The 56596-nt window shown below is 56.0% G+C and carries 53 protein-coding genes and 1 other RNA gene (1 of these 54 only partly in view); 18 read left to right on the forward strand and 36 right to left on the reverse strand.

What is annotated here, in order from left to right; genetic code table 11:
* From ABLV07_RS02720 to kbaZ, 9 genes are all read right to left on the reverse strand, one after another.
* Positions 1–494, reverse strand: the start of a protein-coding gene (locus tag ABLV07_RS02720) for an enterotoxin (protein WP_047053672.1). It extends 1396 nt beyond the left edge of the window; only the first 494 of its 1890 coding nucleotides appear in the window; its start codon is at positions 492–494; the stop codon falls past the left edge of the window.
* An 82-nt stretch (positions 495–576) separates the two neighbouring features.
* Positions 577–1449 carry a tagatose-bisphosphate aldolase subunit KbaY gene (gene kbaY, locus ABLV07_RS02725; protein ID WP_042897913.1) on the reverse strand — a complete coding sequence of 291 codons (873 nt, stop codon included), beginning with the start codon at positions 1447–1449 and terminating at the stop codon, positions 577–579.
* Between the two features lie 12 nt (positions 1450–1461).
* Positions 1462–2616: an SIS domain-containing protein gene (locus ABLV07_RS02730; RefSeq protein WP_015369550.1), complete on the reverse strand. Its 1155-nt coding sequence runs from the start codon at positions 2614–2616 to the stop codon at positions 1462–1464.
* 281 nt (positions 2617–2897) lie between these two features.
* Entirely contained in the window at positions 2898–4031 is a 1134-nt protein-coding gene (gene nagA / locus ABLV07_RS02735) for an N-acetylglucosamine-6-phosphate deacetylase (RefSeq protein WP_046883740.1), read from the reverse strand.
* Positions 4028–4462, reverse strand: coding sequence for a PTS galactosamine/N-acetylgalactosamine transporter subunit IIA (agaF, locus tag ABLV07_RS02740; RefSeq protein ID WP_015369552.1), 435 nt, complete (start codon positions 4460–4462; stop codon positions 4028–4030). The genes nagA and agaF overlap by 4 nt, the downstream gene beginning before the upstream one ends.
* 16 nt (positions 4463–4478) lie before the next feature.
* The gene (gene agaE / locus ABLV07_RS02745; RefSeq protein ID WP_015369553.1) at positions 4479–5357 is read right to left on the reverse strand and encodes a PTS N-acetylgalactosamine transporter subunit IID; all 879 of its coding nucleotides are present in this window, start codon (positions 5355–5357) and stop codon (positions 4479–4481) included.
* The gene (agaW, locus tag ABLV07_RS02750) at positions 5347–6126 is read right to left on the reverse strand and encodes a PTS N-acetylgalactosamine transporter subunit IIC (protein WP_015369554.1); all 780 of its coding nucleotides are present in this window, start codon (positions 6124–6126) and stop codon (positions 5347–5349) included. Before agaW ends, agaE begins: the two co-directional genes overlap by 11 nt.
* A 10-nt stretch (positions 6127–6136) precedes the next feature.
* Complete coding sequence (gene agaV / locus ABLV07_RS02755) at positions 6137–6610, reverse strand: PTS N-acetylgalactosamine transporter subunit IIB (RefSeq protein WP_015369555.1); 474 nt, start codon at positions 6608–6610, stop codon at positions 6137–6139.
* 19 nt (positions 6611–6629) lie between these two features.
* Positions 6630–7925: a tagatose-bisphosphate aldolase subunit KbaZ gene (gene kbaZ / locus ABLV07_RS02760; RefSeq protein WP_042897907.1), complete on the reverse strand. Its 1296-nt coding sequence runs from the start codon at positions 7923–7925 to the stop codon at positions 6630–6632.
* Between the two features lie 249 nt (positions 7926–8174).
* Here kbaZ and ABLV07_RS02765 point away from each other — a divergent pair, with 249 nt between their 5' ends.
* A complete protein-coding gene (locus ABLV07_RS02765; protein ID WP_015703580.1) occupies positions 8175–8984 on the forward strand; it encodes a DeoR family transcriptional regulator in 810 nt (269 codons plus the stop codon).
* 67 nt (positions 8985–9051) lie between these two features.
* On the opposite strand, the gene garD is transcribed toward ABLV07_RS02765, so the two are convergent.
* Positions 9052–10623: a galactarate dehydratase gene (gene garD, locus ABLV07_RS02770; protein WP_032712574.1), complete on the reverse strand. Its 1572-nt coding sequence runs from the start codon at positions 10621–10623 to the stop codon at positions 9052–9054.
* A gap of 483 nt (positions 10624–11106) precedes the next feature.
* On the opposite strand from garD, the gene garL reads away from it, so the two are divergent.
* From garL to ABLV07_RS02800, 6 genes are all read left to right on the forward strand, one after another.
* Positions 11107–11877 (forward strand): 2-dehydro-3-deoxyglucarate aldolase, encoded by a 771-nt coding sequence (gene garL, locus ABLV07_RS02775; protein WP_042897905.1) that lies wholly within the window; start codon positions 11107–11109, stop codon positions 11875–11877.
* Between the two features lie 26 nt (positions 11878–11903).
* Positions 11904–12794, forward strand: a complete 891-nt coding sequence (garR, locus tag ABLV07_RS02780; RefSeq protein ID WP_015369560.1) for a 2-hydroxy-3-oxopropionate reductase — start codon at positions 11904–11906, stop codon at positions 12792–12794.
* A 65-nt stretch (positions 12795–12859) separates the two neighbouring features.
* Positions 12860–14005, forward strand: coding sequence for a glycerate 2-kinase (gene garK / locus ABLV07_RS02785; RefSeq protein ID WP_042897903.1), 1146 nt, complete (start codon positions 12860–12862; stop codon positions 14003–14005).
* Between the two features lie 32 nt (positions 14006–14037).
* Positions 14038–14418, forward strand: an RNA gene (gene rnpB, locus ABLV07_RS02790) — RNase P RNA component class A.
* 469 nt (positions 14419–14887) lie between these two features.
* Positions 14888–15748, forward strand: a complete 861-nt coding sequence (locus tag ABLV07_RS02795; RefSeq protein WP_126027632.1) for a mechanosensitive ion channel domain-containing protein — start codon at positions 14888–14890, stop codon at positions 15746–15748.
* A gap of 149 nt (positions 15749–15897) precedes the next feature.
* Positions 15898–16308: a hypothetical protein gene (locus ABLV07_RS02800; protein ID WP_015703575.1), complete on the forward strand. Its 411-nt coding sequence runs from the start codon at positions 15898–15900 to the stop codon at positions 16306–16308.
* A 31-nt stretch (positions 16309–16339) separates the two neighbouring features.
* Here ABLV07_RS02800 and ABLV07_RS02805 read toward each other — a convergent pair whose 3' ends face one another.
* The gene (locus ABLV07_RS02805) at positions 16340–16501 is read right to left on the reverse strand and encodes a hypothetical protein (RefSeq protein ID WP_015703574.1); all 162 of its coding nucleotides are present in this window, start codon (positions 16499–16501) and stop codon (positions 16340–16342) included.
* Between the two features lie 23 nt (positions 16502–16524).
* Positions 16525–17226: a pirin family protein gene (locus ABLV07_RS02810; protein ID WP_015703573.1), complete on the reverse strand. Its 702-nt coding sequence runs from the start codon at positions 17224–17226 to the stop codon at positions 16525–16527.
* A 104-nt stretch (positions 17227–17330) separates the two neighbouring features.
* On the opposite strand from ABLV07_RS02810, the gene ABLV07_RS02815 reads away from it, so the two are divergent.
* Positions 17331–18227 (forward strand): LysR family transcriptional regulator, encoded by an 897-nt coding sequence (locus ABLV07_RS02815; RefSeq protein ID WP_015369566.1) that lies wholly within the window; start codon positions 17331–17333, stop codon positions 18225–18227.
* Positions 18228–18265: 38 nt separating this feature from the next.
* Here ABLV07_RS02815 and ABLV07_RS02820 read toward each other — a convergent pair whose 3' ends face one another.
* The 3 genes from ABLV07_RS02820 to ABLV07_RS02830 form a co-directional block, all read right to left on the reverse strand.
* Positions 18266–18634, reverse strand: coding sequence for a DUF805 domain-containing protein (locus ABLV07_RS02820; RefSeq protein ID WP_015369567.1), 369 nt, complete (start codon positions 18632–18634; stop codon positions 18266–18268).
* Between the two features lie 125 nt (positions 18635–18759).
* Positions 18760–19746, reverse strand: a complete 987-nt coding sequence (locus ABLV07_RS02825; RefSeq protein ID WP_126027631.1) for a glutathione S-transferase family protein — start codon at positions 19744–19746, stop codon at positions 18760–18762.
* A 74-nt stretch (positions 19747–19820) separates the two neighbouring features.
* Positions 19821–20213, reverse strand: coding sequence for a DoxX family protein (locus ABLV07_RS02830; RefSeq protein ID WP_015703571.1), 393 nt, complete (start codon positions 20211–20213; stop codon positions 19821–19823).
* 324 nt (positions 20214–20537) lie between these two features.
* Here ABLV07_RS02830 and ABLV07_RS02835 point away from each other — a divergent pair, with 324 nt between their 5' ends.
* Complete coding sequence (locus ABLV07_RS02835) at positions 20538–20735, forward strand: transposase (protein ID WP_015369570.1); 198 nt, start codon at positions 20538–20540, stop codon at positions 20733–20735.
* A gap of 8 nt (positions 20736–20743) precedes the next feature.
* On the opposite strand, the gene ABLV07_RS02840 is transcribed toward ABLV07_RS02835, so the two are convergent.
* The 8 genes from ABLV07_RS02840 to exuT form a co-directional block, all read right to left on the reverse strand.
* On the reverse strand, positions 20744–21040 hold the full coding sequence (locus ABLV07_RS02840) for a YqjK-like family protein (RefSeq protein ID WP_015703570.1): 297 nt from the start codon (positions 21038–21040) through the stop codon (positions 20744–20746).
* On the reverse strand, positions 21037–21435 hold the full coding sequence (locus tag ABLV07_RS02845; protein WP_015369572.1) for a phage holin family protein: 399 nt from the start codon (positions 21433–21435) through the stop codon (positions 21037–21039). Before ABLV07_RS02845 ends, ABLV07_RS02840 begins: the two co-directional genes overlap by 4 nt.
* Positions 21436–21437: 2 nt before the next feature.
* Positions 21438–21743, reverse strand: a complete 306-nt coding sequence (locus tag ABLV07_RS02850) for a YqjD family protein (protein ID WP_015369573.1) — start codon at positions 21741–21743, stop codon at positions 21438–21440.
* Positions 21744–21768: 25 nt separating this feature from the next.
* Complete coding sequence (locus ABLV07_RS02855; RefSeq protein ID WP_015369574.1) at positions 21769–22137, reverse strand: DUF1090 domain-containing protein; 369 nt, start codon at positions 22135–22137, stop codon at positions 21769–21771.
* A 148-nt stretch (positions 22138–22285) separates the two neighbouring features.
* Positions 22286–22663 carry an EnvZ/OmpR regulon moderator MzrA gene (mzrA, locus tag ABLV07_RS02860; protein ID WP_161798763.1) on the reverse strand — a complete coding sequence of 126 codons (378 nt, stop codon included), beginning with the start codon at positions 22661–22663 and terminating at the stop codon, positions 22286–22288.
* 8 nt (positions 22664–22671) lie between these two features.
* A complete protein-coding gene (gene yqjA, locus ABLV07_RS02865) occupies positions 22672–23334 on the reverse strand; it encodes a DedA family general envelope maintenance protein YqjA (protein ID WP_015369576.1) in 663 nt (220 codons plus the stop codon).
* A 327-nt stretch (positions 23335–23661) separates the two neighbouring features.
* Entirely contained in the window at positions 23662–24438 is a 777-nt protein-coding gene (gene exuR, locus ABLV07_RS02870; RefSeq protein WP_015369577.1) for a transcriptional regulator ExuR, read from the reverse strand.
* Between the two features lie 127 nt (positions 24439–24565).
* The gene (gene exuT / locus ABLV07_RS02875; protein ID WP_348853302.1) at positions 24566–25867 is read right to left on the reverse strand and encodes a hexuronate transporter ExuT; all 1302 of its coding nucleotides are present in this window, start codon (positions 25865–25867) and stop codon (positions 24566–24568) included.
* A 467-nt stretch (positions 25868–26334) separates the two neighbouring features.
* Between exuT and uxaC the strand changes: the two genes are divergently transcribed.
* Positions 26335–27747, forward strand: coding sequence for a glucuronate isomerase (gene uxaC / locus ABLV07_RS02880; RefSeq protein WP_015369579.1), 1413 nt, complete (start codon positions 26335–26337; stop codon positions 27745–27747).
* An 18-nt stretch (positions 27748–27765) separates the two neighbouring features.
* A complete protein-coding gene (locus tag ABLV07_RS02885; protein WP_348853303.1) occupies positions 27766–29253 on the forward strand; it encodes an altronate dehydratase family protein in 1488 nt (495 codons plus the stop codon).
* 528 nt (positions 29254–29781) lie between these two features.
* Here ABLV07_RS02885 and sstT read toward each other — a convergent pair.
* The 4 genes from sstT to ABLV07_RS02905 form a co-directional block, all read right to left on the reverse strand.
* Positions 29782–31029, reverse strand: coding sequence for a serine/threonine transporter SstT (sstT, locus tag ABLV07_RS02890; RefSeq protein ID WP_015703565.1), 1248 nt, complete (start codon positions 31027–31029; stop codon positions 29782–29784).
* Positions 31030–31296: 267 nt separating this feature from the next.
* Positions 31297–32265 (reverse strand): TerC family protein, encoded by a 969-nt coding sequence (locus tag ABLV07_RS02895; protein ID WP_020077873.1) that lies wholly within the window; start codon positions 32263–32265, stop codon positions 31297–31299.
* Positions 32266–32656: 391 nt separating this feature from the next.
* Positions 32657–33646, reverse strand: a complete 990-nt coding sequence (locus ABLV07_RS02900) for a Gfo/Idh/MocA family oxidoreductase (RefSeq protein ID WP_348853304.1) — start codon at positions 33644–33646, stop codon at positions 32657–32659.
* A gap of 73 nt (positions 33647–33719) precedes the next feature.
* Positions 33720–34220, reverse strand: coding sequence for a M48 family metallopeptidase (locus ABLV07_RS02905; RefSeq protein ID WP_048231381.1), 501 nt, complete (start codon positions 34218–34220; stop codon positions 33720–33722).
* Positions 34221–34290: 70 nt separating this feature from the next.
* On the opposite strand from ABLV07_RS02905, the gene rlmG reads away from it, so the two are divergent.
* Positions 34291–35421 carry a 23S rRNA (guanine(1835)-N(2))-methyltransferase RlmG gene (gene rlmG, locus ABLV07_RS02910; protein WP_048231380.1) on the forward strand — a complete coding sequence of 377 codons (1131 nt, stop codon included), beginning with the start codon at positions 34291–34293 and terminating at the stop codon, positions 35419–35421.
* A gap of 133 nt (positions 35422–35554) precedes the next feature.
* Here rlmG and ABLV07_RS02915 read toward each other — a convergent pair whose 3' ends face one another.
* The 3 genes from ABLV07_RS02915 to lsrR form a co-directional block, all read right to left on the reverse strand.
* Positions 35555–37576 (reverse strand): NADPH-dependent 2,4-dienoyl-CoA reductase, encoded by a 2022-nt coding sequence (locus ABLV07_RS02915; protein ID WP_348853305.1) that lies wholly within the window; start codon positions 37574–37576, stop codon positions 35555–35557.
* Positions 37577–37757: 181 nt separating this feature from the next.
* Complete coding sequence (lsrK, locus tag ABLV07_RS02920; protein ID WP_015369587.1) at positions 37758–39356, reverse strand: autoinducer-2 kinase; 1599 nt, start codon at positions 39354–39356, stop codon at positions 37758–37760.
* 37 nt (positions 39357–39393) lie between these two features.
* Positions 39394–40365, reverse strand: coding sequence for a transcriptional regulator LsrR (gene lsrR, locus ABLV07_RS02925; RefSeq protein WP_048231378.1), 972 nt, complete (start codon positions 40363–40365; stop codon positions 39394–39396).
* Between the two features lie 218 nt (positions 40366–40583).
* Here lsrR and lsrA point away from each other — a divergent pair, with 218 nt between their 5' ends.
* The 6 genes from lsrA to lsrG are packed head-to-tail and all read left to right on the forward strand — an operon-like array spanning position 40584 to position 46296.
* Positions 40584–42071, forward strand: coding sequence for an autoinducer 2 ABC transporter ATP-binding protein LsrA (gene lsrA, locus ABLV07_RS02930; protein ID WP_048231377.1), 1488 nt, complete (start codon positions 40584–40586; stop codon positions 42069–42071).
* On the forward strand, positions 42068–43102 hold the full coding sequence (gene lsrC / locus ABLV07_RS02935) for an autoinducer 2 ABC transporter permease LsrC (RefSeq protein WP_012967197.1): 1035 nt from the start codon (positions 42068–42070) through the stop codon (positions 43100–43102). Before lsrA ends, lsrC begins: the two co-directional genes overlap by 4 nt.
* Positions 43103–44101 (forward strand): autoinducer 2 ABC transporter permease LsrD, encoded by a 999-nt coding sequence (gene lsrD, locus ABLV07_RS02940; protein WP_015369590.1) that lies wholly within the window; start codon positions 43103–43105, stop codon positions 44099–44101. It begins immediately after the preceding gene.
* 1 nt (position 44102) lies between these two features.
* Positions 44103–45104 (forward strand): autoinducer 2 ABC transporter substrate-binding protein LsrB, encoded by a 1002-nt coding sequence (gene lsrB / locus ABLV07_RS02945; protein WP_004144833.1) that lies wholly within the window; start codon positions 44103–44105, stop codon positions 45102–45104.
* 11 nt (positions 45105–45115) lie between these two features.
* Entirely contained in the window at positions 45116–46003 is an 888-nt protein-coding gene (gene lsrF / locus ABLV07_RS02950) for a 3-hydroxy-5-phosphonooxypentane-2,4-dione thiolase (protein ID WP_002917724.1), read from the forward strand.
* Positions 46000–46296, forward strand: a complete 297-nt coding sequence (lsrG, locus tag ABLV07_RS02955) for a (4S)-4-hydroxy-5-phosphonooxypentane-2,3-dione isomerase (protein WP_015369591.1) — start codon at positions 46000–46002, stop codon at positions 46294–46296. The genes lsrF and lsrG overlap by 4 nt, the downstream gene beginning before the upstream one ends.
* A 40-nt stretch (positions 46297–46336) precedes the next feature.
* On the opposite strand, the gene ygjK is transcribed toward lsrG, so the two are convergent.
* From ygjK to ebgA, 6 genes are all read right to left on the reverse strand, one after another.
* Positions 46337–48688, reverse strand: coding sequence for an alpha-glucosidase (ygjK, locus tag ABLV07_RS02960; RefSeq protein WP_047058861.1), 2352 nt, complete (start codon positions 48686–48688; stop codon positions 46337–46339).
* 17 nt (positions 48689–48705) lie between these two features.
* Positions 48706–49764, reverse strand: coding sequence for a protein YgjJ (gene ygjJ, locus ABLV07_RS02965; protein WP_020317097.1), 1059 nt, complete (start codon positions 49762–49764; stop codon positions 48706–48708).
* Between the two features lie 13 nt (positions 49765–49777).
* Complete coding sequence (locus ABLV07_RS02970; protein WP_015369594.1) at positions 49778–51211, reverse strand: amino acid permease; 1434 nt, start codon at positions 51209–51211, stop codon at positions 49778–49780.
* A 229-nt stretch (positions 51212–51440) separates the two neighbouring features.
* Positions 51441–52874 (reverse strand): amino acid permease, encoded by a 1434-nt coding sequence (locus ABLV07_RS02975; protein ID WP_009485171.1) that lies wholly within the window; start codon positions 52872–52874, stop codon positions 51441–51443.
* A 94-nt stretch (positions 52875–52968) separates the two neighbouring features.
* Positions 52969–53418, reverse strand: a complete 450-nt coding sequence (locus ABLV07_RS02980) for a beta-galactosidase subunit beta (protein ID WP_032712558.1) — start codon at positions 53416–53418, stop codon at positions 52969–52971.
* The gene (ebgA, locus tag ABLV07_RS02985) at positions 53415–56507 is read right to left on the reverse strand and encodes a beta-galactosidase subunit alpha (RefSeq protein WP_047043281.1); all 3093 of its coding nucleotides are present in this window, start codon (positions 56505–56507) and stop codon (positions 53415–53417) included. Before ebgA ends, ABLV07_RS02980 begins: the two co-directional genes overlap by 4 nt.
* Positions 56508–56596: the final 89 nt, after the last annotated feature.

A 56596-nucleotide genomic window follows, 5' to 3' on the forward strand; every position in this document is an offset into this window, starting at 1 on the left:
GTATTTACGATAGGTTTATCGGGCAGTATAAAAAAGGAATCAGCAACGATCGGTGAACTATTAATAGCGCCATCGACATAGGGTGCCTGAGATTGTTTTTTAGTTGGGAAAAAGGTTATTTTCGCTACGTCTCTCGATTGGCCCACCGCCGCGATAGTGTAATCAATACTCGCGTAGTTTCCCTTTATCAAGTTCATCTTAACCGTGACATTAAAATCCGGGCGGGTGTAGTCGACGACAATAGAATCATTATGTTTCTCGACGTGCTTTATTTTAAAATCAGCGGTGTGGATGATGGTTTCATCAGGTAGTGTGAGAAAAAACAGTTCCTGCGGTGAAAGCTGATGGGCGGATTTTTCATCTTTTACCATCGTTGCTGAGTTCGCATCGTTAAATGAAAGCGCCATCGACGCGTTATTTAATGTGTATTCAGCGGCGGCGGCGCCTTGAGAAATCAGCAGGGCCAGTAACGAAACAGTGAGCGCTTTTTTCATAAGAGAGATCCTTGTTGTCGTTCTATCAGAGGTCAATAACGTTAGCCCTATCGGGCTAACGCGTTTTAATATCGTATGATGTTCAGGCTTCTGCGGCCTGTAATAGTCGGTTAGCGGAACCGCATACGTTAATTTTACTTTTCACGATTTCTTTCATCGCATCCATGCCAACACGCATGTAATAACGCGGATCGTTCCCTTGCGGGTTTTCAGCAAACCATGTTTTCACCGCGGCGGCGAAGGCGATTTTGAGTTCTGTGGCGACATTGACCTTGCAAATTCCCAGTGTGATAGCGCGGCGGACATAGTCATCCGGTACATCGCTTGCGCCATGCAGCACCAGGGGGACATCAACCACTTCCCGAATTTCTGCCAGCCGTTGGAAATCGATTTTAGGCGTTTTTTGATATAGCCCATGAGCGGTACCGATCGCCACGGCGAGGCTGTCGATACCGGTCAATTCGACAAAGCGTTCCGCCTCTTGCGGGTCGGTGAGAAATGCGCTTTCCGCATCAACGTTAAGATCGTCTTCCATCCCGCCAAGCCGTCCCAGTTCTGCCTCAACGCTGCAATCCAGCGCGTGGCAATAATCGACGACCGATTTCACCAGCTTCACATTCTCTGCAAACGGAAAATGGCTGCCATCGATCATCGCGCTGCGGACCCCGGCATTAACCTTACGACGAATATCCGCCAGCGATTCATGATGGTCGAGATGTAGCGCAATTGGCATCGCGTAGGTGGCGGAGTAGGCATGGCAGAGCGCGTAAATTTCCTCCAGCGCGATATGCTTAAAGGTTCCCGGCGTGCCGGCAAGGATCACCGGCGATCGCATTTCACTGCATGTTTCAAGGATCGCCTGGATCGTCTCGGCGTTATGAATGTTAAATGCAGGAACCGCATAACCTTTACACTGGGCATCCTGCAGAAGATATTTGGTGGAAATAATGCTCATGGCGCGCTCCTTTTAAGCCTGCCAGGGATGAATAACAACACCTTGTACGACGCGATTAACGGTACCGCTGGCGGAAGGCGTATCCGGGGTGTTACCCACGGCGAGAGATTGGTTAAGCGCGAAGATCTGGGCATACATCAGGAAGCAGAAAGCCAGTTCGACATCGCTGAAACGGCGTGATGGCGGGATGATGATATGCGGGCCTGCCTCGATAACAGGATCGGTTCCTGCGGCGATGGCCACTATCCGCATGGCCTGGCGATCGCGACGCAACTCAGCGAGAAGATCCAGATCGTACTGGCGGGTATAAGGGTGGTTGGAGATAAACATCACCACCAATGTTTCGTTATTCACCAGTGATTTAGGGCCGTGACGGAAGCCGGTAGGCGAGTCATAAAACGCGGTTAGCTTACCTGCCGTGAGCTCAAGTACTTTCAGGGCGGATTCGCGCGCAGCGCCCTGTAGCCCGCCACTACCGAGGTAAACGATCCTTTTCCACGCTTCGTTGCCGAAAACCCCAGCGTTAACATCGAGCAGCGAGTTAAGAATCGTCTGGCAGCAGTCAGCGACATCGCTGAATGTATGGCTATTAATGAGGTTGGGTGCGAACACTGCAAGGCAGCTGGCCATCATGGTGGTAATACTGCTGGTCATCGCAAAGCCGCGATCGTGAGTTTCTGGCGGCATTAATAGCGGCAGAGCGTTGTCGCTATCCAGCGCGGTTTGATACAGGCTACCTGCTTCGTTGCAGGTAATGGGTAAGTGATAACACTCTGTAACAAACTGATTCGCCAATTTCACTGCGGCCACGCTCTCTGGGCTATTACCTGAACGGGCGAATGAGACCAGCAGCAGTGGATGAGCGGGATCCAGATAATCCATCGGATTGGTCACCAGATCGGTAGTTGGAACGGCGCTAAAATTTTTACCGCTATGACGGGATAACCATGGCGCAATGATGTCGCCAATAAATGCTGAAGTTCCAGCGCCGGTAAGGACGATACGGAGATCGTTTTTTCGTAGTAGCGGCGTGAGAAAGCCGTCAATCTCCGCTCGTAAACGATCGATATGCTTTAAAGATTGGATCCAGCTGCCTGGTTGCTGGCGGATCTCTTCTTCGGTCCAGGTACCAGTGGTTGATGGCGCAGGGGTGTATCTTTCTGACATAACGCAATCCTTATGGTGATGATTTCCGCTTTCGGTGTGGGCTAATGCAAGCCTTTCGTTTCGTTTCACTTTGACTTGCTTTTAATGTGTTAAAATTTACACGAAAGAAATCGAAAGCTCAATGATGTGATTAACAATAAAACGAAAATAGCGATGCTTTGGCGTTATTTTTTACGTAATAAATTGAAATTATATGGTTTTTATTTGGATGTGCCGTGAACTAAAAAGAAAGGAAAAGAAAGGTCTGCAGGTAAGCTGCAGACCAGAAGAGATAAGTGGACTTAAAGCGAAAACGCTTCGCCGCGGATCCAAATGTTTTCCACCCGCAGCTCGTTATCAACTGCAATCATGTCGGCCATTTTTCCCGGCTGTAACGATCCTAATTGCCGATCCAGCCCTAATAGACGCGCCGGGTGTAGAGAAGCCATATGTATAGCCCGTTCAGCCGTCATCCCGGGTAATGAACTGATGGTGCGCACGGCGGAATCCAGTGACAGGGTACTCCCCGCCAGGCTACCGCTGAGGGTACGAACGATCCCATCACGCATTTCTACCCTTTCGCCACATAAGGTGTAATTACCGTCAGGCATACCCGCCGCCTGCATAGCGTCGGTTATCAGCACGATACGATCTCCAGCGCAACGGCAACATAGCTGCATTGCCGCAGGATGTACGTGATGACCGTCGGCAATAAGTTCAAGCCAGACGCGGTTATCGGTTAATCCAGCGCCGACCATGCCAGGTTCGCGATGATGTAAACCGCTCATGCCGTTGTAACAATGCACCAGGCCATCTGCACCGGCATCGAAGGCGGAACAGGTTTGTTCCCAGGTTGCCGCACTATGCCCCAGCATCACCCGCACGCCTTGCCGTTTGAGATGACGGATCGCCTGCAGTGCCCCCTCTTTTTCCGGGGCAAGGGCGACGACGCGTAGCGTCTCGCGAGAAACCGCAATCAACCGATCGAATTCGGCAAGATCCAGTTCTCTGAACCATTGTGCCGGATGGGCGCCTTTATGCGGCGGCGTGAAGTAGGGGCCTTCAAGATAGCTGCCAAGAATTTGCGCTCCCGGACCGCCTGCGTGAACGCGTCGCGCAATACGTTCCAGCGCCGCATGGATTTCCGCTAAAGGCGCGGTGACGGTGGTCGGCAACCAGTTGGCGACCCCCTCACGCGCTTTATGTTTCGCAAGGAGGTCTAACGTATCCGGTGCGTCATCCATGACATCTACGCCTGCGCCGCCGTGGACATGAATATCGATATATGCGGGACACAGCAGCTCGGCGTCGCGAGTGAGAACACCCGCGGGGATCGGCTCCAGCGCCACGATAACGTCATTTTCAAACCGTAGCTGATGGTCATCAAGCCAGCCTTGCTCTGTGAGTAAGCGCCTGGCGCGCAGTATGCGGCTCATATACCTTCCTCAACAGCATGATCTTCCCGGCAGCGTCCCAGCTCATCGACCAGACATGTTAACCCGCGATGACCGCATTCCAGTGCCTGAAGACGAAAGGCTTCGCTGGTTAATCCTTCTCGTTCCAGCACCATCTCTAGCAGTAGCTGCAGGTTAGTGCCGGTAATGACTTCTCGTCCGCGTTTTTGCATCGCCAGCGTGGAGGCGACGCGAAATGGCGTGCCGCCAAGTAAATCAGTCAGAAAAACAATATCTTCTTCGCCATCCAGCTCGTTTACCGCCTGCTCCAGCTGTGCGGTCAGCAGGGCGGTCGTGGAGGATTCAGGAAAATCTATCGCAATGAATTGCGACTGTTCGCCAAGGATCTGTTTCATTGCCTTTTCCATGCCGCTGGCAAATCCGCCATGCCCGGTCAAAATGATTCCTAACATCGAAAACCTCTTAGCGTTACAGGAAGTGACAGAATTTACCTACAATGCCCAGCGCGACGGTGATGCCGATAAGGCGGAGCGGGCTCCAGCCGCGGCGCACCAGCCAGAACATCACCAGGGTATAAACTAGCGGTAAAAAGGCGGGCATCAGCTTATCGATGACATCCGTTTGCAGTTTAACCACGGCATCGCCGGCAGTGATTTCAAGCGTTGTGCTTAAACGAACATAAGTCGCTACCAGCGCGCCAATCACCGTCATCCCGACGATAGAGGCGGCATGGCCGACTTTTTTGGTATTGGCTTTAATGAGCGGAATCGCCGCTACCCCCATCCGGTAGGCATAGTGCGCCAGACCGAAGCGCAGGCCGAGATGGACCACGTTGAACAGAACGATAAAAACAACCGCGCCGAGGATCGACCCTTGTAGCGCCAGGCTGGCGCCAATGCCGCCGCAAATCGGCAATAGCGTTAACCAGAACATAGCATCGCCGATACCGCCGAGCGGCGCGCCAACGGCGATTTTGGTGTTCTGGATACTGTTAACGTCCTGCTTCGAGCGCTCCATCGCCAGAATTATGCCGATGACAAAGGTCACGAGGAACGGATGGGTATTAAAGAAGCCCATATGTCCTTTCATTGCCCGTGCCAGATCGCGCGGATTAGTGTGGATTTTCTTTAATGCCGGCAATAGTCCGTACAGCCAGCCGGAAGCCTGCATACGTTCGTAGTTGAAGGACGCCTGTAATAGCATTGAACGCCAGGCCACCCGATTAATGTCTTTTCTTGTCAGGTCGGCCCCAATGCTTTGATCTTCATAAACGTTTTCATTAACACCAGTGAGCAGCGTCGTTTCGCTTTCGGCCACGTTGGGCAGCGTGTGTTGATTAGATGCCATCTTCGAATTCCTCTTTAGGCGCAGCAGGTTGAGTCGGTTCGGGAGATTTGCGTAGCAGGTCGATAAGCGCCATGGCCAGCGCGGCGGCAGCAATGGCTAACACCGGGAGCTTGAGCCAGGCCGCCGCGACGAACCCGATGATGAAATAGGGGATATAGACGTTTTTCATCATGATTTTTAGCAGTACGGCAAAACCGATTGCCGGCATGATGCCGCCAGCGACGCCAAGGCCATCGATTAGGCGCTCAGGGAGCACATCTATTGCGGTTTTGGCGTGTTCTGCGCCGAAGTAGATAGGCAGAAAAGCACAGAGAAAATAAAAGGTACCTAATGCCAGCAACGCCAGGTAATTCACACGCTCAATACCGCGGGTATCGGCATTTGCCGCCATGCGATCACAGCGCGACATAACCCCTGACATCACTGAGAAAAGGAACGTTATCCCCATCTGAACCGCGACGGCGAAGGGGACCGCAACGCCGACGGCGACGTCGGGTTTAACGCCGGTGGTAATAGCGAAGGTGGTGCCGACAATGGTCCCGATAATGACGTTCGGCGGTTGCGCGCCAGCCAGTGGCGCCAGACCCATCCACACCAGCTCCAGCGTGCCGCCGGTTAATATACCGGTATGAAGATCGCCGAGGATCAGGCCCACTAAGGGGCCAAGGACCACCGGACGATGCATATGGGTTAAACCGTTGAACATATCCAGACCGGCGATAAAGGCAAGGATACCCAATGCAATGGCTTGAAAAAGCGAAATTTCCATGGCGAGCCCCTTAGAGCAGTTTATAAAGATCCATTGCCGGTTCTGTCGGAACTCCTTGAATGAAGCACTCAACGCCGGCGGATTTCAGACCGTTAAAGGCGGCAATATCATTGCCGTCGACAGAGACGGTTTTGGCAATTTGTCGTTTCCCGTCGGCGTAGTGCATATTGCCGACGTTGATGCGCGATACCGGCACCCCGCCGGAAACCAGCGTCAGAAAATCGGCGGGCGATTTACATACCAGCAATATTTTTTGCCGATCGGCGGCGCGATGAATGTTGTCGATGACTTTTTGCAACGACCAGAAGCGCACGGCAATCCCCTCTGCCAGCACCATCTCCATCAGGTTCTGTTGTACGGGATCTTCAGCAACCTCGTCATTAGCAACCAGGACCAGATTCGCCCCCGCGAACCCGACCCACTGCACGCCAACCTGGCCGTGGATTAAACGTTCATCAATGCGACTTAACACAATATTTGGCATCGCCGTTTCCTCTTCGTTGTTATCCGTTATGAGATGTCATGCCCTGACAGGCGTCATGGTATTGCTGCAAGATGTCCTGGACGTGGCTAATGATGAGCTCATGCGGCGTAGCGCTGAGCGCCCCCTCGCGAACTTTTACGTACTGTAAAGGCAGATACTGGCTAATGAGCGGAAGCGGAATGGCTTCATCGGCCAGATTGCGCACCAGATGCGCTAAAGCGGTGTCTATCTGGCTGTCCGGCCAGTAGTAGCGAACGCGATCGGAATAGCTGTAGCCGCGTGCTAACCGCCGTGCGTGGCCATCGCCGTGGTAGTGGCTTTGCCAGTATTCCGGACGATCGAGCATGACGTTTTCCAGTACCATGCGTAATCCCGAACAGGATTTTGCCGGTACGATTTCTTCTTCAATCGCTGCTAAAGCGAAAAGCGCTTCACGCAGCGCGAAAGTCAACGCCGGGCCGACTTTCAAAATCGCGAAATGATCGACTACCAGTTGGCGTAGCGCATGCGGGGTCTGATAATCCGTGGAATGCGCTTCAAAGAGCAATGTGGCATAGTCTTCCACCATAGCGCTGAGGGATTTTGCTTTTTCAGATTCGTAATCAATGACTTGTGCATGATCGAATTCCACGCCAGGCTGTACCACGAGCGCGATAATTCGCGGCCAAATACCCTCAAGCCCCACACTGGTAAAGGCGACCCTGTGTGCATCGAGAGTGGCGCGAGCCGCATCCGGGGTGGTGACTTGTAGGGTGTTGAGGGTTTCGTGAGCGCCACCGGGCACGGGAACCTCAGTGCCGATAACGTAAACGAGATCCGATTTGCCTTTCAGGGCAATACAGGTTTCTTCCGCGATTTTCGCCAGCCTTGCGGCGCGTTCAGCGACAAGGTCATCGGTTAAGGGAATGGGATCGTCTTTGCATGACATACTGCAATCGAGGTGGATTTTTTTAAACCCGGCGGCGACATAGCTTTTAATCAGATCGTCGGCGTGGGCCATGGCTTGTGCGACCGGAAGATGTTGCCAGCGGTTTGGCCCCAGATGATCGCCGCCGAGGATGAGCCCGTCGCGGGGGAACCCCAGTGTATCGGTAAGATGATAGATAAAGCCGCAGAAATCAGCGGGGGTCATACCGGTATAACCGCCAAACTGATCAACCTGATTGGAGGTCGCTTCAACGAGCAGGGGCGTATGGTTTGCCTGGGCAAAACGAATGGCGGACTCCAGTACCAGTGGATGCGCGGAGCACACCGCGTAAATACCATTCGCTTCACCCTGTTTGTGTCGCACCACCAATTGTGTAAGATGTTTCACTTTCCTCTCCAGGTCAGAAATCAACGATTTAATCTTTCGTTTTGTTTCGCTTTATAGTGCTTCAGCGTGCTTTAAAAATAAAACGAAAGATAATAGTTTTCCGATCTGTTTCACAAAAGAAACATAATGAAAGCTTTCAGCACGGTGTGGTTCCTTTTTTGCCGTGCCAATAGCGCTTGCATTCTGCTAAAAGAAAGGCGTTAATAGTCAAAACGAAATGAAACGAAAGATACAGCCAAGGATATTGTTATGAACAGCAGCGAGTCATCTGCCGAAAAGCGCATTGCGGGAACAAGTGAAAGGCGTGAGCAGATCATCCAGCGGTTGCGACAGCAGGGAAGCGTCCAGGTTAATGACCTGGCGGAGGCGTATGGTGTATCGACGGTCACGATACGCAACGATCTGGCGTTTCTGGAAAAACAGGGCATTGCGGTGCGAGCATACGGCGGCGCGCTGATTTGCGATAGTCATACTCCAGGCGTTGAACCTTCAGTTGAAGATAAAAGCGCGCTTAATACGGCCATCAAACGCCAAATTGCCAGCGCCGCCGCTGAGCTGATAAAACCGGGACACCGAATTATTCTCGACTCAGGCACTACCACCTGTGAAATCGCGCGCCAGCTCCGACAGCATAGCGATGTTATCGCGATGACTAATGGAATGAATGTCGCCAACGCGTTGTTAGAAGCTGAAGGCGTAGAATTACTGATGACGGGGGGGCACCTGCGTCGCCAGTCGCAGTCATTCTATGGCGATCAGGCTGAGCAGTCCTTGCAGAACTACCACTTTGATATGCTTTTCCTCGGGGTGGATGCGATAGATCTGGAACGTGGGATCAGCACTCATAATGAGGATGAAGCCCGCCTGAACCGTAAAATGTGCGAAGTCGCGGAGTGTATCGTCGTTGTGACTGATTCCAGTAAATTCAATCGTTCCAGTTTACATAAAATCATCGATACGCAGCGCATTGATATCATTATTGTCGATGACGGGATTCCGCAAGAAAGTCTGGAGGGGTTACGTAAGGGCGGGATTGACGTTATTCTCGTCAAATCATAATTCGGTGTAAGTTGCCAGCCGGGGTATGCTCTATAACCCGACTGGCGATAGACGCTGACTTTTAGGGTCACGTCACCGGCGCCGGGTTAAACACCGCCAGCTGGTTATGCAGACCCCATTGATCGGAGAAGGTTTTCTTACGTCCGCTGGCGACGTCGAGAATGAACTCGAACAGTTTCTGCCCAACCTCCTCAATCGTCTCTTCGCCGGTCGCGATAGTACCGGCATTGATATCCATTAAGTCATACCAGCGGTTGGCAAGCTCGGTACGGGTCGCCATTTTAATCACCGGTACCGCCATCAGCCCGTAAGGGGTGCCGCGCCCGGTGGTGAACACCTGAACGGTAATGCCGGAAGCTACCTGTTGAGTACCGCAGACAAAATCGCTGGCCGGCGTCGCCGCATAGATAAGCCCGCGTTTCGTCGGGCGCTGACCCGGCGAAAGGACTTCGACGATGGCGCTTTTACCTGATTTGGCAATCGAACCCAGCGCTTTTTCCACTACGTTGGCCAGACCGCCTTTCTTATTACCCGGTGACGGGTTGGCGCTGCGGTCGGTTTTCCCCAGCTCCAGATAGTTATCGTACCAGGCCATCTCTTCCAGCAGGCGCTTGCCAACTTCTTCGTTGATGGCGCGCGGGGTTAACAGATGGATAGCATCGCGCACTTCGGTCACTTCCGAGAACATTACCGTCGCGCCGCAGCGCACCAGCAGATCTGAGGCATAGCCCACCGCCGGGTTGGCGGTCACGCCGGAGAAGGCGTCGCTGCCGCCGCACTGCATACCGACCACTAAGTCCGAAGCCGGGCAGGTCTCACGCTGACGAGCATTGAGTTTGGCCAGGTGGCGCTCGGCAACCTGCAGAATATCATCGACCATCGATTTAAAGCCGACATGCTGTTCGTCCTGCAAACGCACTACGCTTGCGCTATCGACGGCGATCGGCTGCACGTCTTCGGTTCCCTGCAGCAGACGTTCCGGCTGCAGCTTTTCACAGCCCAGACCAATCACCATCACCTCACCGCCAAAGTTGGGGTTCAGCGCGATATTGTGGATGGTGCGAATCGGTACGATCGCCGCCGGGGCGTTAATCGCCACGCCACAGCCGTACAGATGGTTTAGGCCGACCACGCCGTCGACGTTGGGGTATTTTGGGAGCAGATCGCGTTCGATGATCTTGACCACATAATCCACCACACCGGCGACGCAGTGCACGCTGGTGCTGATCCCCAGCAAATTCTTAGTTCCCACGCTGCCATCGGCATTGCGATAGCCTTCAAAAGTGTATCCTTCCAGCGGCGGCAGCGGTTCCGGGACTTTGGTCGCCAGCGGTAAGGTGTTGAGCGGCGGCGCGGTCGGCAGCTCAACCAACGACTCATCAATCCAGCTTCCCTTTGGTATATCGCGAACGGCGAAGCCAATCACTTCGCCGTAGCGGATGATTTCACCATGGGCAGGAATATCGACAAGGGCGACTTTATGACCTTGCGGGATATGTTCAATGAGGGTCAGGCCATCCGGAAAACGCGTTCCGGCGGGTAAACCGCGATCGTTAACAATAATCGCCACATTATCGGTAGGGTGCACTTTTATATAAAACGCCGTCGGCGACTGTTGTCGAATCTCAATCTCAGCCATTGTCCAGTGTTCTCCAGAACGGTGCTAATAATAAAAATAAAACGTTAATTCAGCTTGTGCCTATCAGAATGATGAAATACAGAATGTCAGGAGTTATAGCAGCAAAATGTGATCTTGGTCACTGCTTGCGGTGACGGTTGCCAGCATTGAACGGCAATCCTAAGAACTGTGGATTAGCGCCCATAACCTATGGCATTTGCATAACGAAAATGATTATTAAAGCGCTTATATTGTGATTATGCATAGTGCCTGGTCACGGTGGGATGATTATACTGAGTCATGTTTTGCGGTGTTCGATATGAGAATAAATAGCCCGCTTAAAAAATAATAAAGGTATTCTTTTTCAGAAAAATATCTAAATGTTCAAGGGTAAAAGAAAATAGGCATCGGTTCGCTATTTAATTCTGCAAATTATATTTGTGGTTGGCGAGATTAAACGTATAGAACAGCAGAAGTAAGCAACGATTAACCCAAGGTAAAATCATGGATAACGCAATTTTCCCGAACAAATTTAAGGCCGCGCTGGCGGCCCACCAGGTACAAATCGGCTGCTGGTGCGCTCTGGCGAATCCGATTAGCACCGAGGTATTAGGGCTTGCTGGTTTCGACTGGCTGGTGCTTGACGCGGAGCATGCGCCAAATGATGTGACCACACTTATCCCGCAACTGATGGCGTTGAAGGGCAGCCACAGCGCGCCGGTGGTCCGCGTGCCGACCAATGAACCGATTATCATCAAGCGTATGCTGGACATCGGTTTCTACAACTTCCTCGTGCCGTTTGTCGAAACCGCTGAACAGGCGGCGCAGGCGGTAGCATCGACCCGCTATCCGCCGGAAGGCATCCGCGGGGTCTCCGTTTCTCATCGCGGCAATATGTTCGGCACCGTAGCGGACTACTTCACTCAGTCGAATAACAACATCGTCATTCTGGTGCAAATTGAGAGCCAGACCGGGGTGGACAATGTCGACGCGATCGCCGCGACCGAGGGCGTTGATGGCCTTTTCGTGGGGCCAAGCGACCTGGCCGCAGCATTAGGCCATCTGGGCAATGCCGCACATCCTGACGTCCAGCGCGCCATCCAGCATATCTTCGCCAGCGCGAAGAAACACGGTAAGCCGAGCGGCATTCTTGCACCGGTGGAAGCCGATGCGCGCCGTTATCTGGAGTGGGGCGCGACCTTCGTCGCCGTCGGTAGCGATTTAGGTGTCTTCCGTTCAGCAACCCAGAAACTTGCTGATTCTTTTAAAAAATAATCACCAGGATGAAGAGAGAGAACATTATGACAATCAAAGTGGGTTTTATTGGTCTTGGCATCATGGGCAAGCCGATGAGCAAAAATTTGCTGAAGGCGGGTTATTCGCTGGTGGTATCCGACCGTAACCCCGAAGCCATTGCTGACGTGATTGCCGCGGGCGCAGAGACTGCGAGCACGGCGAAGGCCATTGCTGAGCAGTGCGATGTAATTATCACCATGCTGCCAAACTCTCCGCACGTGAAAGACGTTGCGTTGGGTGAAAACGGCATTATCGAAGGCGCGAAACCGGGCACCGTGGTGATTGATATGAGCTCCATTGCGCCGCTGGCGAGTCGCGAAATCAGCGAAGCGCTGAAGGCCAAAGGCATCGATATGCTGGATGCGCCGGTGAGCGGCGGCGAACCCAAAGCGATCGACGGCACCCTGTCGGTGATGGTTGGCGGCGACAAGGCGATTTTCGATAAATACTACGACCTGATGAAAGCGATGGCGGGATCCGTGGTGCATACCGGCGAGATTGGCGCAGGCAACGTCACCAAGTTGGCCAACCAGGTGATTGTGGCGCTGAACATCGCGGCAATGTCGGAGGCGTTAACTCTGGCCACCAAAGCCGGCGTTAACCCGGAACTGGTTTATCAGGCGATTCGTGGCGGCCTGGCAGGTAGCACCGTGCTCGATGCTAAAGCGCCGATGGTGATGGATCGCAACTTCAAACCGGGCTTCCGTATCGATCTGCATATTAAAGATCTGGCCAATGCGCTGGATACGTCTCACGGCGTCGGCGCCCAGCTACCGCTGACGGCGGCGGTGATGGAGATGATGCAGGCGCTGCGCGCGGATGGCCTGGGCACCGCTGACCATAGCGCTCTGGCGTGTTACTACGAAAAACTGGCGAAAGTGGAAGTGACTCGTTAACAAGAAGGGCGTGTTCCCGCGCCCTGTCATTCTTGCCTTGCGCGGCACAGTCAGGCGACATAACTATGAAAATCGTAATTGCCCCAGACTCTTATAAAGAAAGCCTTTCTGCCAGCGAGGTAGCTCAGGCGATAGAAAAAGGATTTCGGGAAATTTTCCCCGATGCGCAATATGTTTCTGTTCCGCTTGCCGATGGCGGCGAGGGAACGGTTGAAGCCATGATTGCCGCCACGCAGGGTACGGCGCATACGGCGCTGGTCACCGGGCCGCTGGGGGAAAAAGTGAATGCCCGCTGGGGCATGTCCGGGGACGGCAAAACCGCATTTATTGAGATGGCCGCGGCCAGCGGGCTGGCACTGGTGCCGCCTGAGAAACGTAATCCTCTGATCACCACTTCTCGCGGTACCGGCGAGCTGATTTTACAGGCGCTGGAACACGGCGCGACCAGCATCATTATCGGCATCGGCGGTAGCGCGACCAATGACGGCGGCGCCGGGATGATGCAGGCGCTGGGCGCAAAGCTCTGTGATGCCAACGGCAGCGACATCGGTAATGGCGGTGGTTCCCTTAACTGCCTGAATTCAATTGATGTTTCGTCCATGGACCCACGTCTTAAACACTGTGCTATTCGCGTGGCTTGCGACGTGACAAATCCGTTGATTGGCGAACAGGGGGCATCGCGCATTTTTGGCCCACAAAAAGGGGCGACCGAAGCGCTCATTGTCGAGCTTGATAATAATCTTGCCCACTACGCCTCGGTTATCAAAAAATCGCTGCGCGTGGAGGTGAAAGATGTCCCCGGCGCCGGAGCGGCGGGGGGAATGGGGGCCGCGCTAATGGCTTTTCTGGGGGCTGAACTGCGCAGCGGGATTGAGATTGTGACGACGGCGCTTAATCTGGAAGAACATATTCACGACTGCACGCTGGTGGTAACCGGCGAAGGGCGACTCGATAGCCAGAGCATCAACGGCAAAGTACCGGTTGGCGTAGCCAATGTGGCGAAGAAATACCATAAACCGGTGATTGCTATTGCCGGCAGTCTGACCCGCGATGTCGGCGTGGTACATCAATATGGCATCGAAGCGGTGTTCAGCGTACTGACCAGCATCGGCTCGCTGGAAGAGGCATTCCGCGGCGCATTCGACAATATTTATCGCGCTTCGCGAAATATTGCCGCGACGCTGGCGATCGGAATGCGTTGTGCGGGGTGACAAAGGCGCGCGAACCCTCTATACTTCGCGCCGAAGCTGACCAGACAGTCGCCGCTTCGTCGTCGTCCTCTTAGGGGGAGACGGGCGGAGGGGAGGAAAGTCCGGGCTCCATAGGGCAAGGTGCCAGGTAACGCCTGGGGGGTGTCACAGCCCACGACCAGTGCAACAGAGAGCAAACCGCCGATGGCCCGCGCAAGCGGGATCAGGTAAGGGTGAAAGGGTGCGGTAAGAGCGCACCGCGCGGCTGGTAACAGTCCGCGGCACGGTAAACTCCACCCGGAGCAAGGCCAAATAGGGGTTCATAAGGTACGGCCCGTACTGAACCCGGGTAGGCTGCTTGAGCCAGTGAGCGATTGCTGGCCTAGATGAATGACTGTCCACGACAGAACCCGGCTTATCGGTCAGCTTCACTCCTTAGAAAACCCCGCCTCGGCGGGGTTTTTGCTATCTGGAGGTTGGAACAAAGATGAATGACTGTCCACGACGCTATACCAGAAAGAAAGCGGCTTATCGGTCAGTTTCACCTCTTCAATGTAAAAACCCCGCTCCGGCGGGGTTTTTGCTATCCGGAGGGTGGAACAAAGATGAATGACTGCCCACGACGCTATACCAGAAAGAAAGCGGCTTATCGGTCAGTTTCACCTCTTTAATGTAAAAACCGCCGCTCCGGCGGGGTTTTTGCTATCTGGAGGTTGGAACAAAAATGAATGACTGTCCACTTTTAAACAGCTTTCTGGCTGCATTGCAGGCCGCGCTTGTTGATACTGTCACGCTTTGAAAATGTATCTTCTATCCATTAATCTCAATCCCTCATTTGCAGCGGTCATCATTCAGCTTAATGGATAGCAGGTTTTACGTGTTATCCAGACAGGGGCGGTGGACGTGAAAAATGTAGTGTTATTCCCTCAACTCAAAACGGCAATAGCATGGCTGGTTGGGCATGGCGAGACGATTATGCAGTTTGCCTGGAATATCGTGGCGGCGCTGATTATTCTTTTTATCGGGAGAATGCTTGCAAAAGTCCTCGCCAAAACCTTCGAGAAAATTCTGCTGCGACGCAACGTAGATGTGACAATCGTCCACTTCTTCGCCGCGCTGGTGCGCTATATCACCATGGCTTTTGCGATTATCGCCGCGTTAGGCCGGGTAGGGATTGAAACTTCTTCCATCATCGCGGTTATTGGTGCGGCGGGTCTGGCCATTGGCCTGGCGCTGCAGGGCTCGCTGTCAAATTTTGCCGCTGGCGTACTGCTGGTGACTCTGCGTCCATTCAGGGCGGGTAATTTCGTGCAGGTTGGTTCGGTATCAGGGATGGTGCAATCGGTACATGTTTTTTCTACGACGCTGCTTACTGTAGATAATAAAGAAGTCATTATCCCGAACGGTAAAATTATTGCCGATAGCATCGTTAACTACTCCCGCCATCCCTATCGCCGCATCGATCTTACGCTCGGCGTAGCGTGTCATAGCCAAATATCGCACGTTAAACAGGTTATCCAGACGCTCATCGATGATGAAAAGCGCATCGATCATTCTCGCGGTACCACCGTTCGCCTGATTGAGCTGGCGCCCGGTTCGCTTAACTTTACCATTCGCGTATGGGTGAAAAATGCTGAGTATTGGGACACCTATTTCGATTTTCTGGAAAATATCAAAAATGCGCTCGATGAAAATAATATCTTGCTGGCCGCACCGCGCATGGATATTAATTTAACATCAGCGGATTTAGCACGTGTTCAATAAGTAAGAAGAATTTTATATTTTATACAATTCATTTGCTGAATATATTATCTGAATATTTACACTGGTGAACATGATTTTTTACACATCGTCATTATTGTTCAGGGAATAATAGGTCGTCTTATCACTACGTACTTATTCAGGATAACAAGATGAACAAACTTTCTCGGATGGTATTAATGACGGCTGTAGCCGCAGGGTTCTCCATGGCGGCACAGGCCGCTGAGGTTACCGCCGCGCCGGCGCCGGCTCAGGATCCTATCGTTCAGCATTTAAAATTGAGCCAGGATCAGGTCGCAAAAATTAAGAGCCTGCATCAGGAAATGGAAAAGAACGTCCAGCAGATTTCACAGAAAGATATTAAAGATGGCGTGTTATTTGACGTGATCGATTCTGGTAAGTGGAATGAAAAAGCGGTTAAAGATCAGCTGGCGGCCTTTAGCAAGGTTGAGCAACAGGTGCGCTATTATCGCGTGAAGTACTATTTCGGCGTAAATCAGGTACTGACACCGGAACAACGTACTCAGGTGAAAAAAGATCTCTCTCAGGCATTGAGCGAGTAATAAAGTCGGCCCCGCTATGGGGCCGATTTCTTCAGGCGGCGTTATCTTCATCCTGCAACCGCGTTTGCGCATCTTCCACGATGGCTTCCAGTTCACTCAGCATCTCTTCATAGCCAAAGCCGATTGGGCTCATGGTTTCCACAGCGACTGGCTGGTCCAACGATTTTGCCTTTTTGCTTTTTTTCTTGCTCACTCACAAACTCCCGGGCTTCCTTGTTACACCGGTAAATCTATCAGCAAAGCGCGCAGCGGCGTATCGGCGACGAGGGTAATGTTAGCTTCGTCACGAATAAACGCGCCATCGCCGCAGGTTAATGCCTGTTTCTCTTCCTTTTTTGCCACGGCATGTACCGTCCCGTGAATCGACTGCAGATAGGCGCGCGGGCCGTGCAGTTGAACGTTGATCTCTTCGCCCTTCGCCAGCTGCAGATGATGGATCCACACCTGCTGACGCAGCTGTAAGCTGTCGCCGCTGCCGTCCGGTGAGGCTAATAGCTGAATCGGCGAATCGCCAACCGTCATTTTCTGTACCAGCGGGTTTTCGCGCTCCGGACAGGCGTCGAGCCACAGCTGCATGCGCGTCAACGACTGCTCTTTACTGAGATTATGCTCGCTGTAGCTGACACCCGGTTGGGTGGAGAGCAGCAGGGCTTCTCCAGCTTTTGCCTGTATGTGGTTGCCGTCGCTATCGCGGTATTCCGCTTCACCTTCCAGAATCAGATTCAGGATATCGACCTTTGGGTAGGTACGTGGCTGAAATGACGCGCCCGGCGCCAGCACTTCTTGATTGAGTACACGCAGCGAGGCGTAACCCAGCAATTTAGGGTCGAAGTAGTGGCCAAAGGAAAAGGTGTAGCGGGCCTGCAGCCAGCCGAAGTCTGCTTGACCGCATTGTTTGGCTGTTCGGGTTGTAATCATTTTCTTGACCTCTCTTTACACTAAATCAATGGTAAAGGTATGGACGCTGTATTGTTAGCCAGATATTCTGCCCGGTATGTTCAAAATTCCTGAATGAGAGCGAAATGGCGAAAGAGAGAGCATTAACGCTGGAAGCGTTACGCGTAATGGATGCAATAGACCGACGCGGGAGCTTTGCCGCTGCGGCTGACGAGCTGGGGCGTGTGCCTTCAGCCCTAAGCTACACCATGCAAAAACTGGAAGAAGAACTGGATGTGGTGTTGTTTGACCGTTCCGGCCATCGCACAAAATTTACGAACGTTGGCCGCATGCTGCTGGAACGCGGCCGCGTGCTGCTGGAAGCGGCGGACAAGCTGACCACCGATGCCGAAGCGCTGTCGCGCGGCTGGGAAACTCACCTGACCATCGTGACCGAAGCGTTGGTTCCTACCACCGATCTGTTTCCGCTGATTGAGAAACTGGCGACTAAATCCAATACCCAGCTGTCGATTATTACCGAAGTGCTGGCCGGTGCCTGGGAACGGCTGGAGCAGGGACGTGCTGATATTGTCGTCGCGCCGGATATGCATTTTCGTTCATCGTCAGAAATTAACTCGCGTAAGCTCTATTCGGTTTTAAGTGTTTATGTTGCCGCGCCGGATCACCCGATTCATCAGGAGCCAGAACCGCTTTCTGAGGTGACGCGGGTGAAATATCGCGGCGTCGCGGTGGCGGATACCGCGCGCGAGCGTCCGGTTCTGACGGTGCAGCTGCTGGATAAGCAGCCGCGTTTAACCGTCAGCACTATTGAAGATAAACGCCAGGCGCTGCTGGCGGGGCTTGGCGTGGCAACCATGCCGTATCCGTTGGTTGAGAAGGATATTGCCGAAGGGCGCTTGCGGGTCGTAAGCCCTGAATATACCAACGAAATCGATATCATTATGGCCTGGCGCCGCGACAGCATGGGCGAAGCCAAATCCTGGTGTCTGCGGGAGATCCCGAAACTGTTTACCGGCAGATAACGGGAAGATGCGCTCCTCCGCCGCGAGGAGCGCGTAAATCAGTAGGAGTAGGGTTTTGGATTTGGCCCAAAGCGATTGTTGCCGGGCGTGCCGTTCTGACAATTGAAAATCAAAATCACCAGCCAGCCGATGACCGGGATCAGCAGCAGCAGTAGCCACCACGCCGAGCGGTCGGTGTCATGCAGGCGACGAAACTGCACCGCCCACCAGGGTAAAAAAACCAGCACGCCGTAAATGGTCGTCAGGATGCCTTCACCCCCAGCACGTTGCCAGCCGAGCATCTTATCAATGATGCTTAGCACTGCGGTGAGAATGATGTTGACCAGAATAAACATCCAGTACTCTTTGCGCCGGGCACGGCCGCCAAAGCCAATATAGTTTCGTAATACTTTTAGATACCAGTCCATTTTCTCACGCCTTAGTTAACCATTAATCACTTGTTTTCAAAGCGATCAAAATAATCATAGGCGTGAAAATCAAACTGGTAAATATCCGTTATCCGAATAAAAGGCGCCCTTCGGCGCCTTATCGATCAGCGGGAAAAACGATCCCGCCCATGTGGTTCGTTGAGATCCTGCTGCGGGCCCACGGAGATGATCCCCGTCGGGTTGATGGTTTTGTGGCTGCGATAATAGTGATTGCGGATATGCGGGAAATTTACCGTTTCCGCAATCCCCGGCATCTGGTAGATATCGCGCAGGAAACCGTACAGGTTGAGATAGTCGCTGATACGGCGCTTATCGCATTTAAAGTGGGTAACATAGACCGGGTCGAAACGAACCAGCGTTGTCCACAGGCGGATATCCGCTTCCGTTAACTGGTTCCCGGTCAGGTAGCGGTGCTGACCGAGGATCTGCTCAAGGCGTTCGAGCGAGGTAAACAGCGCGTTTACGGCTTCGTCATAGGCCTGCTGACTGGTGGCGAAACCGGCTTTATACACCCCGTTGTTAACGTTGTCGTAGATCCAGCTATTGAGATCGTCGATCTTTTCTCGCAACGCCGGCGGATAATAGTCGCCCGCGCGCGCCCCCAGGCCATCAAACGCGGTATTGAACATGCGGATAATTTCAGCCGACTCATTGCTGACGATGGTCTGTTGTTTTTTATCCCACAGCACCGGAACGGTCACCCGGCCGGTGTAATGCGGATCGGCCTGCAGATAAAGCTGATAGAGGAACTGATGATGATAGAGCTGGTCGCCGGTCGCATCCGGGAAATCGTCGGCGAAGGTCCAGCCGTTTTCCAGCATCAGCGGATGAACAACCGAGACGGATATAAAGGGCTCTAATCCTTTCAACTTGCGCAGAATCAGGGTGCGATGGGCCCACGGACAGGCCAGTGAAACGTACAGATGATAGCGGTCTTTCTCTGCGGCGAAGCCACCTTCGCCCGCAGGGCCTGGCGCGCCATCGGCGGTGAGCCAGTTGCGGAAGGCTGAAACGGAACGCTTGAACCGTCCTCCGGTGGATTTGGTGTCATACCAGGTATCTTGCCAGACGCCGTCGACTAATTGTCCCATTACTTCCTCCTTCAGATAGCAAAAGCGAGGAGATAGCCCCTCGCTTTTTTAGATTTTTACTCAGTATAGTGTGCTTACCACTTTTTATTCAGCACGCGGTCGATGCTGAATGCGCCCGGACCCGTCACGGCCAGCAGCAGATAACCACCAGCGATGGTCAGGTTTTTCATGAACATCAGCGAGTTCACGCCTTCAGCAAAGTTGCTGTGGAACAGGAACGCGGTCAGCAGGGTAAAGCCTGCAGTGAACAGCGCAGTAGTGCGAGTCAGGAAACCGAACAGAATCGCCAGACCGCCGCCAAACTCAAGCAGAATAGTCAGCGGCAGCAGCGCTCCCGGAACACCCATTGCTTCCATATACTGCTGCGTACCTGCATACCCGGTGATTTTTCCCCAACCAGCGGTAATGAACAGAATCGGCATCAGAATACGCGCTACCAGTACACCAACATCTTCTAATTTTTTCATTTCTTACTCCAGAAAACCCAAAGGGCGGCGATTTCGTTTTTTAGAGCAATCCTGCGTGGTTACGCGGGCTTGCTGTCGATGGAGAGGATATTAGCGAGCTTGAGAGGGGATTGTTAGCAAGGAAAACTGTAGTTCTTTTTCAAAGTTTCTGAGCAATTGGTGCGATCGGTGAAAATATTTTCCGAGGCGCCTCGCAGCGTGCGTGGCTATCGGTTGTTTTATCACCAGAGGCATCTTATCCTTGCCCGTTCCGGCCATTTGACCAGCCCTGGCAGATTTTTTCGTCAACTGGCGCAGGGAATGCCTGAGCATAAGGAGCAACTGATGACATTAGCAGAATGGTTTGAAGAGCGTGGGCGCACAAAGGGAAGAAAACAGGGGCGTGAAGAAGGTAGAGAAGAAGGCGAACGTCAGGCGACGCGTAAAATAGCTCTTGCGATGCTTCGTAACGGCGTTGATAGCGCGCTGGTCAGTAAAACCACCGGTTTAAGCGAACAAGAGCTCAGCGCGCTGGCGCACTGAGCGAGCAATTAACGCGATGCGGACTGGCGCAGAATCCCTTTGACCATCCGCCAGGTGCTCCAGATGCCGAGGCCGCGTTTGCCCCAGCGGATTAAAAAGCGCGGATGGCGTACTGACCAGATAGCCATTACCCCGCTGCCGACCATCGCCCATGAACGCAGGTGTTTCAGCGTTTGCCAGCCGCGATCGATAGGCGAGGTGGCTTCCAGCCAGTGACGATGGCTGGCGGCCAAATCCAGCCGCTGTTGCTGGATTTGGCGCAGCAGCAGCGCTTTTCGCTGGTCGCGTTCCTGTTGGCCGCTCATCGACGATCGTCCTCAAGCAGCGCGCGATCGTTCGCCAGCTCGTCGCGGGTATGACGTAAAAACGTTGAGCGGCGAGCTTTCCTGAGGGTCCAAATTCCCCCTATCAATGAGGCGAGCAACAGGACGCTGGTGGTCGCGATCATCACATGCAGGCGGTACTGCGGATCGACGGCCCAGATGATCAGCACCAGCAGGCTCATCAGCCCAAAAGCGGCGAATAGCAGCGTTAGCCCGAGCATCAGCAACAGCTGGAAGAGGTTCGCTTTCTCCTCTTCCAGCTCCACGACGACCAGGCGCAAACGCGTTTCCACCATTTCGACCAGCAGCGTAATGATCCGCTGGCCGATGCCGAATACGCTCTGTCCCGGGCCCTGCGTGTGTTGAGAGTTTGCCATAATTAACGGCGCGACAGCAGTACGCCGACCACCAGCCCGACAGCTGCGCCAATACCCACGCCGGTCCACGGATTCTCGCGAACGTACTCATCGGCGCGAGCAGCGGTTTCACGCGTCTGCTTAACGATGGCATCGCTGGTGTCGCTGAGACGCACACGGCTGTCTTTCAGCACGCTTTCCGCTTTGCTACGCAGTTTGCCGAGTTCTTCTTTTGATTTATCGGTTGAGGAGTTCAGAACTTCTTCCAGCGTATCAGCCAGATTTTTCAGCTCAGCGCGTAGATCTTCTGCAACGTTATCTTTAGCCATCTTGTTCTCCTGTAGCGTTTACCAATTAATAATCGCGTGACTCAAGCGCTTTCAGTTCCTGCTGCGCTTCATCCAATTTGCGTTCCCGTTTGCTAATTTTGTCTGCATCGCCTTTCTGCTTCGCCTCGCTCAGATCGCGCTGACGTTCGGCAACTTCCGCCTTCTGTTTAGCGATTTTCCGCTGATGATCGGCCCTGACTTTACTGTCGCTGCAGTTAGCGCGAACTTCCTGCAGCGCTCTGTTCAGGCCGTCAATGCGATGCTGATTATGGTGTTTTTCGGCATAGCTGATCTCCCGTTGGATACTCTGTTCTTTTTCCTGACAAGGAGAGGCTGCGAAGGCGCTGGCGCTAAGTGAGGTCAGTGCCAGTAATAGTGCGATGCGGTATTTCATGGATTCTACCTTCCATTGTGTGAGGGGATATCGGTGATATACCCAATCCAGTCAACAATACGAGCCAGGCGGTTCCCGCAGTCTTAATAATAGACACGAAAGCGGGACATCACCAAACCGTACGAAAAGATTCGGAATTTTTGACGCGTTATCCAAAACGGCGCGGAGCATCGCGCAGGCGGGATAACCAGGCGGTGGCAGAATTTTCTTCATCCACCAGAGCAATAATATAACCGTGAGGCAGAGCTCGGCCCAATACTTCTTTTGCCGCGGCGCCTTGGGCGTTGGAGTCGAATTTGATCAGCAGGCCGTCTTTTTGCGGGGTGATGCTCTTAAAACGGATGCCGTTGGCGTCAAGATGATGCCAGACGGAAAAACCGTCCGGCATAGCGACGCCCTGGCTGACGGGACGGATGGCCAGAGTGGACTCATGCTGACTGACGGTCAGCCACAGCCAGACGCTGGCGCAAAGCAGCAGTGAGCCGCCCAGCATCCACCGCAGCTGGCGCCAGGAAGGACGTTTGATGACCATGCTCAGCTCCGACTGCTGTGTTTTTTCTTCCACAGTACAACCAGGGAGCCAATCAGACCGAAGACCAGCAGCGCAACCGGCAGCAGCATCAGGCACGACATCAGCTGATCTTCATACTTCAGGAATACCGGTGTTTTACCCAGCAGATAGCCGAGAGAGGTAAGAATCAACACCCACAGCAGACCGCTCATCCAGTTAAAGAACTGGAAACGCGCGTTATTCAGACCGGAGATACCGGCAATCGTTGGCAGTAGGGTACGTACGAAGGCGATAAAGCGGCCAATTAGCAGCGCTGATAACCCGTGCTTGTGGAACAGGTGATGGGCTCGCTGGTGATAATGCGACGGTAAATGCGATAGCCAGTTTTGCACGATCCGCGTATTGCCCAGCCAGCGTCCCTGGATGTAGCTCACCCAGCAGCCGAGGCTGGCCGCCGCCGTCAAAAGCAGTAGCGTTTCCGGGAAGCCCATCGCCCCTTTGGCGATCAAAACACCGACCAGCACCAGCAGGCTATCACCCGGTAAAAACGCCGCCGGCAGTAAACCGTTCTCAAGGAACAAAATCATAAATAAGACAAAATAGAGCATGCCAATCATGGAGGGATTAGCGAGCGTTTCGTAATCCTGGGCCCATAAGGCATTCAGTAATTGGGTTAGTAGTTCCATTCACGATTCCTGGTACATCGGTTAACGGTACGTCTTATACATAGCGACTAGATTATTTTTTAGAGTATGGCCGCTGTTGAGACGTTCTGATCGGATCCTTGATTAAACAGTAAGTAAACACTTACATGCAGAACGACAAAATGCATCTAATTGTAACAAACTAGCTGACTTTCCGTCAGAGAAATTGCAGTTTGTTGCTGATTGATTTTGCGGGTTGCGGGGACGAGTAGCGAGAGGATTTACACAGGCTGACACTATATATGCTTTGCTTACCCTGTCGGGTTTGCGGGCAGAAAAAGGGGTTCTGCCCGTGGAGGGGATAATACGTTATTTTGCCCCGTTCGCTGCGGTATCGAGATGAACCACCGGATTTTCGGCAAACAGGTAGCGATCGGCATTGAATTCAAAGTCATCGCTGGTTTCGTTAAACAGCATCAGCTTGGTATTTTCCAGATGCTGCCACATCGCCAGCTTCGCCGCGTGAGGGTCTTTACGAATTAACGCCTTGAGGATTTGGTCATGATCGTCGCACCAGTTGTCGACGGTGCGCAGGTCGATGTGGTCGTGCAGTTTTTTCCAGTACGGGTTGTGTACCCGCTGGGTCCACATTTTTTCAACGATGGCGGCAAGGGCGGTGTTCTGGGTAGCCAGCGCGACCTGGACATGGAACTGCAGGTCCCATTCGGAATCACGGAAGCACTTCTCGTTGCGGGCTTTCTCCTGAATTTCCATTAGCTTCATGATGTCCTGTTTGGTCACCTGAGTTGCGGCGAATTCAGCGATATTGCTCTCAATCAACTGACGGGCCTGGAGTAATTCAAACGGACCATAGTTGGCGAACTCCAGCGATTCATCCACCACCTGTTGGTATTTCGGGTGGTTGGAAATAACGTGGATGCCGGAGCCTTTGCGGACTTCAACATAGCCTTCGACTTCCAGCATGATGATGGCTTCGCGAACCACGGTGCGGCTGACGCTTTTTTCATCGGCGATGAAGCGCTCTGCGGGCAGCTTATCCCCTACAAGGTAGACGCCTTGTTCGATACGCGTCTTTAGCTCAGCGGCAAGCTGCTGATAGAGACGGCGCGGTTCACTGATTTCCATATTCGCTCCCGGAAGATGGCGACAATATTCGATTTGTTATACCACTTTTACGCGCTTTCCACCACTGGAAGGCACAAAAAAAGCCGCCTTAAAAGGCGGCTTAGTCGGTGCAAAATCATCTTGCAGTTTAGCTTTGCGTCGCCGGTTTACTGGTATTGAGCGGCGTCGAGTCATCGTCGGCCGATTTGTTTTTCAGTACCGTCCAGATAACCAGCGCGCCCAGCAGGTCGAAGACCGCCAGCACCGCGAACAGCGGGCTGAAGCCGATGGTATCCGCCAGCGCGCCGACGACCAGCGCGAATAGGGTGCTGGCCAGCCATGCCGCCATCCCGGTCAGACCGTTGGCGGTCGCCACTTCGTTACGACCAAAGACGTCGGAAGAGAGGGTGATCAGCGCACCCGACAAGGCCTGGTGAGCAAAACCGCCGACGCACAGCAGCGCAATCGCCACATACGGGCTGGTGAACAGGCCAATCATGCCAGGACCAATCATCAGCAGGGCGCCCATCGTCACGACCATTTTACGTGAGACGATAAGATTCACGCCAAACCAACGCTGGAACAGCGGTGGCAGGTAGCCGCCGACGATGCAGCCGAGGTCGGCGAACAGCATTGGCATCCAGGCGAACATAGCAATCTCTTTCAGGTTAAAGCCGTAAACCTTAAACATGAACAGCGGGATCCAGGCGTTGAAGGTACCCCAGGCCGGTTCTGCGAGGAAGCGCGGCAGCGCAATACCCCAGAACTGACGGTTACGCAGGATCTGCCACGGCGACATTTTCTTCGCGTTGTTAGTCTGATGCTGAGATTCCTGGCCGCCGATGATGTAGTCACGTTCTTCATCGGTGAGTTTTTTCTGATCGCGCGGGTGTTTGTAGAAAATCAGCCAGGCCATTGCCCAGGCGAAGCTCAGTACCCCGGAAATAATAAATGCCATCTGCCAGCTATGCATGACAATCGCCCATACCACCAGCGGCGGAGCTATCATCGCGCCGATAGAAGAGCCGACGTTGAAATAGCCGACGGCGATGGAACGCTCTTTCGCCGGGAACCATTCGGAGCTGGCTTTCAGACCGGCAGGGATCATCGCCGCTTCCGCTGCGCCGACCGCGCCTCGGGCCAGCGCCAGGCCGCCCCAGCTGCCTGCCAGCGCCGTTGAACCGCAGAATACCGCCCAGGCGATAGCAAAGAAGGCGTAGCCAATTTTGGTGCCAAGCACATCGAGCACATAGCCGGCAACCGGCTGCATAACGGTATATGCAGCGGAGTAGGCGGCGATGATATAAGAATATTGTTGGGTTGAAATGTGCAACTCTTCCATCAGCGTCGGCGCAGCCGCCGCTACGGTGTTACGAGTCAGATAACCCAGCACGGTGCCCAGCGTCACCAGTGCGATCATATACCAACGTAACCCTTTAATTTTACGCATGTAAAACCTCATCGTTGTTGTCTCTCCGCAGCGTCTGCGGCCATCTTTCGTCCCGCCAGGGAAGGAGGATGGGGAAACGGAGGGTTCAGGACGTGAACTGAACCTTGCCATCAGTGGTTAAAGTGAAACCGGCATCCCTACCGTTTAAGCCGATGTTATTCACACCGGTAATGCATTCCGTCGGTTTATATGTTGCGACGGCAGAAAGATAACTTGTCATACAACTTTAAAAGTTGAGTACTGTCACAAAAGTGGGAAAGTTTGTAGGGACATTAATCGCGTCAATTAAAGCCAGTACTGGCGCGGCTTGCAGCGATGTTTACTCCTTTGGTGGTGCTTTTTTTGTCGACGTTTATTGATCTAACTCACGAAAAATACTTCGGCCTGTAGAAATTGGTGTGATAACTTTGTCAGCATTAGAGTCAATCATCTGATGGGCTCCTTGATGGGGCGAAGAGGACACGACAATGACACCGTTTATGACCGAAGATTTTCTGCTTGATACCGAGTTTGCCCGCCGCCTGTACCACGATTACGCCAAAGATCAGCCGATTTTCGACTACCACTGCCACCTTCCGCCGCAGCAGGTTGCCGAAAATTATCGTTTTAAGAACCTGTATGACATCTGGCTGAAAGGCGACCATTACAAATGGCGCGCGATGCGTACCAACGGCGTGGCGGAGCGCCTGTGTACCGGCGATGCTGCCGATCGCGAGAAATTTGACGCCTGGGCGGCAACCGTTCCTCATACCATCGGTAACCCGCTATACCACTGGACGCATTTAGAGCTGCGCCGTCCTTTTGGTATTACAGGTAAGTTGTTGTCGCCAGCCACGGCGGATGAAATCTGGAACCAGTGTAATGAGTTGCTGGCTCAGGAGTCGTTCTCCGCCCGTGGAATCATGAAGCAGATGAATGTGAAGATGGTGGGGACGACCGACGATCCGATTGATTCACTGGAGCATCATGCGGCGGTCGCCAAAGATAGTACTTTTGATATCAAGGTATTGCCGAGCTGGCGCCCGGATAAAGCGTTCAACATCGAGCAGGCCACTTTTAACGATTACATGAGCAAGCTTGGCGAAGTCTCCGATACCGAAATTCGCCGTTTTGCCGATCTGCAAAGCGCGCTGACTAAGCGTCTGGATCACTTTGCCGCTCACGGCTGTAAAGTTTCCGACCACGCGCTGGATGTGGTGCTGTTCGCTGAAGCGAGCGATAACGAACTGGATAGCATCCTGGCGCGCCGTCTGGCGGGCGAAACGCTCAGCGAGCATGAAGTCGCGCAGTTCAAAACGGCGGTACTGGTGTTCCTCGGTGCGGAATACGCGCGCCGCGGCTGGGTACAGCAGTACCACATCGGCGCGCTGCGTAATAACAACCTGCGTCAGTTCAAACTGTTAGGGCCGGATGTTGGCTTCGACTCCATCAACGACCGTCCGATGGCCGAAGAGTTATCGAAGTTGCTGAGCAAGCAGAACGAAGAAAACCTGCTGCCGAAAACTATTCTGTACTGCCTGAACCCACGCGATAACGAAGTGCTGGGCACTATGATCGGTAACTTCCAGGGCGAAGGCATGCCGGGCAAGATGCAGTTCGGTTCCGGCTGGTGGTTCAACGATCAGAAAGACGGCATGGAACGTCAGATGACCCAACTGGCGCAGCTTGGCCTGTTGAGCCGCTTTGTCGGCATGCTGACCGACAGCCGCAGCTTCCTCTCCTACACCCGCCACGAATACTTCCGCCGTATTCTGTGCCAGATGATCGGCCGCTGGGTGGCTGCTGGCGAAGCGCCTGCGGATATCGCGCTGCTGGGCGAGATGGTGAAAAACATCTGCTTTAACAATGCGCGTGATTACTTCGCCATTGAATTGAACTAAGGCCAGAGGTCGGTTGATATGCAATACATCAAAATCCATTCGCAGGATAACGTCGCGGTGGCGCTGGCGGATATGACGTCAGGCAGCGTGGTGACGAGTGATAACGATACCGTCACCCTTAGCCAGGATGTTGTCCGCGGTCATAAGTTCGCGCTGCGGGCCATTGCGAAAGGTGAAAACGTCATTAAGTACGGGTTGCCGATTGGTCATGCGCTGGCGGATATCGCGCCGGGCGAGCATGTTCATGCGCACAATACGCGTACCAATCTGAGCGATCTTGACGCGTATCGCTATCAACCAGACCGGGTTGAACAACCGGCGCAACCTGCGGATCGCGACGTCGAGATTTATCGTCGCGCCAGCGGTGAAGTCGGCGTGCGTAACGAATTATGGATCCTGCCGACCGTGGGCTGTGTTAACGGCATCGCCCGGCAGATCCAGAATCGTTTCCTGAAAGAGACCAACGACGCGGAAGGCACCGACGGCGTCTTCCTTTTCAGCCACACCTACGGCTGCTCGCAGTTGGGAGATGACCATATCAACACCCGTACCATGCTGCAAAACATGGTCCGCCACCCGAATGCCGGGGCGGTGTTGGTGATTGGTCTTGGCTGCGAGAACAACCAGGTTGATGCCTTCCGTGAAACGCTGGGGGATTTTGACCCGGAACGCGTGCACTTCATGATTTGCCAACATCAGGAAGATGAAGTGGAAGCGGGAATTGAGCATCTTCATCAGCTCTATGAAGTGATGCGCCATGATAAACGCGAAGCGGGTAAACTGAGCGAACTGAAGTTTGGCCTTGAGTGTGGCGGCTCGGACGGCCTGTCCGGCATTACCGCTAACCCAATGCTGGGGCGTTTTTCTGACTACCTGATTGCGAACGGCGGCACTACGGTGTTGACCGAAGTGCCGGAAATGTTCGGCGCTGAGCAACTACTGATGAGCCACTGTCGCGACGAAGAGACTTTCGGCAAACTGGTCACCATGGTCAATGATTTTAAACAGTATTTTATCGCCCACGACCAGCCTATCTACGAGAACCCGTCGCCGGGTAACAAAGCGGGCGGTATCACGACGCTGGAAGATAAGTCGCTTGGCTGCACGCAGAAAGCGGGTTCCAGCCAGGTGGTTGACGTTCTGCGCTACGGTGAACGTTTGAAAGTCCACGGGTTGAATCTGTTGAGCGCGCCGGGTAACGACGCGGTGGCGACCAGCGCGCTGGCGGGCGCCGGCTGCCATATGGTGCTGTTCAGTACCGGCCGCGGCACCCCTTATGGCGGTTTCGTTCCGACGGTAAAAATCGCTACCAACAGCGAGCTGGCGGCGAAGAAAAAGCACTGGATTGATTTCGATGCCGGGCAGTTAATTCACGGGAAAGCGATGCCGCAGGTGTTGGAGGAGTTTGTCGATCTGATCGTCGATATCGCCAACGGCAAGCAGACCTGCAACGAACGCAATGATTTCCGCGAACTGGCAATCTTTAAAAGCGGCGTCACGCTGTAACGACGGTGACTACCGCGGTGTTTGAAAGGTCGGATAAGCATAGCGCCATCCGACAACATTAAACTCCCCCCGGTCGCGCTTACGCTTACCGGGGCTACCAACTGAATAGGTCCGTAGATACTGTTATCGATTTGCAACTGTTTTGGTCCGGGAAAAACAGTTGTTTTTTATTATTTCAGAGCAGATTGCGCTCCCGATATTTCTTCTGCGTTATGTCCCTCATGGCGCAGGGAGCGCACAAAGGGCGGCCAGTCGCCGCCGCCCTCTGTACTCCCGGGCTCTGGCCGCCAAAATCGCCACTTCGTGGTACCTTCGACTTATCCCGGCAGGCTTCGGGTCGGGCCGAGGCAGCGTCCCTGCAAATCACGGCCCTCAGCCCGCATCCATGCGGGCTGCCCCGGCCTTCCGGGAACGTCTCAGCGATTTTGAGGCCACCAACACTGGCAGTTTCAGCCAGCATGGTGAATAAATTAAAGGCAGGCCGCACGTACCGTAGGTCGGATAAGCGTAGCGCCATCCGACAATACGCTAACTACGCAGGGCGTTCTTCGCCAGCTGTTCGTCTTCGGCCATACAGGCCGCGGCGGTGAACAGCGCATCGGTTGACGAGTTGAGCGCCGTTTCGCAGGAATCCTGCAGCACGCCGATAATAAAGCCGACGGCGACAACCTGCATGGCGACATCGTTCGGAATACCGAACATGTTACAGGCCAGCGGGATCAGCAGCAGCGAACCGCCTGCCACCCCGGAAGCGCCGCAGGCGCACAGCGAGGCCACTACGCTCAGCAGCAGCGCCGTCGGTAGATCCACCGGAATATTCAACGTATGCACCGCCGCCAGCGTCAGCACGGTGATAGTAATCGCCGCGCCCGCCATATTGATGGTCGCCCCCAGCGGAATAGATACCGAATAGGTATCGCGATCCAGATTCAGCTTCTCGCACAGCGCCATATTCACCGGAATGTTGGCGGCGGAGCTGCGGGTAAAGAAGGCGTAGACGCCGCTTTCACGCAGGCAGGTCAGCACCAGCGGATACGGGTTACGGCGGATTTTCCAGAATACCAGCAGCGGGTTAATCACCAGCGCCACCAGTAGCATGCAGCCGATCAGCACCAGCAGCAGCTGGGCGTAGCCCCACAGGGTATCGAAACCAGTCGTCGCCAGCGTTGAGGAGACCAGGCCAAAAATCCCCAGCGGCGCAAAGCGGATCACCAGCTTGACGATAAAGGTCACCGCGTGCGAGACGTCGTTAATCAGGTTTTTAGTGCTGTCGTTACCGTGGCGCAGCGCGAAGCCCAGCCCCACCGCCCACACCAGAATGCCGATATAGTTGGCGTTCAGCAGCGCGTCGATAGGGTTAGCCACCATGCTCATCAGCAGCCCGCGTAGCACCTCTACAATCCCCGATGGCGGGGTGATGCTGTCCGCCGCGCTGGTCAGATGCAGCGTAGAAGGGAAAACAAAGCTAAACAGCACCGCGGTGAGCGCCGCGCTGAAGGTCCCCAGCAGATAGAGAAACAGAATCGGGCGGATACTGGTTTTTTGTCCGTGCTGATGGTTTGCGATCGACGCCATCACCAGCATTAATACCAGCACCGGCGCGACGGCTTTCAGCGCGCCGACGAACAGCGTTCCCAGCAGCCCGACCGCGATAGCGGCCGGTTTCGAGACCAGCGCCAGTACCACGCCAAGTACCAGTCCCAACAGGATTTGTTTCACCAGACTGCCCTGCGCCAGGCGCTGCAGCAGCCCCGACGGGCGGGTTTGTGTTGTCATAAATCATTCCTTCCAGTGATGTAGCAGTCCATCCCGGCGACGTATTATTTGTTACGTTTATGTCCGGATGTAAATGAATGTTTGCATGGTCGAGTATACGGAAAGAACGCGAGGGAGGAAGCGTATTCTACTGTTTCTTGCACGCCGATCTTATTTTTTAACTATATATTAACGTTTTTGTGACATGGATAAAGATTATGCGCGGGAAAGCTAACGCAGGGCAGCGTATCCCGGCCAGATACACAATATCTGGCCGGGAACAGGGGGTTATTGCAGCTGTTTCTTCTTATCGTTCTGTTTGTTCACCCAGGCGTTAATCAGCAGCGTCGCCGCCAGGATACCGCCCACCACGCCGAGGGAAACGGCGATCGGAATGTGGTAGAAATCGACGATTAGCATCTTGATACCGATAAACACCAGGATCACTGACAGACCATATTTCAGCATCGAGAAGCGTTCGGCCACGCCCGCCAACAGGAAGTACATCGCACGCAGGCCGAGAATCGCAAACAGGTTAGAGGTCAGCACGATAAACGGGTCGGTGGTCACCGCGAAAATCGCCGGGATGCTATCAACGGCGAAAATCACGTCGCTCAGCTCAACCAGGATCAGCACCAGCAGCAGCGGCGTGGCGAACAGCACGCCATTTTTACGGGTGAAGAAGCGCTCGCTCTCGATTTTATCCGTCATCCGCAGATGGCTGCGGATCCAACGCACCAGCGGCTTATCGCCGATCCCGGAATCATCTTCTTTCGCCAGCGCCATTTTCACCCCGGTAAACAGCAGGAACGCGCCGAACACGTACAGTAGCCATTCGAACTGCGAAATCAGCCAGCTGCCGGTGAAAATCATAATGGTACGCAGGACAATCGCCCCGAGGACGCCATACACCAGTACCCGGCGCTGTAGCGCAGGCGGCACGGCAAAGTAGCTAAAGAGCATTAGCCAGACGAAGACGTTATCGACCGCCAGTGATTTTTCGATCAGATAACCGGTGAGGAAGGCTAACGCCTGCGGATCGGCGACGGCGCGGCCCTGCGTTTGCACCAAATACCACCAGAAAGCGGCGTTAAACAGCAGGGAGAGGGTGACCCACAGGATGGACCAACCGGCGGCCTGCTTCATGGTCATGGTATGCGCACCGCGCCTTCCCTGAAGCAGTAAATCGATCGCCAGCATGATGACCACGACTACAGCGAATCCGCCCCATAACAACGGCGTGCCGACACTATTCATTGCGTTATTCCTTACATAAAAACAAAACGGCTGTCGTCGAAAGACGGCAGCCGCTGCGCTTTTATGCATAGACCTCGCCTTCCGGCAAGGTCTCACTTACAACAAGAGCGGACATGGATCCTTGGTCTTGTTGCCCGGCGACCGGATGCGGTTTTGCACGCATCGTAATGACGATCGACCGGCCAGGAAGTTACTCCCCTTTGCACGTAACAAAGTATTACAAGTTATAAAGGGCGTCAATTGAGGTCGAGGGCCCATTTACACTCCTTTACGCTATACCCGTCATACTTCAAGCTGCAGGTACGTTGGCTGCGTGCGTTCACCCCAGTCACATAGTTATCTATGCTCCTGGGGATTCGCGCACTTGCCGCCTTCCTGCAACTTGAATTATTTAGGGTATAGGTTGAGTATCCGCAGGGAAGACCACGCCGGTCTGGCGACGGATTTCGCTAAGCAGTTTTGCCGTAATGCGGCTGACTTCAAGCCCTGGATGAGCGACATCGTTGGCTTCCACCAGCCGCACGAACGCTTCCGCTTCATACAGCATAGTATTGATGTGCTGAGGCTGGGTGAGATCCTGCGCTTTTCCGCCGCGTGGAATAAAGGCTACCTTCTGGCATTCGGAGATTTTCTCAATCACCAGCGCGCCCTCTTCGCCCTGGATTTCGCTAGGGATAGTGGAGTCGCTGACCTTCGAGTGGTGCAGGGTGACATCGAAATCGCCGTAGCTCAGCACTACCGTGCCCTGGCCATCAACACCGCTTGCCAGCAGGCTGGCGCTGGCATGGACCGCTTGCGGTTCGCCCCACAGCGCGACCGCCGAGGCGAGGCAGTAAAAACCGATATCCATAATCGAGCCATTGGAAAAGGCCGGGTTGAAAGTATTCGGGTTTTCGCCGTCGAGATAGCGCTGATAACGCGAAGAGTACTGACAGTAGTTGATGAAGGCTTTACGTAATTTGCCCACTTTATCGAGCGCTTCGCGCAGCAGCAGGAAGTTGGGCAGGCTGGCGGTTTTGAAGGCTTCAAACAGCACCACGTTGTTTTCTTTAGCCACGGCAATCGCCGCTTCAACCTCTTGCAGGTTCGATGCCAGCGGCTTTTCGCAAATCACGTGCTTTTTATGGCTCAGGAACAGGCGGGTTTGCGGGAAGTGTAGCGAGTTCGGGCTGGCAATATAGACCGCGTCAACGTCAGGGCTCTGCGCCAGTTCATCGAGCGAGGTAAACAGATGCTCGACCGGGTAGTCATTAGCGAAAGCTTGCGCCTGTTCAAGGCTGCGGGAATAAATCGCGGTGAGTTTAAATTTACCGGTTTCATGGGCGGCATCGACAAACTGCTTAGTAATCCAGTTTGTGCCAACAACTGCGAAACGTATCATAAACGTTGACGAACTCCGTTAAAGGGGACCTTTCGTCACTCTAGCACGCCATGATGACAAAACGAGTGCGCTATCACGCAGAACGGTTTAACGAAAGGTGCGTCAGCCACAGGCGGGTATCGAACTCTAACTGGTGATACTGCGGCTCCATATGACAGCACAGCTGATAGAAGGCTTTGTTGTGATCCTTCTCTTTTAAGTGCGCCAGTTCATGAACCACGATCATGCGCAGAAACGCTTCCGGCGCGTCGCGAAACACCGTCGCTACGCGGATTTCCGCTTTGGCTTTCAGTTTGCCTCCCTGAACGCGGGAAATGGCGGTATGCAGACCAAGCGCGTTCTTCAGCACGTGGATTTTACTGTCGTACATCACCTTATTGATTGGCGCCGCCCCGCGCAGATAGCGGGCCTTCAGATCCTGGGTGTATTGATATAACGCCTTATCACTGTTGACATCATGCCCCTGCGGATAGCGCTTTTGCAGCACCTCGCCGAGACGGTCTTGCTCGATTAAGGTGGTCACCTGCGACAGCAGCGATTCGGGGTAGCCCTGAAGGTAAGGTAGCGGGTTCATGGTGAAAAAAGTTTACTTCTCCGGAGAATTGAGCGATAACACGCGCGAATTTTAGCATTTCGGAGGGGCGATGAGCCAGGTAGAGTTAAACGGTGAGTTATTCACATTAGAGCGGTTCCCACCTAACGCTGAAGAAGAAGCGCTTCAGGCATGGGAAGCGGCGGATGAATATCTGCTGCAACAGGTGAATGACGTCGACGGCCTGACGCTCATCTTCAACGACGGCTTCGGCGCGCTCTCCTGCGCGTTGGCGGAGCGCAACCCGGTCAGCATCAACGATTCCTTTATTTCCGAGCTGGCGACCCGCCACAACCTGCGGATGAACGGTATCGAGGAAGAGAGCGTGCGCTTTCAGGATAGCCTGAGCCCGCTGCCGGCCGCGCCGGCGCTGGTGCTGATTAAGGTGCCAAAACAGCTGGCGCTGCTGGAACAGCAACTGCGCGCGCTGCGCGAAGTGGTGACGCCGGAGACCCGCATTATCGCCGCGGCGAAAGCCCGGGATGTGCACAACTCGACGCTGGCGCTGTTTGAAAAAATCCTCGGCACTACCACCACCTCGCTGGCGTGGAAAAAAGCGCGTCTGATCCACTGCGTTTTCACGGCCCCCAAGCTTGCCGATGCGCCGCAAACCTACAGCTGGAAGCTGGACGGTACGCCGTGGACCATCCATAACCACGCCAACGTTTTTGCCCGCAGCGGCCTGGACATCGGCGCGCGTTTCTTCCTTCAGCACTTACCGTCTGATTTAGAAGGCGAGATCGCCGATCTCGGCTGCGGCAATGGGGTGATTGGCCTGCAGGCGCTGGCGCAAAATCCAAACGCCAGCGTGATGTTCACCGATGAGTCGCACATGGCGGTGGCTTCCAGCCGTTTGAACGTCGAGCGCAACCTGCCGGACGATATCGCACGCTGTGAATTTATGGTCAACAATTCGCTTTCCGGCATTGAGCCCGACCGCTTTACGGCGATTCTGTGTAATCCGCCGTTCCATCAGCAACACGCTATTACCGACCATATCGCCTGGCAGATGTTTAACGATGCCCGCCGCAGCCTGAAATACGGCGGCGAGCTGTACGTCGTCGGCAACCGCCACCTCGATTACTTCCGTAAGCTGAAGCGCGCTTTTGGTAATTGCACGACGATTGCGACGAACAATAAGTTTGTCATTTTGAAAGCAACGAAGGTGCGTAAGCAGCGCTGATTCTTGTTGTTGTCTCCCCCCGGCTTGCGGCTGTCGCCTTAGCCGGGCTACCGACTGTCGCCTTAGCCGGGCAACCGTTCGGGATTATCGTGGTAGCCCGGGGAAGGCGCATCGCGCCGCCCCCGGGACACGGCTAAATCGCCAGCGCCAGTTTTGTGCCCTGGGCAATCGCCCGACGCGCATCCAGCTCCGCCGCCACGTCGCAACCGCCGATGAGATGCACCGTTTTCCCCGCCGCGCGCAGCGGATCCGCCAGCTCGCGGCGCGGTTCCTGACCGGCGCAGATCACCACCTGATCGACCGCCAACAGCTGGCGCTCGCCGCCGATAGTGACATGTAACCCTTCATCATCGATCTTTTCATAGCTGACCGCCGGGATCATTTTCACGCCGCGCGCCAGCAGCGTCGCGCGGTGGATCCAACCGGTGGTTTTGCCGAGCCCTTCGCCCGGTTTGCTGGCTTTGCGCTGTAGCATCACAATCTGTCGCGGGCTTTTACTCAGCTGTGGGCCTTCAGCACTCAGCCCTCCTGCCGTTTGCAGGCTGGTATCGATACCCCATTCGCGGCAGAACTCGCCGATATCCTGGCTGGTGGCCGCGCCCGACTGGCTTAAATACATCGCGGTGTCGAAGCCGATGCCGCCGCAGCCGATAATCGCCACCTTCGCGCCAACCGGCGCTTTATCGCGCAAGACATCAAGGTAGCTCAGCACTTTGGGATGATCGATCCCGTCGATCTCCGGCAGGCGCGGGGCGATGCCGGTGGCGAGGATCGTCTCATCGAACGCCAGCAGATCGTCTGTCGTGACGCGGGTGTTCAGGCGTAGATCGACACCATGAAGATCGAGCATGGTGCGGTAGTAACGCAACGTCTCGTGAAACTCCTCTTTGCCGGGGATCTGTTTGGCGATATTAAACTGGCCGCCGATCTCCGGGAGCGCATCGAACAACGTGACATGATGACCGCGGGCGGCGGCGTTAACGGAGAAGGCCAGACCGGCCGGCCCGGCGCCGACGACCGCCAGCCGTTTAGGCGCGTTGGCAGGCAGGACCGGCATCAGGGTTTCATGACAGGCGCGCGGGTTGACCAGACAAGAGGTGACTTTGCCGGCGAAGATCCGATCGAGACACGCCTGGTTGCAACCGATGCAGGTATTGATCTCCCTGGCGCGATCGCGCTGCGCTTTCGACATAAATTCGGCGTCGGCGAGGAACGGGCGGGCCATCGATACCATATCGGCATCGCCGCGGGCGAGAATATCCTCCGCGACCTGCGGGTCGTTGATGCGGTTGGTGGTGATCAACGGGATCGACACCGCGCCTTTCAGCTTGCGGGTGACCCAACTAAAAGCTCCGCGCGGTACCGGCGTGGCGATGGTCGGAATGCGCGCTTCGTGCCAGCCAATCCCGGTGTTGATAATTGTCGCCCCCGCCGCTTCAATCGCTTTGGCCAGTTCGGTGACTTCCGCCAGCGTGCTGCCGTCGTTGACCAGATCGAGCATCGACAGGCGGTAGATGATAATGAAATCGTGGCCGGCGCGCTGGCGTACCGCCTTAACCACTTCTACGGCGAAACGCATGCGCCTGGCATAATCGCCGCCCCATTGGTCGTCGCGCTGGTTGGTGCGAGCGGCGAGAAATTCGTTAATCAGATAGCCCTCAGAGCCCATCACTTCTACGCCGTCATAGCCCGCTTCACGCGCCAGTTGGGCGCAGTGGGCAAAATCATCGATCAGCGTCATGATCTCATCGTGGCTCAGTTCATGGGGTGTAAAACGGTTAATCGGCGCCTGTAGCGCCGAAGGGGCCACTAGCGCGGGCTGGTAGCTGTAGCGCCCGGTGTGCATGATCTGCAGGGCGATTTTGCCGCCTTCCTGATGTACCGCGTCGGTAATATGGCGATGGTGCGCCAGATGGCTGGCATCGTTGAGTACCGCGCCGCCGGCCATGGTGACGCCAGAGGGCGCCGGAGCGATGCCGCCGGTGACGATCAGCGCCACGCCGTGACGGGCGCGTTCGGCGTAAAAGGCCGCCAGCCGCTGCGCGCCGTCCGGCAGCTCTTCCAGCCCGGTGTGCATTGAGCCCATCAACACGCGGTTTTTGAGCGTTGTGAAGCCCAGCTCAAGCGGGGCGAAAAGCGACGGATAGCGGCTCATAGTGGCTTCCAATGTAAAATTATTGTTATGTGGTCGGATGAGTTACTAATTTAGCCGTCGCGGAGAAAAAGGGAAAAGGGGAGTGCGGTGATTGTGATGGGATTCAAATAACGGAAATCGTTGTCCCTCACCCCGGCCCTCTCCCAAAGGGAGAGGGGGAAAGGCGGATCGGTACCGGTGGTTAGGGTGACGGGGAAGACGCTACGCGCTGGCGGCGCTCCAGGCCCGGTGCCTGCCACATCGATGTTGTCAGCCCGCTATCGACAAGGCCAAGCTGATCGGCGTACACCGTCTGCCACTTGCTCATCATCTCCTGATACAGCTCGCGATGCTGCGGATTTGGGGTGAACTCGCGGTGCCAGCTCACTAACCGTTCTCCTGTACTGGCCATATCGCCATACAGTCCGGCGCCGGTTCCGGCGGCGATGGCGCAGCCCAGAGCGGTGGCTTCGCGGACGACCGGCACCCGCACCGGCAGGCCGGTGACGTCGCTGAGGATTTGGCTCCACAGCGCGCCTTTAGAGCCGCCGCCGGCAAACACCAGGCTCTCGAATGTCACGCCGGAGAACTGCGAAATCTGGGCCAGGTTGCAGGCGGAGACAATCGCCGCGTTCTCCTCCAGCGCGCGGAACAGGGTCGCTTTGTTGCACTTCTCCGGATCGATGGAGAGGTTAATAAACGACGGCGCGGCGTGGTACCACTGCTTAAAGTGCATGGCGTCGGAAAAAATAGGCATCACGCCATGGGAACCGGCGGGCACGCGGCTGGCCATCTCTTCCAGTAGTGAATAGGCATCAACGCCGAGCCGCTCGGCAATCAGTTTTTCTTCAGCGCAGAAGGCGTCGCGGAACCAGCGCATGGTCAGGCCAGTAAAGAAGCTGATCGATTCCGCCTGCGCCATGCCGGGAATGACATGAGGATTAACGCGAATATTCATCTGCGGATCGGTACGCACCTGCGGCAGGTTGACCACCTGCTGCCAGAAAGTGCCGCCGAGTACCGCTGTTTGCCCGGCGCGCACCACCCCAAGGCCCAGGCAGCCGAGCTGGACGTCGCCGCCGCCCATCACCACCGGTGTCCCGGCGCGCAGGCCGCTCTGCTGCGCCGCCGCTTCGGTGACGGCGCCCAGCAGGGTACCGGTCTCTTTGACCGGCGACAGCATATCGGCGCGCAGCCCGGCCATATCCAGCAGCGCCGGGCGCCAGTCGCGGCTGAACAGGTCGAGCATGCCGGTGGTGCCGGCGTTTGACGGGTCGACCGCCAGCTCGCCGGATAGCTTCGCCGCCAGCCAGTCGCTGATCATGGTGATGGTTGCCGCTTTGCGGTAGATATCGGGGCGGTGGTGCGCCAGCCACAGCAGGCGCGGCATGGCGCTAAGCGCCAGGGTTTGTCCCGAGACCTCGTATACCTCGGATTCAAAACGATAGTCGTGGATCTCCTTAAGCTCCGCCACTTCGCGGCTGGCGCGGGCATCGACGTTGGCGCAGGCCCAGATGGCCTCGCCGTCGCGGTCATAGAGGACGATCCCTTCGCGCATCGAACAGCAGGCGACGGACTGAATATCGGCGGCAGAGAGCCGGGCGGCATCGAGCGCCTGGCGAATGCACTGGCAGGCCAGCTGCCAGTTGGTGGTAAGGTCGAACTCCATCGAGCCGGGGACGTTATCGACGCTCAGGTGTTTCCATTCGGCCTGGCCTACCGCCAACTGGCGCCCATTAAGATCGAAAATGACCGCCCGAATGCTGCCGGTCCCGGCATCTAACGCTAACAGGTAACTCATGACATGCGCCTCGCTGTTGTCGCGCGGCGCCAGGCCGTCAGGAGGCCAGTGCGAGCACCGCGCGTGCTGTTGTCTCTTCCGTTACCAGGCCATTAATGCGCTTGCCAATCAGAGCGGCATGAATCGCCTGCGCTTTTTGTTCTCCCCCGGCGATGCCGACAATGGTTGGCAGCTGCGCCAGCTCATCAAGGGTTATGCCGAGCAGTTCCCGATGGATCTCCAGTCCTTCTACCGGCCGGCCGTCGGCCTGCAGGAAATAACCTAAAATGTCGCCGACCGCGCCTTTGCGCGCGTACATCAGCTGTTCGCCCTCGCTGATATAGCCGGAGCGTAAAATAGTGGCGTCGCGCCGCTGATCGATGGCGCCAATGCCAACCACCGCCGCGTCCGCCGCCGTCGCCGCCAGCATCACGTCGCGCACGCTCGACTCGCGGCGCAGGATCTCGGCGACCTCCGCCGAAGAGACCCGCAGCGGCGCCGGAATAATGCTGACGCTGCAGGCGGCATCAAGCTGGCCGATGCCGGTCATATAGGGGCCGACGCCGCCGGAGAGGGTCACCAGCCGCACCTGCTGCGAGCCGATAAAGCCGCTGAGATGCTGCAGGCAGCTCATGGTGGCTTCGCCGAAACCGACTGCCAATAATTGCCCCGGTTGCAGAATGCCCATCAGAGACTGCGCCGCGCCGATACCCAGCCGGGTATTCATCGGCGGGGTGTTGAGCGCCGGCAGAACGCGGGCAATCTTGAGGCCAAAACGCTGCTGGAGTTCACTTTCCAGCGCCAGACAGCCCTCATAGCGCGAGTTGATCTGCACGCGGATCACCCCGGACTGGCGGCCTTTCTCCAGCAGGCGAGAAATCTTCAGCCGCGGCAGCCCCAAACGCTCGCCGATGTCATTTTGCGTCAGGCCGTCGTGGTAGTAGCACCACGCCACCCGCGCCACCAGCTCTTCCTCGGCTAACGCCAGCCCGGCGTAGCGGTTCTCTTCCGTAATGCGTTTTTCGCTCATAAATTGAACTCTTATAAAAATTTAGATCATATGTTCGCTATTGCGCGGTCGGAAAGTGTGAGCCGACTGGCAAAACGGATCTTTCATCGCTGACCCATTTTTTCCTGACGATCTAAAGCACCAAAGTGTGATCTTCGCACGGTTGTAAATATAGTTCACCGTCTACGCTTTTGAACATTATTAAATTTAAAAATCATTTGTTCAATCGAGGCGCGATGATGAAGCCACTGCTTGAAGCTCGCCAGATTTGCAAACAGTTCTCCGGCGTTGCGGTGCTCAAGGGCATTGATTTCACGCTAGGCGCGGGCCAGGTGCATGCGCTGATGGGCGGCAACGGCGCGGGTAAATCGACGCTGATGAAGATCATCGCCGGCGTAGAAACGCCGGATAGCGGTGAACTGACGATCGGCGAACGCGCGTTTGCGCGCCTCAATCCGGCGCTGGCTCATCAGTTAGGCATCTATTTGGTGCCGCAGGAGCCGATGCTGTTTCCCAACCTCAGCGTGCGCGAGAACATTCTTTTCCGCCTGCCGAAGCGGGCGGATACCGTCGCGCGGTTGCAGGACAAACTGCGGCAGCTGAACTGCCAGATCAACCTCGACGCCAGCGCCAGCACGCTCGAGGTAGCCGATCAACAGATGGTCGAGATCCTGCGCGGGCTGATGCGCGAGGCCAGGATCCTGATCCTGGATGAACCCACCGCCTCTTTAACGCCGGGTGAAACCGAGAGGCTCTTTAGCCAGATCCGAGCGTTACAGGCGCTGGACGTTGGGATCGTCTTTATCTCACACAAATTGCCCGAAATCCGCCAGCTTGCCAGCCATATTTCGGTGATGCGCGACGGCGCGGTGGTGCTGGGCGGCGAGACCGCGGCATACCGCGACGAACAACTGATTAACGCGATGACGCCGGTCAGCCGTGACCATACGCTGAGCGACACGCAAAAGCTGTGGCTGTCGCTACCGGGCAACCGCCGTACGCAACCGCAGGACTTTCCCGTGCTGCGGGTGGAAGATCTTACCGGCGAAGGCTTTATCGATCTCAATCTGGAGATCCGCGCCGGAGAGATCGTCGGTCTGGCCGGGTTGGTGGGATCCGGGCGCACCGAATTTGCTGAAACCTTATACGGCCTGCGTACACCGCGCGCCGGGCGGATCTGGCTGGAGAACCGCGAGATTAGCCGCGACAGCACCCGCGCCAGGTTGGCCAGCGGGCTGGTCTATCTGCCGGAAGACCGCCAGGTCTCGGGGCTGTTTCTCGATGCGCCGGTGCGCTGGAACACGGTGATGTTCAATCAGCCGTCGTGGTGGCAGCAGGGGAAACGGGAGGCGGCGGTGGTTGAACGCTATCACCGGGCACTGGGGATCAAGCTGGCCGATGGCGATCAGCCGGTGCGCACTCTCTCTGGCGGTAACCAGCAGAAGGTGCTGCTGGCGCGCTGTCTGGAAGCTAATCCGTTACTGCTGATTGTCGATGAGCCGACGCGCGGCGTGGATGTCTCCGCCCGCGCCGATATCTATCAACTGCTAAAAAGCGTTGCCGCGCAAAACGTGGCGGTGCTGATGATCTCCAGCGATCTGGATGAGTTCGTTGGCCTGGCCGACCGGGTACTGGTGATGCATCAGGGCCGCTACAGCGGTGAGCTGGCGCGGCAGGCGGTGACCGTCGATCGCATGATGACCCTGGCCTTCGGAGGGCAGGCATGAAAACGTTACTGAAGAATCGCGAACTGAGCGCCTTCTTTGCCATCGTAGCGCTCTTTGTTGTGCTGGTGGCGCTCAATCCAGCCTATTTCAGCCTGCAGACCCTGGCGATGATTTTCGCTAGCTCGCAGATCCTCTGCCTGCTGGCATTGGGCGCGACGCTGGTGATGCTGACTCGCAATATTGATGTGTCGGTAGGCTCGACCGTTGGGCTGTGTGCCATCGCCGTCGGCGTGGCGCTGAACAACGGTTACGGGCTGGCGACGGCTATCGCCTTCGCGCTGGCGATTGGCGCGCTGGCCGGAGCTTTTAACGGCCTGCTGGTGGTGGGGCTGCGCATCCCGGCGATCGTCGCGACGCTCGGAACGCTGGGGTTGTATCGCGGGGTGATGCTGTTGTGGACCGGCGGGAAATGGATCGAGGGTTTGCCCGACAGCCTGAAATCGCTCTCGGAGCCCGCGTTTATCGGCGTGTCGCCGCTGGGCTGGCTGGTGCTGGCGCTGCTGCTGGCAGGCGGCTGGCTGCTGTCGCGCACCGCATTCGGTCGTGATTTTTACGCCGTTGGCGATAACCTCGCCGCCGCGCGTCAGCTGGGCGTGGCGGTCAACCGCACGCGGATGCTGGCCTTTACTCTCAACGGTATGCTGGCGGCCTGCGCCGGGATCGTCTTCGCCGCGCAGATTGGTTTTGTGCCTAATCAGACCGGCAGCGGCCTGGAGATGAAAGCCATCGCCGCCTGCGTATTGGGCGGGATCTCGCTGCTCGGCGGCACCGGCACGCTGCTTGGCGCGTTTCTCGGCGCCTTTTTCCTCACCCAAATTGACACCGTACTGGTGCTGTTCCGCCTTCCCGCCTGGTGGAATGACTTTATCGCCGGCCTGGTGCTGCTCGGTGTGCTGGTGCTCGATGGCCGCCTGCGTCAGGCGCTGGCCCGCCATCAGCGGGCGCTGAAGTACAGCCGTTTTCAGCCAGGTAACAAAGGAAGCAAACAGGTTGCCCGCTTTCCCGAACGCAAAAGCAAAGAGGTGGCTTAAATGAAGCTGAAGCTTAACTGGGAAAGCGCGCTGCTGGCGTTGCTGATCGCGGAAATCCTGCTATTCGGCGCTTTGAATCCGCGCATGCTGGATATCAATATGCTGCTCTTTAGCACCAGCGACTTTATCTGCATCGGCATCGTCGCGCTGCCGCTGACGCTGGTGATCATCAGCGGCGGGATTGATATTTCGCTGGGCTCGACCATCGGCCTGTGCGCCATCGCCCTCGGGGTGATGACCCAGGCGGGCTGGCCGCTGTGGCTCGCGGTATCGCTGACGTTGCTCTTGGGGCTGCTATGCGGGTTATTCAACGCCGCGCTGATTCACTACACCGGCATCAGCCCGCTGGTGATCACGCTTGGTACGCTATATCTGTACGGCGGCGGCGCGCTGTTGCTTTCCGGGATGGCCGGCGCGACCGGTTACGAGGGGATTGGCGGTTTTCCCGATAGCTTCACCGCCTTCGCCAATTTAACCCTCGCCGGACTGCCGCTGCCGCTGGTGCTATTCGCGATTATCACCTTTTTCTTCTGGCTACTGGCCCATCGCGGGCGCTTTGGCCGCCACCTCTTTTTACTCGGGCAAAACCCGCGCGCCGCGCGCTATGCCGCGCTGTCGGTGAACGGCATCCCGTACGTGCTGTATGGCCTGGTTGGCGTCGCCTCGGCGGTCGCGGCGCTGGTGATGGTCTCCTATTTCGGCTCGGCGCGTTCGGATTTGGGCCGCGACCTGCTGATGCCTGCGCTGACCGCGGCGGTGCTCGGCGGGGCCAATATTTACGGCGGCTCGGGATCGATACTGGGTACCGCGCTGGCGGCATTGCTGGTGGGGTATCTGCAACAGGGTTTACAGATGGTCGGCATCCCCAACCAGGTGTCGAGCGCGCTGTCAGGGGCGCTGTTGGTTGTGGTGGTGATGGGGCGTTCGCTGAGCCTGCACCGTGAATGGGTGCGCGCGACCTGGCGGCGTCTTTTCTCGCATAAAACAATCGGAGCATAAAATGAAATTAAAACTGATCGTGCTGGCGCTGGCGATGAGCGTAGTCACCGCACAGGCGGCGGACCGCATCGCCTTTATTCCTAAGCTGGTCGGCGTCGGCTTCTTTACCAGCGGCGGCAACGGCGCGAAAGAGGCGGGGAAAGCGCTGGGCGTGGATGTCACCTATGACGGTCCCACCGAGCCCAGCGTCTCCGGCCAGGTGCAGCTTATCAACAACTTCGTCAACCAGGGCTACAACGCGATTATCGTCTCCGCCGTCTCGCCGGATGGCCTGTGTCCGGCGCTGAAGCGGGCGATGCAGCGCGGGGTGAAAGTCCTGACCTGGGATTCCGATACCAAGCCGGAGTGCCGCAGCATCTATATCAACCAGGGCACGCCGCAGCAGCTCGGCGGCCTGCTGGTCGAGATGGCGGAAAAGCAGGTCAGCAAACCTGCCGCCAAAGTCGCGTTTTTCTACTCCAGCCCGACGGTGACCGACCAGAACCAGTGGGTGAAGGAAGCCAAAGCCAAAATCGAAAAAGAGCATCCGCAGTGGCAAATCGTCACCACCCAGTTTGGCTATAACGATGCCACCAAATCGCTGCAAACCGCCGAGGGGATCTTAAAAGCGTATCCGGATCTCGACGCCATTATCGCGCCGGATGCCAATGCGCTGCCGGCGGCGGCGCAGGCGGCGGAGAACCTCAAGCGTCAGGGCGTGGCGATCGTCGGCTTTAGTACTCCGAACGTGATGCGCCCGTACGTTGAGCGCGGCACGGTGAAAGCGTTCGGCCTGTGGGATGTGGTTCAGCAGGGCAAAATTGCGGTTAACGTCGCCGATCGATTGTTGAAAAAGGGCGATCTTAACGTCGGCGACAGCGTTGAGGTGAAAGATATCGGCTCGCTGAAGGTCGAACCGAATAGCGTGCAGGGCTACCAGTATGAGGCGAAGGGCAACGGTATCGTGCTGCTGCCGGAGCGCGTGGTGTTCAGCAAAGAGAACATCAACAACTACGACTTCTGACGGAGGAAAAGATGGCTGATTTAGACGATATCAAAGAGGGTAAGGACTTCGGCATCGATCGCCCGCAGCAGAATACGCTGTATACCCTGAAAGGCTGTGGTTCACTGGATTGGGGCATGCAGTCACGGCTGGCGCGCATCTTTAATCCGCACAGCAACCGCACGGTGATGCTGGCCTTCGATCACGGTTACTTCCAGGGGCCAACGACCGGGCTTGAGCGTATCGACCTGTCGATTGCGCCGCTATTTGCCGACACCGACGTGCTGATGTGTACCCGCGGCGTACTGCGCAGCCAGGTACCGGCGGCCACCAATAAGCCGGTGGTGCTGCGCGCCTCCGGCGGCAATTCGATTTTGAGCGAACTCTCCAACGAATGCGTGGCGGTGGCGATGGAAGACGCGCTTCGTCTCAACGTTTGCGCGGTGGCGGCGCAGGTCTATATCGGCAGCGAATACGAACATCAGTCGATCAATAACATCATCAAACTGGTGGATGCCGGCAATCGCTACGGTATGCCGGTACTGGCGGTTACCGGCGTCGGCAAAGAGATGACCCGCGACGCGCGCTACTTCTCGCTGGCCAGCCGGATTGCCGCCGAAATGGGGGCGCAGTTTGTGAAGACCTATTTCGTTGAGGAAGGCTTTGAAAAAGTGACCGCCAGCTGTCCGGTGCCGATCGTCATCGCCGGCGGTAAAAAACTGCCGGAGCATGAGGCGCTGGAGATGTGCTGGCGGGCGATCGACCAGGGGGCTTCCGGGGTGGATATGGGGCGCAATATCTTCCAGTCCAGCGCCCCGCGCGCGATGCTGAAGGCGGTGAAAAAGGTGGTGCATGAGAATCTGAACGCGCGCGAAGCGTATCAGTTCTGGCAGGAAGAGAAACAGGGAGAGCTGAAATGAACGTGACGCTGGTAGAGATCAATATTAAACCCGAGCGGGTGGATGAGTTTCTCGAAGTGTTTCGCGCCAACCACGAGGGCGCGCTGCGGGAACCAGGCAACCTGCGCTTTGATGTCCTGCAGGATCCCGAGGTGAAAACCCGCTTTTTTATCTACGAAGCCTATAAAGACGATGAGGCGGTGCTGGCGCATAAGAAGACGCCGCACTATTTAGCCTGCGTCGAAAAGCTGGAGGAGATGATGTCGCAGCCGCGGCAGAAGCGCAGCTTTATCGGCCTGTTACCGCAGATGTGAGGTTCCCTCTCCCTGTGGGAGAGGGGCAAGCTGAGGGGAATTACTGCTTACGGAAAAACTCGTTATACAACATATATAAATGCGCCGCGCTCCACGAGAAGTTGGGCGCCCCCTGCTGGGCGCCGGTCAGCGGATTGTAGTTCTCCTGAATCGGGCCATCGGCGGTTAAGCCTTTGGCGTGCTGGAAGAAGGCGTCCGCCAGCTTCAGCGCCTCATCGCGATGACCGTAGCGCTCCATTCCCTTCAGGCCGAACCAGAACTGATCCACCCACACCCGTCCGCGCCAGTAAATATCGGCGCCAAAGGCCGGGTTGGTCAGCGCGGCGGTGCCCAGAGGCACAAAGGTGTTGAACTCTTTCGGGTCGAGCATCACCGAAACCACATCGTCAGCATGTTGCTGCGTCGCCGCGCCGTTAAACAGCGGCGACCAGCCTTCCGGCCCCTTGCCGCGCTCGACGATCGGTTTACCGGCGCAGCCGTTGGCCAGCGGTTGTTCTTCGATACGAATATCGTAATAGAAACGAGTCTGCGGGTCGAACATACAGGTATTGATATAATCCGCCAGCTTCGTCGCCAGCGCCTGATAGCGCTTTGCCTCTTCCGCTTTGCCAAGAATGGTCGCCATCTGCGCCAGATAGTGGTTATCGCTGTACATATAGCTGGCCTGATCGACCGATTCCTGGAGCAGCGAATACCCCAGCAGGTTGCCGTCACGGTCGCGGTTTTCGGCGAATTTCACCGTCCAGTCGCTGCGTTTGCCGCCGTTGGCGACGTATTTATCCAGCTGTTCTTTATCGATAAAACCAAATACCGCCGCATCGTCGCGCCCGGACTCCCACGACGCCGCTACCTGCGCCGGAATTTCGAGGCTGTCGTAATCGCCTTTGGCCGTCACCTGCTCGTAGGCGCGAAGGCCGGAAAGTGTCTGCTCGGTTTGCCCTTTTTTCACCGTGAACAGCATGGCACCGTCGGCGGTGTTGTGCGCCTTATCGCGGGTCGCGCCATATTCCGGCACGCCGTTACCGTTATGGTCGCGGTTGCGTAGCCACCAGTCGTGATAGGCCACCAGCTTCGGATACATCTCTTCCAGCCACGCTTTATCTTTGGTGACGTTATACACCTCCATCACCGACCAGGCCGCGAGGCTTGGCTTGGTGTTGCGTTCGTTCCAGTTGCCGCCGTCGCCGCCGCGCTCGGGGCTCAGGTTCCAGGCAATCAGGTCGGGCACAAATCCGGCATCCTGCGGGCGCACCTTATCATTGGCTTTAATCTGCCAGGAGAAGACGGCGCGGATATTCTCTTTGGCGATATCCGGGTTGAAGTGGGCCATGGCGTAGGCCTGTTTCCAGGTATCCCACGGCCAGGTCTGGTTGCCGGAGAACCAGCGGCCGGTCACGGATGGGGTGACGGTATGGTAATGCACCGCGCCGCCCGGCGCGCGCCAGTTGCCGTTGAGCGTCTCAATGGCTTTCACCGCCACGCGGGTCTGTTCGGCGGTAGCGTCGGGGTTGCTGAGCCCCTTTTGCAGATAGCCGTCCCAGCGCTGTTCGGAGGCGGTGAGATAGTAAGCCGGGCGCGCCAGAATATCGCGGATCTGCGCTTTTTCCCGCCGCGCTTGCTCCGCGGTGAGCAGGTGCGAATAGGTGGTGTAGAGGGTGGTGGAGCCGCGGATCTCCGCGCTGCTGGTGAAGCTGTGACCGTCGATACGGGTCTTGGTTACCAGCGAACGGTGGATCTGATACTGCGATTCGCCGGAGGTCATCAGGTCGGAGGCGGCGCGAACCTTGCCAAAGCTGACCGTCAGGCCGTCGGGCGTGGCGCTCAGACGGCGCTGATAGTCCGGGAAGGCTTCATCAATGGTTTTGTCCGATAGCGCTTTACCCTCTTTGGCGGCCAGTTTTTCCAGCAGTTCGCCATCCCACACCAGCTTTAGCGGAGTGTTGCTGGTGATTTTGGTCTCCAGCAGTGAAGTGTGGGCGCTGGCGAAGCGCAGCGTCATCTCCACCTTCACGCCGGGGGCGGTCAGCGTTTGTTTCAGCGCGCCGGGCAGGCTCCAGGCCTGCAGGGTGAAATCGACCTTTTTGCCGTTCTGATACACCGTCAGGCGATCGAAGTTGGTGGCCATAAAGTTGATGTACTCTTCGGTCAGCAGCGCCGGGCCGGGGAAGCCGCCCATGGTCGCCGGGCCGTCGGGCAGCAGGTGGCCGTGCCACGCCCCGAGGTCGAAAAAGGGGTTGAAGCGCTGGTGGTCATCGGCGTCGAAATCCTGCATATACTGCGGCGCGCCGCTGCGGTCGATGACGTTTTTAAACGCCTGCGCGGTGACGGCATGGGCGGAAAAACTCAGCATCAGCGCGCAGGCCAGCGGCGTCAGCGTAGTGGTGAAGTTCATGGTATCTCGGCTCCTTGTTACCAGTAGAAGTATTGCATCAGGAAAATTTTGTCGCTCGGGTCGCCGCTGGCGTTGCTGGTATAGAAACGGCTGTCGGCGGCGGTGGCGAAACGCCCGCCGCCGTATTCGTACCAGATGCCAAATTGCATAAATGCGGTGGTTTCATCAGCGGCGTGGTCCGGGCGGTGTTTGGCGTAGCTGTATGCGGTGGAGAAGTAGAGCCCGCTTAAGGCTTCATACATGGCGCTGGCCATAAAGCCGGTTTCGCTGCCGGGGACATCCAGCCCTTTGGCGCGGCCGGTATGGTGCCAGGCGCGGAAGGCCAGATTGGGCGACAGAACGCCGGTCAGGAATAGCTGCCCGGTGCCGTCGGTCACTTCAAGGCCGTTCATCCAGGTGACATCTTTGACGATGTCGTACTGCACGTAGCCGTTGATCATCGCCGGATAGGTGTACTTATCGTCATAGCGATCGTATTTGCCGAAGTGCAGCCAGGCCTTGCTTTCATCGTGATGCCCGGCCGGCGTGGCGGTGACGCTATAGCGGAAATCGCCGCTGCGGTTTTGTACCTTCAGCGCGTACATGATGTCGCGGGTATTGGGGATCACGTAACCCAGATCGGGGGTAAAGTCGCCCCACCACTGCAGGTCGTCCAGCGACGAATCCTGGCGCAGGCTGAGCATGATCTCGGTGTTGTTATCGGTTTTATAGCCGCCATAGAGGCGGTTAAGGCCGCCTTCCACGCCGCCCCAGCTGTGGCCCGGCGTCCAGGCATTGCCCTGGCTATCGGCCTGTACCGTCCAGGCTTCGCCGTAGATCAGCCCGAACCAGTGGCCGTTTTTGACCTCCAGCCCGCCCTCGATATAGGTGCCATCGCTGTATTTATGTTTGTCCTCGCCTTCTAAATCCATGTATCCGCCAACCCCCAACTCGCCGTAAAAGCGATAGGAGGTGGTGGTTAATTCCGGCGTTTTGGTATCGTCGTGCTCGGCCGGATGGACAGTCTCAGCGGCCGCCGCAGGGGCGCAAAAAGCCAGGGCAACGAGTGCCCCGTATAAGTAAGAGTTAGTTTTCATTTTTTTAAGGTATTTAAGAGGTATGGGAAGCCGGAGCCGCTTCTATTTGTTGTTGTTCCTGGGTTAATCCTTTGACGTATCTGCTGTATTTCCACCACGCGAAGCCAAGGAAAATCACGATCCCGCCGACGTTGTAGAAAATGATGGTCAGGATGTTGCCACCGGTTGGGAAGGTTGAGGCGACGAAACCGATGGCGAAAATCACAATCAGCATGGATACCACCACGATGCCGGTGGTACGCGAGCCCATGCGGAAATCGCGCGGCAGATGGTCGAGCTTGCGGCGCAGGTTGAGGTAGGCCAGCATGATGAACAGCGGCGGCAGCATGGAAGCGGCGGCGGTCATGTTGATGATGGTGTTCATCAGATCCTGCACGGTGTTGGATCCCAGCGTCGGGATAATCATCAGCGGAATGACGATCAGATACTGGATCCAGGCCGCGCGCGCCGGGACGCCGTTCTCATTGAGCTCGACGGTTTTCTTACCAAAGATGCCGGAGGGGATTTCCGAGAAGAAAATTTTAACCGGGGTGGCGGTCCACATCAGCAGCGAGCCAAACATCGCGGTAAACGAAACGAGGCCGACGAAGCGGTTCATCAGAATTTCCGGCAGGCCAAAGTAAGCCGCCAGGCCGTGGAACACCTGCACCGATCCGCCGGTAAACTTCAGCTCTTTGCTGCTGACGAAGACGTTAATCAGTACGGAGGAGATCGAGTACAGCACGCCGATGAAGATCCCGGCGAGGATGATCACTTTGACGAAGGATTTCGAGCCGCCTTTCACATCGTTGACGTATACCGCCACCGATTCCGCGCCGCCCGCCGCCATAAAGATCCACGTGGTAATACCAAGGAACGCCCAGTTGAAGTTAGGGATCATCGCCTCGACGGTGATCGGATCCGCTGGCTGCACGCCGCCCACCAGCGCGGTACCGGCCAGCAAAATATAGGAGAGCGTCAGCAGCAGCATCAGCGATGAGGTAACGGAGGTGATAGGCCCCAGCATTTTCGCGCCGTTGGTGGAGATCCAGGTGGAGAAGGCGAACAGCGCCATGCTCAGCACGGTAGTGGCGAACGGCGTCAGAATGTATTCGTAGCCGAGGAAGGCGTAAGAGGCATAGGCGATCACGCGCGGCAGCAGCGAGGTGAAGAAAAACAGGTTTACGAACCAGTAGGTATAGGCGGTGATAAACGCCCAACGGCCGCCGAGCGAACTCTTCACCCAGGCGTAAACCCCGGCCTCGGAGTTTTTATTCAGTGACACAAACTCGGCGATAATCAGGCAAAACGGAATGAAGTAGAACAGGGTAGCGAGGAAGAACATCGGCGCCGACGCCAGCCCCAGTTCGATATTGTTGTTGATGACGTTATTGAAACTGTAAACGGCGGCAAAGGTCAGCGATAACAGGCCGAACTTGCCGATGGTATTACGTTTAGTATCAGACATAACACATCTCCACACATTGTCCTTCAGAGGGTCGCTGAAGGGGGTTGTGTTGTTTATAGGGTAGAGGTAGTTAAGAATTAATGTCGATTTTAGTAAAAGTTTTAGTAAATAGAAGTAAAGAAACCGAATAGCTTTAACTCGATCACGAAAAAGGTTGAGTAATACGTAATCAGGCGAGGGATAAAAAAATCCCGCCAGCCGATGAGGGGCTGACGGGACGACAGGAACGTTATTTACCGGCGGCGGCAGCGTTAACCGGCGCCGCGGCGCGCAGACGTTGCTGCTTTTTTTCAAAGCGGGTGATCCACCACCACGCCAGGCCGGAGAAGACCGCGGTCATAAAGACGTTGATAAAGAAAGCGTTAACCAGATCGACGCCCGGCGGGAAGGCGGAAGCGGTCATGCTAACCACGAAAATCACTATCAGCATCGATACCACGCTCATGCCCACTTTCCTCGAGCCCATACGGAAGTCGCGCGGCGTGTCATCGTGTTTCCAGCGGAAGACGAAGTAGGCGGCCATGATGAACAGCGGCGGCAGCATGGCGGTACCGGCGGTGAGATTAATGGCGGTATTCATCATCTGCTGCACGCTGGCGGAGCCGAAGCCGTTAACAATCAACATCAGGAATACGAACAGGAACTGCCACCAGGCGGCGCGTACCGGCACGCCGTGGGCGTTCAGCTCGGTGGTTTTCTGGCCGTAGATACCCTTCGGGATTTCCGAGAAGTGGATTTTGACCGGCGCGGCGGTCCACATCATCATGCTGCCGAAGATGGCGATAAACAGAATGATGCCAACGAAGCGGCCCATCAGCGCTTCAGAAATGTGGAAGTAGGCGCCGAGACCGGTAAAGATTTCCACCATTCCGCCAGCGTAGGTCAGGTTTTCACGGGCGACAAAGACGTTAACCAGCAGCGAACCTAAGGCGTACATGCCGCCAATCAGCACCCCGGCGGTGATGATGACTTTAATAAAGGATTTCTGCCCGCCCTTGGTGTCGTTGAGGTAGGCGGCAACGGTTTCTGCGCCGCCCGCGGCCTGGAAAATCCAGCACATGATACCGAGCGTCGCCCAGTTGATGGTCGGCTCCATCGCCGCCAGGGTAATCGGCTGCGCCGGGACGTGACCGGAACCCAGTGCGGTCAGCGCGCCGACGACGTAAATCGCGAACAAAGCGAACACGCCGTAGGCCACGCATTCGGAAATTTTACCCAGCCAGGTCGCCCCTTTGGTGGATATATGGGTGGCCATGGCGAACAGCACGATGGAGATAAGCGAGGTCACCATCGGCGAGAAGGGGATCGCGTACCCGGTGATCGCGTATGAGGCGTAGGCCACTACGTTCGGCAACAGCGAGAGGAAAAAGAACAGGTTCACAAACCAGTAGAGGAAGGAACCAAGATAGGCGGCGCGGGTACCCAGCGGCTGCTTCAGCCACGCGTACATCCCGGATTCAGAGTGTTTGTTGGCCGAGACGAATTCGGCGATGATAAACACGAACGGGATAAAGTAAACGATAGTGGCGAATAAGAAGATAGGCGCGGAACTGAGACCTAACTCAATGTTATTATTGACGATATTTCGCACGTTAAAGACGGCGGTAAAGGCCATCGATAGCAGCGCGAACTTGCCGATTTTGGCACGTACAGACTCGGACATACGTCCTCCAATCATTCATCTACCCGCTTTAGCGGGCTGGAACCGAAAGGCCAACGGGTGTACCCGTTGACCTCCCTTGTCGCTTAACGCGGGTTTACTTATTGAGGAAGTATCCGTCTTCAACCGTGACTCGCAGCACCACTTTTTTTACCGGCGCATCGCAAATAAAGCGGTAGGCTTCGTCGATATCGCAAATCACCATCTGCCCTTCGTGAACCTTCACCGTTTCACCGATCCCTTTCAGGTATTCGCGATCGGTTTCGTCGCGGTAGCAGGCCACGGTTTGCAGATTTTCTTTGGCGGCAAACTCGATTTTCTGCTGCCCTTGCAGGTAATAGTGCACCTCAAAGTAGCGGCGGTTGCCGACAAATAGCGCGTCGGTCGTACTATCGGTTTCCACCCGATAGGAGAGCGAATCGCCAATGGAATGCGCCACGCCCGGGCGGATGTTGTCGATGTTATTGATGGCTTCCACGCAGCGCTGCCATTTGCGGCCGCTATGATAAACCTGCGTAAACTGTTCTAAATTATCGAGAATTCTCATTTTTCAGCCTCGCTGTGTGCAACGGGGGAAAAGAAACCGGCGCCGAAGCTATGGTTCGCCAGTACCTGCGAGGTGCCGCATCCGCCCTCCAGCGGCAGCAGCGTAAAGCCATAGTTGAAGGTGTTGAGCCAGACGCGCCAGCTATCCAGCACTTCGCTGCCCCAGGAGTTGGAGCCGAGGCCGAGCAGTTGTGCATCGATATTCAGGGTGATGTCATCGCTGCGCTGCAGTTCGTTGCAGTGCTGGGCGGCGTGCAGGTTTTCTGCCGTAAAGTGCCATGCGCTGACGTTGAGCGGATTGCGCGGAACGACCAGCAGACCGCTGCCGTGGCGGTCGCTGAACGATGCCCAGCGCACGTGCTGACGATTACCGTTGTTCTGCGGGAATGGATAATTGACGAACATATCGTCGACAGTGGTATGCCAGATATCAATGATGTTGCTTTGCTGGCTGTCGGCGTAGTTCTCGCCCGGCCCGCGGCCATAGTAGTTCACCTGGTCGAACTCACCGTTAATGCCCAGCATAAAGCCGATGCACGGGACAATGTGTGGATAGTCGCCGTAGCGCTCGCCGGCCAGCTCAACGTTGATGTGGCCCTGCGGGGTAATCTGCCAGCGATAGGTACAGCGCATACCGAAGTCGAACACCGGCGGCGCAATCACGCTGCGGGTGGTGATCACCACCGTTTCGCCCTCTATTTCAGCGCTGAATTCGCGCAGATGCTCCTGCATTATCTGCAGGTGGGCCGGCTGCCACAGTCCTTCGTATTCCTGTTTATGGTTATCAATCATTGGTTTGAAGAAGTTAATCTTCGGCTCGCGGGTTACCTGGTCGACGCCGTTGACCTGCCATTCGCTCAGTTTGCCGCTAACCTTGCTGAACACCACCCGGAAGTTATGGCCGCTGATGGTGTAGCTCAGGCGTTCATCGGCAATCTGCAGCGGCGTGGCGCTGGCGTTTAACAGCGGCGTTCGCGCGGCTGTTCGCGCTTTAAGCGGGAACTGATAGACGGCGATATCGTGATTGGCTTCGCTATACGGGGTGCGCGAATCTTTGGTCACCATGATGTTGACGAAAGCTTCACGTTCGTCGAGCTGCGGCAGGGCGATTTGCAGGTCGCGGCCGCTGTTCGGCGCCAGGTCTTGCACTTTCAGCAGCTGACTGGAGAGCGTTTCGCCTTCGGCGCGCACTTCAACGCGCAGGGTGTAGTCATCGAGAGTGGAGAACCACAGTTTGTTTTCCACCCGCAGTTCGCCGCGGCAGATATCCCGTGCTTGTACTTTCACCGGGGCGATGACCTGTTTGTATTCGCGCAGGCCCGGCCCCGGCGTCTGGTCGGAGAAAATCAGCCCATCGAGACAGAAGTTGTAGTTGTTCGGGTAGTCGCCGTAATCGCCGCCGAATTTGTACCACACCGCGCCGTTTTCGTCGCTGGCCTGAATCCCGTGGTCGCACCATTCCCACACGTAGTGGCCCTGGATGCAGTCGTGCTGGTAGAAGACGTTCTGGTATTCGGTTAATCCGCCGGGACCGTTGCCCATCGCATGGGCGTACTCACAGATAATGCGTGGTTTTTCATGCGGATGCTCGCCAAATTCGTTCATCAGCGGCACGCGGGTGTACATGGTGGAGATGATATCCACCACCTCGGCGTCGCGATCCTCTTCGTAGTGCACCAGCCGGGTATCATCCAGCGCTTTGGTGGCGTGGTACATGGCGCGGATGTTGCAGCCATAGCCGGATTCGTTACCCAGCGACCAGATGACGATCGACGGATGGTTTTTCTGCGCGTGCACGTGGCGCACGATGCGCTCAACGTAGATGTGTTCCCAGGCCGGATCGTCGGTGATGGCGCTGAGGTTGCCGACGTTGGCGAAACCGTGGGACTCCACGTCGGTTTCCGCCATCACGAACAGTCCGTAGATATCGCACATTTCATAGAAACGCGGGTCGTTCGGATAGTGGGCGGTGCGTACCGAGTTGATGTTGTGCTGCTTCATCAACAGCAGATCTTTTTCCACGCGATCCATGCCGACCGCGCGGCCTTTCAGATGGTCGTTATCGTGGCGGTTCACGCCGTGCAGCATTACGTAGCGGTTGTTGATGTAGAACAAGCCGTCACGCACTTTGATATCGCGGAAACCGACGCGCTGCGGGATGATTTCCAGCACCTCGCCGGCGGCGTTTTTTAACGTCAGCACCAGATGATAGAGATACGGGCTTTCCGCCGACCACTGCTGCGGCGCGTTCACATCAATCGTGAAGCCGGTGTTTAGCTGCTGGCTGACCTGCAGTTGACCGACGTTGCCCGAATAAAGCGCCTTTTCGCCGTCGAACAGGGTATATTCCAGCGTCGCCGCCGCCGTCTGCGGAGCCAGGTTTTCCAGCGTCAGCTGGCAGGAGAGGGTCGCGTCGATGTAGTCATCGTTAAAATCGGTGCGCACGGTGAAGTCCTGTACGTGCAGCGGATTTTTCCCCACCAGATAGACGTCGCGGAAAATGCCCGCTGACCACCACATGTCCTGATCTTCAATATAGGTGGAGTCCGCCCACTGCATCACGCGCACGCACAGCAGGTTGTCGCCGGTTTTCACCGCCGCGCTGATATCGAACTCGGCGGTCAGGCGGCTGCCTTTGCTAAAGCCGATGTACTGGCCGTTAACGTAGACTTCGAAATAGGTTTCGACGCCATCGAATTTAATGATGGTTTGTTTGCCCTGCCAGCCGTCGCCGAGGGTAAACAGGCGCTGGTAGGCGCCGGTCGGGTTATCGGTCGGGACATAGGGCACGTCGATGGGGAAGGGGAAACCTTCGTCGGTGTACTGCAGCTGGCCGTGGCCTTCCATCTGCCACATGCCCGGTACGGTAATCGGCCCCCACTCGTTCTGATAGCATGAGGTAAAGCTCTCCGGTACCAGCAACGGGTTGGTGAAGAAGCGGAAGTTCCACTGCCCGCTGAGGGACAGGAAGCGGCTGCTGGTTTCGCGGGCGAAGGTCCGCGCCTGGGCCAGTGAGTCGTAAGAGAAGAAATACGCCCGCGGCGGCAGCCTGTTTTCATGAGTGAGTTGAAGGTTTTCCCAGCGATTCATATCGCCTCCCTGAACGGCTTAATAAGATAAAACTCATTTTAGTAAAACTTTTACTAAATAAAATCGCCAGGGATGATTTACTTTAACTC

It is taken from the genome of Klebsiella sp. CN_Kp097, from assembly GCF_040064495.1.
Taxonomy (GTDB): domain Bacteria; phylum Pseudomonadota; class Gammaproteobacteria; order Enterobacterales; family Enterobacteriaceae; genus Klebsiella; species Klebsiella aerogenes.

What these genes read in the sequence shown, in the direction of transcription:
- kbaY (WP_042897913.1), bottom strand. Translation starts at nt 1,449, where the DNA reads ATGAGCATTATTTCCACCAAATATCTTCTGCAGGATGCCCAGTGTAAA.
- ygjJ (WP_020317097.1), bottom strand. Translation starts at nt 49,764, where the DNA reads ATGAAAACTAACTCTTACTTATACGGGGCACTCGTTGCCCTGGCTTTT.
- ABLV07_RS02885 (WP_348853303.1), top strand. Translation starts at nt 27,766, where the DNA reads ATGCAATACATCAAAATCCATTCGCAGGATAACGTCGCGGTGGCGCTG.
- lsrB (WP_004144833.1), top strand. Translation starts at nt 44,103, where the DNA reads ATGAAATTAAAACTGATCGTGCTGGCGCTGGCGATGAGCGTAGTCACC.
- ABLV07_RS02835 (WP_015369570.1), top strand. Translation starts at nt 20,538, where the DNA reads ATGACATTAGCAGAATGGTTTGAAGAGCGTGGGCGCACAAAGGGAAGA.
- ABLV07_RS02980 (WP_032712558.1), bottom strand. Translation starts at nt 53,418, where the DNA reads ATGAGAATTCTCGATAATTTAGAACAGTTTACGCAGGTTTATCATAGC.
- ABLV07_RS02900 (WP_348853304.1), bottom strand. Translation starts at nt 33,646, where the DNA reads ATGATACGTTTCGCAGTTGTTGGCACAAACTGGATTACTAAGCAGTTT.
- nagA (WP_046883740.1), bottom strand. Translation starts at nt 4,031, where the DNA reads ATGAGCCGCATACTGCGCGCCAGGCGCTTACTCACAGAGCAAGGCTGG.
- garL (WP_042897905.1), top strand. Translation starts at nt 11,107, where the DNA reads ATGGATAACGCAATTTTCCCGAACAAATTTAAGGCCGCGCTGGCGGCC.
- sstT (WP_015703565.1), bottom strand. Translation starts at nt 31,029, where the DNA reads ATGACAACACAAACCCGCCCGTCGGGGCTGCTGCAGCGCCTGGCGCAG.
- lsrC (WP_012967197.1), top strand. Translation starts at nt 42,068, where the DNA reads ATGAAAACGTTACTGAAGAATCGCGAACTGAGCGCCTTCTTTGCCATC.
- ABLV07_RS02820 (WP_015369567.1), bottom strand. Translation starts at nt 18,634, where the DNA reads ATGGACTGGTATCTAAAAGTATTACGAAACTATATTGGCTTTGGCGGC.
- lsrA (WP_048231377.1), top strand. Translation starts at nt 40,584, where the DNA reads ATGAAGCCACTGCTTGAAGCTCGCCAGATTTGCAAACAGTTCTCCGGC.
- uxaC (WP_015369579.1), top strand. Translation starts at nt 26,335, where the DNA reads ATGACACCGTTTATGACCGAAGATTTTCTGCTTGATACCGAGTTTGCC.
- ABLV07_RS02915 (WP_348853305.1), bottom strand. Translation starts at nt 37,576, where the DNA reads ATGAGCCGCTATCCGTCGCTTTTCGCCCCGCTTGAGCTGGGCTTCACA.
- lsrD (WP_015369590.1), top strand. Translation starts at nt 43,103, where the DNA reads ATGAAGCTGAAGCTTAACTGGGAAAGCGCGCTGCTGGCGTTGCTGATC.
- lsrF (WP_002917724.1), top strand. Translation starts at nt 45,116, where the DNA reads ATGGCTGATTTAGACGATATCAAAGAGGGTAAGGACTTCGGCATCGAT.
- ABLV07_RS02895 (WP_020077873.1), bottom strand. Translation starts at nt 32,265, where the DNA reads ATGAATAGTGTCGGCACGCCGTTGTTATGGGGCGGATTCGCTGTAGTC.
- garR (WP_015369560.1), top strand. Translation starts at nt 11,904, where the DNA reads ATGACAATCAAAGTGGGTTTTATTGGTCTTGGCATCATGGGCAAGCCG.
- lsrK (WP_015369587.1), bottom strand. Translation starts at nt 39,356, where the DNA reads ATGAGTTACCTGTTAGCGTTAGATGCCGGGACCGGCAGCATTCGGGCG.
- garD (WP_032712574.1), bottom strand. Translation starts at nt 10,623, where the DNA reads ATGGCTGAGATTGAGATTCGACAACAGTCGCCGACGGCGTTTTATATA.
- ABLV07_RS02840 (WP_015703570.1), bottom strand. Translation starts at nt 21,040, where the DNA reads ATGAGCGGCCAACAGGAACGCGACCAGCGAAAAGCGCTGCTGCTGCGC.
- agaF (WP_015369552.1), bottom strand. Translation starts at nt 4,462, where the DNA reads ATGTTAGGAATCATTTTGACCGGGCATGGCGGATTTGCCAGCGGCATG.
- ABLV07_RS02815 (WP_015369566.1), top strand. Translation starts at nt 17,331, where the DNA reads ATGGCGAAAGAGAGAGCATTAACGCTGGAAGCGTTACGCGTAATGGAT.
- ABLV07_RS02830 (WP_015703571.1), bottom strand. Translation starts at nt 20,213, where the DNA reads ATGAAAAAATTAGAAGATGTTGGTGTACTGGTAGCGCGTATTCTGATG.
- rlmG (WP_048231380.1), top strand. Translation starts at nt 34,291, where the DNA reads ATGAGCCAGGTAGAGTTAAACGGTGAGTTATTCACATTAGAGCGGTTC.
- ABLV07_RS02825 (WP_126027631.1), bottom strand. Translation starts at nt 19,746, where the DNA reads ATGGGACAATTAGTCGACGGCGTCTGGCAAGATACCTGGTATGACACC.
- exuR (WP_015369577.1), bottom strand. Translation starts at nt 24,438, where the DNA reads ATGGAAATCAGTGAACCGCGCCGTCTCTATCAGCAGCTTGCCGCTGAG.
- ABLV07_RS02765 (WP_015703580.1), top strand. Translation starts at nt 8,175, where the DNA reads ATGAACAGCAGCGAGTCATCTGCCGAAAAGCGCATTGCGGGAACAAGT.
- lsrG (WP_015369591.1), top strand. Translation starts at nt 46,000, where the DNA reads ATGAACGTGACGCTGGTAGAGATCAATATTAAACCCGAGCGGGTGGAT.
- ABLV07_RS02810 (WP_015703573.1), bottom strand. Translation starts at nt 17,226, where the DNA reads ATGATTACAACCCGAACAGCCAAACAATGCGGTCAAGCAGACTTCGGC.
- ebgA (WP_047043281.1), bottom strand. Translation starts at nt 56,507, where the DNA reads ATGAATCGCTGGGAAAACCTTCAACTCACTCATGAAAACAGGCTGCCG.
- ABLV07_RS02800 (WP_015703575.1), top strand. Translation starts at nt 15,898, where the DNA reads ATGAACAAACTTTCTCGGATGGTATTAATGACGGCTGTAGCCGCAGGG.
- ygjK (WP_047058861.1), bottom strand. Translation starts at nt 48,688, where the DNA reads ATGAACTTCACCACTACGCTGACGCCGCTGGCCTGCGCGCTGATGCTG.
- ABLV07_RS02905 (WP_048231381.1), bottom strand. Translation starts at nt 34,220, where the DNA reads ATGAACCCGCTACCTTACCTTCAGGGCTACCCCGAATCGCTGCTGTCG.
- yqjA (WP_015369576.1), bottom strand. Translation starts at nt 23,334, where the DNA reads ATGGAACTACTAACCCAATTACTGAATGCCTTATGGGCCCAGGATTAC.
- garK (WP_042897903.1), top strand. Translation starts at nt 12,860, where the DNA reads ATGAAAATCGTAATTGCCCCAGACTCTTATAAAGAAAGCCTTTCTGCC.
- ABLV07_RS02970 (WP_015369594.1), bottom strand. Translation starts at nt 51,211, where the DNA reads ATGTCTGATACTAAACGTAATACCATCGGCAAGTTCGGCCTGTTATCG.
- ABLV07_RS02975 (WP_009485171.1), bottom strand. Translation starts at nt 52,874, where the DNA reads ATGTCCGAGTCTGTACGTGCCAAAATCGGCAAGTTCGCGCTGCTATCG.
- agaE (WP_015369553.1), bottom strand. Translation starts at nt 5,357, where the DNA reads ATGGCATCTAATCAACACACGCTGCCCAACGTGGCCGAAAGCGAAACG.
- ABLV07_RS02730 (WP_015369550.1), bottom strand. Translation starts at nt 2,616, where the DNA reads ATGTCAGAAAGATACACCCCTGCGCCATCAACCACTGGTACCTGGACC.
- agaV (WP_015369555.1), bottom strand. Translation starts at nt 6,610, where the DNA reads ATGCCAAATATTGTGTTAAGTCGCATTGATGAACGTTTAATCCACGGC.
- exuT (WP_348853302.1), bottom strand. Translation starts at nt 25,867, where the DNA reads ATGCGTAAAATTAAAGGGTTACGTTGGTATATGATCGCACTGGTGACG.
- agaW (WP_015369554.1), bottom strand. Translation starts at nt 6,126, where the DNA reads ATGGAAATTTCGCTTTTTCAAGCCATTGCATTGGGTATCCTTGCCTTT.
- ABLV07_RS02855 (WP_015369574.1), bottom strand. Translation starts at nt 22,137, where the DNA reads ATGAAATACCGCATCGCACTATTACTGGCACTGACCTCACTTAGCGCC.
- lsrR (WP_048231378.1), bottom strand. Translation starts at nt 40,365, where the DNA reads ATGAGCGAAAAACGCATTACGGAAGAGAACCGCTACGCCGGGCTGGCG.
- ABLV07_RS02845 (WP_015369572.1), bottom strand. Translation starts at nt 21,435, where the DNA reads ATGGCAAACTCTCAACACACGCAGGGCCCGGGACAGAGCGTATTCGGC.
- ABLV07_RS02850 (WP_015369573.1), bottom strand. Translation starts at nt 21,743, where the DNA reads ATGGCTAAAGATAACGTTGCAGAAGATCTACGCGCTGAGCTGAAAAAT.